Source organism: Paraburkholderia bryophila (genome assembly GCF_003269035.1).
GTDB lineage: Bacteria > Pseudomonadota > Gammaproteobacteria > Burkholderiales > Burkholderiaceae > Paraburkholderia > Paraburkholderia bryophila.
Map to the genome: position 1 here is coordinate 173,015 of NZ_QLTK01000008.1, position 55,250 is coordinate 228,264.

Sequence of the window (55,250 nt, forward strand, 5' to 3'; positions counted from 1 at the left end):
GGATGTGCACGTAGTCCGGCGCGCTGGCTTCGTCGCGATGGGTGCGCACCGTCGCCGAGACGGTCTGCGGCGCGCCGAACAACGCCAACGCCTGGTCGATCAGATGCGGCCCCAGGTCGAACAGCAGGCCGCCGCCGCGCGATGCCTCTTCGCGCCAGCGCTGCCGCACTTCCGGCCGGAAACGGTCGAAATGCGATTCGAATTGCGTGACGCGCCCCAAAGTCCCGTCGGCGAGCAGATCGCGCACGCTCAGAAAGTCGCCGTCCCAGCGACGGTTGTGGAACGGCACGAACCGCTTGCCACGGGCCAGCGCGATGTTGGCGAGTGTATGCGCGTCGGCGGCAGTGAGCGTGACCGGTTTGTCGACCACGACGTGCTTGCCGGCTTCCAGCGTGCGGCGCGCGAGTTCGAAGTGCGTGTCGTTGGGCGTCGCGATCACGACGCAGTCGATTTCCTCGAGCGCGAGCAGCGCGTCGAGATCGGCCACCACTTTCGCGTGCGGATAGTCGGCGAGCGCCTGCTCGGGCCGGCCCGTCGCGATTGCCGCGACGCTCGCGCGCCCGCAGTGATCGATCACCGGCGCATGAAAGGTGGCGCCAGCAAAACCGTAACCCATCAATCCAATTTTCAGCGATGCGGACATGCGTGTCTTCCTGCAAAACGGCGCGCCGCCTGGCCACCGCGGCGTCGGCGCGCAACCCCGTAATTGTGGCATGTTCGGGCGGTCGGCCGCGGGTGTGGCCGGCACGGATTGTCGGGGCCATGCGGCCGGATTGTCCGGTGTGCCTATAGGGCGAAATCAGCCGGCGCCGCCGCACGGGAGGTCGACGAGGGTCGTCGTCCGTCATATTCATCCGTGTTAACATCGCTCCTCTCGCGCGAACCCAAGCGGGCCGGAACACCCGGGCAGCACGCAGGGCAGGCGTTCCAACCGTCGGTGTCGCGCAGCAGGACCTTGGGCCTCCAGACCGCCGGCCGGCAATGCCGGGCCGCCGCGTCTTCCGCCGCCTTCAACCGCCGCCTTCAACGCATTACCCATCCACACACGATGTCCGCAGGCCTGAACCCCGCCCAAAATGAAGCGGTCCGTTATCTCGACGGCCCGTGTCTCGTGCTCGCCGGCGCCGGCAGCGGCAAGACGCGCGTGATCACGCAGAAAATCGCGCACCTGATCGAGGCCAAGGGCTTCGAGCCGCGCCACATCGCCGCCGTTACCTTCACCAACAAGGCCGCGCTGGAAATGCGCGAGCGCGTGGGCAAGCTGCTCGAAGGCAAAACGCTCACCACGCCCGGCAAGGAAGGTCGCAAAGTGCCCGTCAACCAGTTGACGGTCTGCACCTTCCACTCGCTCGGTGTGCAGATTTTGCGCCAGGAAGCGGAACACGTCGGCCTGAAGCCGCAGTTCTCGATCATGGATTCGGACGACTGCTTCGGCATGATCCAGGAGCAGGTCGGCTCGACGGACAAGGGCTTTATCCGCAAGATCCAGTCGATCATCTCGCTGTGGAAGAACGGCATGATCATGCCGGAGCAGGCAATCGCGATCGCGGCGAACGAGGACGAGCATCAGGCCGCGATCGTCTACCGCAACTACGTGGCGACGCTGCACGCATATCAGGCGGTCGACTTCGACGATCTGATCCGCCTGCCCGCCGAGCTGTTCGAGAAAAACGAGCAGGTGCGCGATCGCTGGCAGAACAAGCTGCGCTATCTGCTGATCGACGAGTATCAGGACACCAACGCGTGCCAGTACGAACTGGTCAAGCTGCTGGCCGGCAAGCGCGCGGCCTTCACGGCGGTGGGCGACGATGATCAGGCGATCTACGGCTGGCGCGGCGCGACGCTCGAAAATCTCGGCCAGCTCAGCAAGGATTTTCCGAAGCTGCACCTCATCAAGCTCGAGCAGAACTATCGTTCGACGGTGCGCATTCTGACCGCCGCGAACAACGTGATCGCGAACAACCCGAAGCTGTTCGAGAAGAAATTGTGGTCCGAACACGGCATGGGCGACACGATCACCGTCACTGGTTGTAACGACGAAGAGCACGAGGCGGAGTCGGTCGTGTTCCGGCTGTCCGCGCACAAGTTCGAACGCCGCGCGAATTTCCGCGATTACGCGATTCTGTATCGCGGCAATTTTCAGGCGCGCATCTTTGAACAGGTGCTGCGCCGGGAACGGATTCCGTATGTGCTGTCGGGCGGCCAATCGTTTTTCGACAAGGCCGAGATCAAGGACATCTGCGCGTATCTGCGCCTGATCGCCAACGCGAACGACGACCCCGCGTTCATCCGCGCGATCACCACGCCGCGCCGTGGCGTCGGCAATACCACGCTCGAAGCGCTCGGCTCGTTTGCGGGCCAGGCGAAGGTGTCGTTGTTCGAGGCGGTGTATATGGGCGGCATCGAAGCGCGCCTGTCGCCGCGCCAGATCGAACCGATGCGCGTGTTCTGCGACTTCATGCAGCGCCTCACCGATCGCGCGGAGAAAGACGCCGCCGGTCCGCTGCTCGATGAACTGATGGACGCGATCCACTACGAGGCCTATCTGTACGACGCGTTCGACGAACGTCAGGCGCAGTCCAAGTGGCAGAACGTGCTGGAGTTCATGGAATGGCTGAAGCGCAAGGGCACCAAGGCCGAACCCGAAGGCGCCGCGAATAGCGAGGCAACCGGCTACGACACCGCCGACGGTCTCGGCGACACCGGCAAGAACCTGCTCGGCCTGATCCAGACGGTCGCGCTGATGTCGATGCTCGAAGGCCGCGAGGAAGATCCGGACGCGGTGCGGTTGTCGACGGTGCATGCGTCGAAAGGGCTGGAGTATCCGCACGTGTTTCTGGTCGGCGTCGAGGAGGGCATCATGCCGCATCGCGGTGGCCCCGACGACGAGCCGATCGACGACGCGCGCATCGAGGAGGAGCGTCGCCTGATGTACGTCGCGATTACGCGCGCGCAGCGCAGTCTGCATCTGAACTGGTGCAAGAAGCGCAAGCGCGCGAGAGAGACGGTGGTGTGCGAGCCGTCGCGGTTTATTCCCGAGATGCTGCTCGACGATGCGCCGCCGCCTACGGCGGATGAGGCGCCGATGTCGCCGAAAGACCGGCTGGCGAGTTTGAAGGCGTTGTTGCAGAAACCTTGAGTGGGTTGGGGCGGGTTTCGTGGCGTGGCGCGCCGTGTCGTGGCGCGGGCCGCGCGCAAAACCCCGCGAGCGGCAGGTGCTTCGGCGGTTTGTCGGCGTGCTCGGGCTAGAGTGACGCGGCCTGTCGACGGGGACCGTCGGCGGGCATCGACGTTCACTGGAGACCGCCCGCATGACTTCGCTGCTACTCGCACCCTATCGCCGCGCGCTTGAAACCTACATCGACGCGAAAGACCACACGCGGGCCGAGCGCATCGCCGAGGCCTTCGCTGCCGATGCCGTGCTCACCATGTCGCTCGCGACGTCGGCTATCGCGTTTCCGGCGCGTACCGTCGGCGCCGATGCAATCGCTAAAACGCTCGTCACCGATTTCGGCGCGCAGTACACGCGGTGCCGGACCTATTACGTCTGCGACGCGCTCGCCATGCAAGCCGGCGTGATCGATGCGCTGCCCTGGCTGGTGGTGATGCGCGAACCGGCGACGGGCGCATTACGCGTCGGTCACGGCGTATATCGGTGGACGTTCGACGAGACACCGGTCGTCACGGGCTTTCATATTCATATCGCACGGATGGACGTCGTGCCCGATGCCGATGGCGCTTTGCTCGACGCGCTGCAAACGGGGTTGGCGTATCCGTGGCTTACGCCGGCTGCTTTGCATGAGCATCTCGCCGCGCTGGCTGGCGACACGCCGGCGTTGGCGTTTGTCGAAGCATTCAGTCGGCCGGCGATTGCTCCGAGCGTCGACTAATAAGCAAAAATCCCTGTCTCACGTTGCCGTGAGGCAGGGATTTTTTTGTTGCGCAACAGCAACCGCCGCGGGTATTCGATATCCGTCGAGCGGTTACTTCACCGCGCTGACCATGTAATCCACGGCGGCCTTCACGTCCGCGTCCGAGGCGTTCGAGCCGCCTTTGGGCGGCATCGCGCCCTTGCCGTGCAGCGCGTAGTTGTAGACCGTGTCGATCGGGTCTTTCAGGCGCGGCGCCCAGGCGTCCTTATCGCCGAACTTCGGCGCGTTCAGCACGCCGGCTGCGTGGCAGGCCTGGCAGACTTGCGTGTACAGGGCCTTGCCCGCTTGCGAAGCATCCGCGCTTTGGGCGCCGGCTGCCGGCGCGGCGGCTTGCGGCACGCTCGCCATGGCGGCCATGGCCGCGGCGGCTTGTGCTGCGCCTGCGTCGGAGGCGCCGGCCGGCGCGGCTGCTGCCGTTGCGCCCGAGGCTGCTGTTGCCGGCGCACCCGCCGCCGGTTGTGCCGGTTCGGGGAAGCTCGCGCCGGAATTGTTCACCATATAGACCACGGCGCGGGCAATTTCGAAGTCGCTGTAGTCGTCCGGGCTGGTGCCGCCGCGTGGCGGCATCGCGCCTTTGCCGGCGAGCGCCGTATGCCACAGCGTGTCGAAGCCTTGCGCAATGCGCGGCGCCCAGTCGGCGGTATTGGTGAATTTCGGCGCGCCTGCCGCACCCGACGCGTGACACGCGGAGCAAACGGCTTTGTAGACCTCTTCGCCCGTTTTGTAGACGCGCGGTGCATTGGCGTCGCGAATGTCGACCTGTGCGAACGGCTTGATGCGGGCGGTGACTTCGGCTTCGGAGAGAGAGTCGGTGCCGGCGCCGGTGCGTGTCGAATTATCGACGTACACGACCAGCAGAACGATGATGACGATCGGGACGGCAAAGCTGGCGATGATCGCGGCGATGAGCTGTCCTGGGGTTTTGATCGGGGCTCCGTGTGGTGCTTCGCTCATGCTTGTCTCGTCTCCGTGGGTATGTGAGCGGTACAGCGTGACGGCAACTTCTTGTTCTATATCAGCCACGGACGATTATAGACGCAAGCTTTCGACGACGGCGAGGGGCGCGGTGGGGTGTTCAGCAGGCGTTTACCCGCATCGGCGGCGGTGCGCCGAGGCCGTCCGATAGGGCTATCGAGGCCGTCCGGTGGACGCTTGAGCCGAAACCGGGTATTCTCTCGGTCTCGCTTTGGCGTCGCCTCCGCTCTGGTTGCCGCGCTTTTGTGTTGAAGCGCCCGTAGCTCAATGGATAGAGTACTGCCCTCCGAAGGCAGGGGTTGCTGGTTCGATCCCAGCCGGGCGCACCAATCCTGACAAGGGTTTCAGCGGTTTCTCCGCTGCGTCGTTTCCTCCCAGTACAGTGAAAATACAGTCAGACCCGTCAGCCGGACACGGCTTGCAGGTCCGCGACCTGCGTGTGCGGCTGCACCCAGCGCGCCAGGTGATCGGCCGACAGGTGTGCGTAGCGTTGCACCATCTCCAGCGTCTCCCATCCTCCCAGCTCCTTCAGCACCTGTAACGGCGTGCCGCGCTGCACATGCCAGCTCGCCCACGTATGGCGCAGATCGTGCCAGCGGAAATCGCGGATGCCGGCCCGTTTGCACGCTTCCCGCCACGCGGCCGTCACCGTCTGGTAGACCGGCTGGCCGTGGTACACGAACACGCTTTCGACGTAGTCCGGCTTGCGCTTCGTCGCGCGTTGCCGCCGTAGCACGGCGATTGCTGTGTCCGACAGCGGCACCGTGATCGCCTTGCGGGCCTTCGCCTGGTCCGGATGAATCCACGCGACCCGCCGCACCAGATCGACCTGTGACCATTGCAGCCCCGTCACGTTCGAGCGGCGCAGCCCGGTTTCGAGGCTGAACCGCGCCATGTCGGCCAGGTGCGCCGGCAGCTCGGCCAGCAGCCGTTCCGCTTCCGCCAGCGTCAGCCAGCGTATCCGGCGCGACACGATCTTCGTCTTCTTCGTCCTCGGCACCCGGTCGATCCACTCCCATTCGAGCGCCGCGTTCAGGACGGCCTTGAGCACACCCGTCACGCGATTGACCGTACCCGCACTGACGTTGCGCCCCAGCTTCTTCGGGCCGTGGCGCGTCCGGATGATCCGGGGCTCCATCCGCTTGATGTGCGCAATAGCGTCAATCCGGTTTCGGTCGATATCCACCAGCTGGACACCGGACAGATGCTGGTCGAGCCATCGCAGGTGAGTCTTGCTGGTTTCAAGGCTGGCGATACCGTCGCGTTCGGCCACATAGCGGACGACCGCATCGTTCCAGGTGTAGCGCGGCTTGTGACCGAGCCTGGCCTGGTTCCACAGATCCACTTTCAGGCGGTCGTAGAACTCCTGCGCCTGCTCCCGGTTGCTGGTGCCAGTGCTGCCTTGTAGGACTGGACCGCCATCCGGCGGGGAAAGCCGGTAATACCAGTTGGGACTTCTACTTCGTTTATAGAGCGACATTTTTCCGACTCCTGTTGATCGCCCTGCACAACTCGCGGGATCCATTCTCCGGCGAGGTAGCGTTGCAGGGCAACCTCTGAAAACATCCAGCGTTTGCCGACCTTGCGGCCCGGCAGCGCGCCGGCCTTCGCCTTCAGGCGCACCGTTTCCGGGTGCGCGCCGAGGATCGCCGCGGCCTCGATGAGATCGACGGTTCTCATCGGCCCTCCTTGCGGCCGGCGCGACGGCGCGGCGCACGCAACCGCGCCGCACGCAGCCGCGCCGGTGAGCGGGTGGTTTTAGTCATGCGTGACATAAGAGCCCCGTTATTGATCGGTGGCCGCGAATCCTGACTGCCTGATGGGTTTCGCGGCCGTTTTCGCGGCCGGCGCGTCTCAGGCGCCCGCCAGATCGAGACTGATCGGCTGGTATTCGCCCGTCGTTTCGCTGCGCTCGTAGAGCCGCACATACGGCCGGCTGTCGGTCACGCGAACGCTGTCGGCGATCGCCTGCATCGCCAGCTTCCATTGGGGATGCTCGATTGACCGCCGGCGCAGGGCCAGAATCCGCGCGGTGCTGACCTTGCCTTCCTTGTCCACCTGGAACGCCTCGGCGATCAGTACCTTGATCTCGTCGCGGCTGCCCTGCGTCCATTCAAGGATGCACGCGTCGATCAGCTCCCGCGCGGCCTGCAAACGCTCGTCGAACTGGATGTATTCGGCAATCTGCCGCACGACCTTGTAGCGGCCGTCGAACGTGATCAGGCTGATATTGCCCTTGGTCCCGCCGACCTTCAGTCCGTACGCTTCATGACTGGTTTCGACGAATGCGGCGATATCCGCGAAGGCCCGCGCCTTGAACTCCGCCAGCTGACGATGCAGCAGTCTTGCGTCATCGATCAGTCCGTGGATGGTCTGGTCGCGTAGCCTGTCGATCGGTTTGACCATCGACGCCGGCACGAGGCGGCCGCGCGCGTCGGGCACATAGCCCGCCGGAATGGTGCTGTTCATGGCGTCTCCTGGGCGGTGGCCGGCTTCAGCGCGCGCTCGCAGATGCCGCGCAGCGCCCGGTCGGCGAGCGCACTGGTCAACCGGCGATGACGCAGCATGCCGGCGACCGTCGCGTCCCCGTCCAGCAGACGGCGGATCAGCACGGCCAGCCCCGGGGGCACACGACCGCCACGTGTGAGCGCATGCACGTCCGCCTGCGTCAGCATGCCCCGGTGCAGTGCCGCCAGTTCGAGGGCTTCGGGAGACTGGTCCGGCGCACCCGGCATGGCGTCCAGTGCCTGCCGGAGGATCGCGTAGCCGCCGACGCTGACCGCCTGCTCCAGCACCGCACTGAAACGTGCCAGGACGCCGTACGCCACGTCCTCAGCCCGCGCTTTCTGCACCGCTGCGGCGGTTTCATTCACCCTGTCGATGGCGTGACTCGCGGCAAGACACTGCTCCACGAGACCGCGCTCGACCGGCTCCAGCATCGCGCGCAGAACCCGTAACCGGTCCTCGGCCTGCCGTTTGGCCGATAGCAGATCTTCGAGTTTGCGGAAGGTTTCGTCGCTACCGTCGCTGGCCCCCGTGCGGAACTGCGCGTCTGAATCCCGTACCACCCGTTCCTGTTCTTCGATCTGCGCATACAGGGTGTCGAGCCGGGCTTCGGCATCGATGAAGACCTTGTAGGGACCGGACTCGCGCTCACGCAGTGCGTCCTCGTGCTGCTCAACGGCTTCGATGTGGGCCGCGTGCGCGTCACGCGCTTTTTCCTCGAAGTGTGCCGCGTTGCTGTTTGCTTCAGTGTTTGACATTACATTCTCCATTTCAAAAGGTTGCATCGTTACTTCTGTCTGCTGGCCAGGCGATCGACGGCGCGCCGACAGCGCGCGTGTTTCGCCGGCCAGACCCGTTCCAGACCGTCATGCCTGCGGCTGTGGTCGCTGCGCGCGCAGCATCCACAGGCGACGTGCTATCGCGGCGCGCCGTGGCCGTTTCTCCCGTAGCTCGACAAACCGTTGCGCCTCCGCGAACCAGGCGTCCTTCGCGGTCATCGCTTCCGTCCAGGCGGTCCGCTCCTGGTCCCGCGCCTGCTGGACCCCGGTTGCGGCGCGCACGATGGCCGTTGCATCGACCAGCCCGCGCCGGTACAGGTCGAGCGATTCGCGGTGCAGCAGCTCGCACAGTTCGACCTGCCGGGTCGCGTTGCCCCATCGGATGACCGCGTTTTCGGTGTGCTGCCTGAGCTGAAATTTTTTCGACATAGCAATTTCCCGCTACGTTAGTAGTACAAACTGAATTTATTGTCTGTCCATCCGCGAGAGCAGGATGGACTACCGTGTTGTGCTGACGCCGTGACGGGCGATCAGGTCATGTCGAGTCGGGCCGGATCGATGCAGTACAGGCGGGTGAGGTGGCCGCCCGGCACGCGCACCATCGCCGAGCGCTTGCCGCCCTTGCCTTCGGTCAGTGCCCCGCACTGGTCCAGCGCCGTCAGCGCGCGGTTGAAGTCGTATCCCTTGATGGCCTCGCGCAACCCCTCGGACGTGAAAAGGTAGCTGCGCGCACCTTCGCGGATACGCCAGTAACCGGCGCGATCGCGGATCGGCACCAGCGGCGCACCGTCCGCATCGATATCGGAGAACCGCGCGTCGCCGCAGCGGTCGATGAACGCGGTGATCGACCGCATCACGCCGATGTGTTCGGCACTTTTGCCATGCGTCTCGCGCCGGTCCTGCCAGGCCCTGAAAGCCTGCCTCGCGGCGGCGACCGGTGCGCCGGCCGACCAGTCCACGATGCCGAACTCGATCGCCAGCTCTCCCGCGAGCGCGGTCAGGGCGAGTACGCGCGCCGCGCGTCGTTCCTGCCCGTCCGGTGCGTCGAACTGTGTGAGCAGCTCTTGCAGGCGGGCATTCAGCTCGACGCCTTGCGCCCGCAGAGCGGCCATCTTCCGTACAAACTCGCGGCCTGCGTGGCCGTAGTGCTTCGCCGCTGCGTCGCGCAGTGCGTCGGCGATCCGGGCGCCTGAATCCATGCCCCTGAGGTCGTCAAACAGACCGTATCGGCCGGTCACAGGAAGGTCCAGAATCCGCAGTGCCTGCCCGGCTTTCGACTCGATGCCGCCGGCCTCAATGCGGGCGATGATCGTCGTTTCGCCGGTCGAAAGTACGAACACGCGCCACTGCGCAGCCTTGCGTGCCTCGCCGTGTTTGTTCGCGCGGCTCTTGCCCGTTCCGTTCGCGAGCGCATACGACGCCTCATAGAGGTCACGCGGCGCGACTTCGCCGATCTCATCGAGCGCGAGCAACGTATCGGTGTGCATCGTGCCCGCGCCTTCCAGGCCGTTCGCCGTCGCGCGCCACTGACGCCGGAACGACTGGCCGCCCCATACCGAAATGCCTGCAACCAGGGCGGTCGTCTTGCCGGTGCTGGAGTCGCCATAGATGTGCAGTCCGCCGCCGTCGATCCGTAGTGGATCAAGCAGCACGCCGGCGAAGCCCGCCGCGATGGCGAGCATCAGCATGGGGTTCCCATTCGCCAGTCCGGCGACGCCGGTCTGCCAGCCGTTCAGCGTACCGGCCACGCCATAAGGCGCGGTACGGCCCGCAGCCTGGAACCAGACGTCGTCCGCGCCGATGACTTCATCCGGTAGAACGAACGCGCCCTGGTGCCAGCCCGTCAGCGTCGCAGCGCGCATGTGCCGCTTCGGATGCTGGCTGGCGATGTATCGCAACACCTCGCGCTTCTTGTGCTGCGATATCTCGACGCCGCCGGCGAGCAGCACGCCCAGCGCTTCCGAGCCATCGCCCGCGAGCATTTCGGCGGGCATCGCCCAGCGCTTCCAGACGCCACGGCGCGACACGTAACGCAACAGGAAACCGTAGTCGTCGTCCTCGCGGTTCGACGTGGTGGCGGCGACATACAGCGGGGAACAGATCCACTCATCGACCAGTACCGGCTCCTGATCGTCACGCTGCTTGTACGAGTGATACCAGACGCCCGGCTTGCGTGCGACGCTGTCAATCGCCTGCCACCGGCTGTAGATGCCCCACGATGGCCGGGTGGCCATATCAGGCCACTGGTCCGGCAGGGCCGCCACGATCAGATCGCGCACGGCTTCGATGCCTTGGGCGCGATGCAGGTCGTTCAGATCCATGCCGGCCGGCGGTACGGCGAGTACACCCTCGACGGCGTTGGCAGCCGCTGTCGCGGACTTCATGCCGGTATTGCCTGCGGCGCCCGCGTTGCCCTCTGCGTCGTCGTTATCGACCGCGAATACGAGGTCTGCATCCGGATAGCGCTTGCGCATCGTTTCACCGACGCGGCGCAGATTGCCTGCATCGAAGGCGATGACTGAGGCACCGCCATTGGCTGCGGTCGCGCTCGCTGCGGTTGCATAACCTTCCGCGATGACGAGGCAGTCAAAGGAGTTGCCGATGACGTGAAACGAGCCCGCTTTCGCTCCGCCGGGCAGGAATCGTTTCTCGCCCGCCGGGCTGATGAATTCCAGGGACGTGAGCGCGCCGGCCTCGTTGTATAGCGGGACGATCAGCGCGCCGTCACAGCGCATGGACGCGATCGAGAGCGCGCCGCGATAGACGCGCAGATCGTGCTGAACCACGTCCTTCCGTGCGAGGTAAGGGTGATCCGCGGAGGCGGCCTGTGCGCCGTTCCAGATCGATACGGCCCGTTCAGCCGCGGTGCTGTGCCTGTCCGCGCGCGCCTTGCCGGCCGCATCGTCTGCCTGCCGGACTACGGCGGTGCGTTTCGTTTCTCCGGCGGGATGCGTGGCGATGCCTCGGTGACGTTTCGGTTCGAAGCCGTGACGCTTTGCGAGCTCGAACAGGCTACCGATACGGATGCCGCCGTCGGCATCCAGCGAGCGCCACGTATCGCGTGCCGCGCCGGCATCGTAGCTCGACGCGTTGCTGCTCCATGTGTTGAACAGCTCGAAGCCTTCGTCGCCGAATTCGTGCTTGATGGCTGCGCCGACGCGCCACCACTCATTGCGCGGCAGGTCGGACGGAATGGAAGAGAGCGCGAGCTGGACTCGCTCGCGGTCAGTGAACTGCATGGCATTCGCCCTCTTCCGTGAGGCGACGGCAGATTTCCGCGAGCGCGAGCGCCGTGATTTCAAGCGCGGCGGTGGGGACTTCCTCCGTCAGCGCGGCCAGCGAAATCGCGTGGCGTGCAATCAGCAGAATGTCGCGGCAAAGCGGGGACATGGCTCGCTGGGCGCGAGCGTGATCATTGAGGGGCATGGTTGCTCCTAGACGAGTTGAAGAACCCGACTTCCCGCTGTCAAACGGGGTGGCCGGGCACAAGGCAGGGTTGACAGACCGGCGTCTAGGAAACCGGCGAGCGCGAGCGCTCCCCCGCCAAGGCCCGACCATAGGAGCGCAAGGCGTGCGGACGAAAAAAAACCGCGCAGAGGCGGTAGTCCGCCTAGACAAATCCGGCTGTCAAACCGGGGCGCTGTTGTTTCAGCGACAGCCGGAGTATAGAAGCGGGACGCGCCAGCGACAAGAAAAACTTCCTGCGCCGGATGCGTCGCGAGCGTATGCGCTTGCGCCTGGGTGGAGTGAATGCTGTGCGTCATGTCGAACTGCCTTTAAGCCGCCGGGTTTGCGCCGGCGACCGCCGTGCAGGGGCGCCCGGTGCTGGCGTGGCCCAGTTCGTTAGCGGCGACGATGCCGGTTTTCTGCTGGCCCTGCGCGACGATCCATGCGCGGACTTCCTCCGCGCGCCAGACGACGAGGCGCGAAGACATTCTGATTGGCTGGGGAAACAGGCCGCGTCCCACCAGTTCCCAAAGCGTCGTTCGACCAATCGGGAAAACCTGCTGGACCTGCTTGAATCGCATGAAACCCGTTTCCGGGATGGCGACGACTTTCGGCGCGCGAATGGTGGTGTCCATAAACGTTCCTGTGTGTTCGTTAAGGTTCGGATGCGTTCATGTTCGGGCATGGGGAGGTCGAAGGCGAGCGACGCGGTCTGTACCCGGTCTGGGCACAATTTGGCGTGCCGAAGCGACCGGATTCGACCATTCCGCGTGATCGCGGCTCGCATCGGAATCGGCGTAACCGGGTTGCGGAAGAGGTCGGCGGGCGGGGGGATGTGCGGGGCGGGATTTGGTATCAGGGGAGGGCGTCGGCTCGGTTTCGCGATCGTCTCTCTGATTTTGCGGTGCTACAGGTGATACGGGTGATACATCGTTTGTTTTCAACAGCTTGCCCCGTAGCACCCATGTGATACGCGGTGATACGGGTGCTACAGAGGAGGGCCGGTGTGGTGTGATGGAGATGGCGACTGGTTTGTCTTGTGTAGCACCTTGTAGCACCTCTGTAGCACTCAACGATTCGTGCCAAAGCACTGACAAACCGGGGTGTAGCACCTGTAGCACTTGTAGCACCCGAATTCAGGTCGCGTGACTCTCTTGCTGTCCCCGTGCTGATACGACACGCCGGGTCATCAACAACATTTCAATAATGCTTGAAATGTGGAAATGAATACCCTATTGTTTGAGCTATGGACTCAAACCTTGTTGTACGCGCCCTGAGCGCGCTCGCACACGAATCGCGTCTCGCGATCTTCCGCATGCTCGTCGTGGCTGGTCCCGAAGGCCTGCCCGCAGGAGAAATCGCGCAGCGGCTTGCGCTTTCTCCTTCCAGCCTGTCTTTCCATCTGAAAGATCTGTCGCACACCGAGCTGGTCAAGCCCAGACAGCAGGGCCGTTTTGTTATCTACACAGCGAACTTTGATGCAATGGTGGGCCTGATCGGGTTTCTGACGGAAAACTGCTGCGCGGGCGCGGCCTGTGCCGTGGACGACCTTCCCGATTGCTGCACGAAACCGGCCAAGGCTTCCGATGAGCAGTGCTGAAACCGCCGACAGCGGCGCACAGCCAGCGATCGGCTCCTTCGAGCGGTATCTGACGGTATGGGTCGTCCTCTGCATTGTGGGCGGCATTGTGGCCGGCCAGCTCCTTCCCCAGCTATTTCAGGCAGTCGGCCGCATGGAGGTGGCGCACGTTAATCTCCCGGTCGGTGTACTGATCTGGGTAATGATCGTGCCGATGCTGGTCAAGATTGATTTTGGCGCGATGACCCAGGTCAAAAACCAGTGGCGAGGAATCGGTGTCACGCTGTTTGTGAACTGGATAGTCAAACCCTTCTCGATGGCGCTCCTCGGCTGGATTTTCATTCGGCACGTGTTCGCGCCGTGGCTGCCCACCGCTCAGATCGATAGCTACATCGCGGGCCTGATACTGCTTGCTGCCGCACCCTGCACAGCGATGGTGTTTGTTTGGTCGCAACTCTGCAAGGGCGATCCGTATTTCACCCTGTCGCAAGTCGCGCTCAATGACTCGATCATGATCGTCGCTTTCGCGCCCTTGGTGGCGCTCCTGCTTGGCCTGTCGGCCATTACGGTCCCATGGGATACGTTGGTCATTTCGGTTGGTCTGTATATCGTTTTTCCGGTCCTCATCGCGCAACTGCTACGCCGCATGCTGCTCTCTCGCGGCGAAACTCATTTCCGGCAGACGGTCGCCCGTCTCGGCCCGTATTCGATCGGCGCATTGCTCGTCACGCTTGTCCTGCTGTTTGCCTTCCAGGGGCAGGCGATCGTAAAGGAGCCGTTCGTTATCGCCATGATCGCGGTGCCGATCCTGATACAGGTGTTTTTTAATTCCGGCCTTGCGTACCTGTTGAACCGGCGGCTGGGCGTGGCGCACTGTGTTGCGGGGCCGTCCAGTCTGATCGGCGCCAGCAATTTCTTCGAATTGGCGGTCGCTACAGCAATCAGCCTGTTTGGCTTCCACTCGGGCGCGGCGCTGGCCACGGTGGTCGGCGTGCTGATCGAAGTGCCGGTGATGTTGTTCGTTGTCGGTGTGGTCAACCGCTCGCAGCATTGGTACGAAGCGAAACACGGCATCAAGGAGCAGCAAGCATGATGGTCACGATTTATCACAATCCCGATTGCGGCACGTCTCGCAATACGCTGGCAATGATCCGCAACGCCGGCATCGAGCCAGAAATCATCGAGTATCTGCGGGCTCCTCCTGACCGGGAGACGCTGAAGGAGTTGATTTCTCGCGCCGGCCTCACGGTGCGCGCCGCGCTACGTGAAAAGGGTACGCCCTATGCCGAGCTTGGCCTGAACGATATGTCTTTGAGTGACGAGCAACTGCTCGATGCCATGCTCGAACATCCAGTACTGATCAACCGCCCGTTTGTCGTCACGCCGCTTGGCGTGCGCCTCTGCCGGCCTTCTGAGGTCGCACTCGACATCCTTCCGGCCGCGCAGAAAGGTCCATTCTCGAAAGAGGACGGCGAGCAGGTCGTCGATAGCGAAGGGCGGAGGCTTGTTTAATGATGCAGGATCTGCCTAACGTTAGCGCACTGCACCTCAGCTCGCCCGATCTCCAGAAGCTCCAGCCGCTAACCGTTTCCCAACACGCGCCACGAATCCTGCTGCTATTCGGCTCGTTACGCCCTACCTCCTACAGCCGGCTGCTCACACTCGAAGCGGAACGCATCCTGCGCCATTTCGGCGCGGATACGCGGGTGTTTGATCCCCACGGCTTGCCGCTCGTAGACAGCGTGCCGGCCGATCATCCGAAAGTGGTCGAGCTGCGCAAGCTCTCCGAGTGGTCCGAAGGGCATGTCTGGTGCAGTCCCGAACGTCACGGAACCTTGACTGCGGTATTTAAGAATCAGATCGACTGGCTTCCGCTCGAATGCGGCGGGGTTCGCCCCACGCAAGGGCGCACGCTCGCTGTAATGCAGGTGTGCGGCGGATCGCAATCTTTCAACGCCGTGAACGCCCTGCGCATTCTCGGTCGATGGATGCGCATGGTAACCATCCCGAATCAGTCTTCAGTCGCGAAGGCCTGGCAGGAGTTTGACGCCAACGGTCGGATGAACCCGTCGACCTATTACGATCGCGTGGTGGATGTGATGGAAGAACTGTACAAATTCACGCTGCTTGTGCGTGACCGCGCGGACTACCTGACTGATCGCTACAGTGAACGGAAAGAAGCGTATCCGGAGCTTGCTACCGCCTTGGCGGCGGCCGCCATGAGTCAGGAAGCCGCGAGCGCCACCCCGGATACTGATAAGAGCGAGACCGCGTAACTGAACGGAGAGTCGCGGCCATATCACGATATGGCTTTCCGCCGCTGCGCCGTTTCCGGTATCGCCCTCTTTGCCGTCAAGCCGCGGGCATCGCCTAACCCCCGCGACGAAACGCCAGGCCGACCCTGGCCCAACCCCAGTGACCTGACCAAACGAGCGCTTACCGAATGGCAGGCGCTCGTTCCACATACGCGGATCAATCTTCGCCGTGAGGTGTTAATGGAAGTTGGTTAAATCAACCGAGGCGCCGCGTAATGATGACAGGCCCGGCGTAATCAAGAAGCGCGCGCGGTATGTATGGCCACAGGTCACGTCATCGCACTGAAAATCGATTTTCCAAGCGACCGGTGATTCTTTTTCCATCGCACGTGCTATACCGCGTGCGCTGCAATGCGGACAGACAATTGTGATTCTCATCGGCTCCTCACATCGTTCGCACTCGCGCGGGCGTTGACCGCTCCACGAAGCATCGGTGCGGGCCGTACTTCAAGCATTACCTCAGCGCGCGGGCGGGACGAAGGAGAGAGGGAATGAATGATTTCCAGTTCCGCGCGCGCCTTGAATCCGCACTCGCGACAGACGCTATAAATTCGGCGCAGTGTGACCGATTGAAAGTCGGTGGTGCGCGCGCAAAGGGCTGCGCCACAGCATGGGCATTCGATTTTCATCGCGGACATAAAAATTTTCTCGCATCAGGCCAACCCCCGTTCGTGCCGCCCCATTTACTTCGATCCTAGGCACTGTTGAATTTTGCGCATCGAATCGCTCAACCCCTTGCGCAACGCGATGCACTCCGGTCGCACAGTCTGAGCAGGAGTGAATCTAACCGTATTCAGTCTGTAACGATTATGTATGGTAACAAGATGTAACGACGCCCGCCAGGCTCGAAACGGCATGTCGATAATCGGATTTTCGGGTAGCTGCGCGAATGCAATGCGGAATGCATTGAAATGTCCGGCGGGGGTCAACCGATAGTGGGCCGGGCGGGTGTCGGCGGTTGAATCGCAGTCCCCCTCCCCGCCTGCCCTCCTCTTGGGTGGGTAGTTTTGATGCAGCAGACTGCCAAACTCCCTAGCGCCAGCGCGCACAGGGGATCAGGCGATTTTAGGACCGGCTAAGTGATGCGATGTGATGCATGCAGCGTATCCTCCTCACGATTTCCATGATTCGCTGCAGAGTGCAGCCGATCCTAGTGCGCAGCGCGGCAATCGTCGCTCGGCTTGGATCGAAAAATCAACGGACAGCGGCGTGATATGTTTCAGATCATTTGATGAATTCAAGTACGTTCAAGGAGGGTTATGGACCAGCATTTTCAAAGAATGACTGAAGCGTTCTTTGCGGCTATACAGCCGTGGAGTTCCGCCTACACCAACGCTCGGTTGACGTTCATAGCAGTTAGACGCGGAACATATCTCGAAATCATAGGTGCGCGCGTGTACTTGACGTCCGTTTCTCGCGAGCCATTAAAGGAGTGGTTTCAAGCTGGAGACTTGGAAGCTGGCCAAGTAGCGCTCTCAGGCGGAGTGACCGCCGTCGCGCAAGCGCTCGAACAGATTGCATCCCCCGATGGCTTTGATATCCCCGGTCGGGGTCGCCTTTTCCTGCGCCCTGAAGACAATCAAAACGTCAGCATTGGGCCGCCGATTTTGATCCATGCCGAAGGAATCACGCAAGGAAACCGCCTGGCGGTTCTGACAATGAACGGGACGAGGTGGCAAACGCTTACACAGCAGCCAGAAACCGATTGGATGCTTAAGGCCGCAGTGCATCCCTTCGACTCGCTGAGCGAACTGAGCGTCGAATACGGTCTCGGCGCCGCGCCGAACACGTTCACCACACTAGAGGTCGTGGCGACCGCAGTTGCCGAGGTGTACCTGCTTTCATCCGTTAACGACGGCAAAGCCGATTTAGGGCTTTGGTTGCCAAACAACCTTGACAAATCACAAGCAAGGCTAGGATATCGCGTGATTGACAAAAGCATCGTTGTCAAACGCGGCTCAGTCGAAGGCGATAAGCTTAATTGGCAGGACCGATCAGGCGACGTTGTCGGGCAGTTGTTGCTGGATGTACCACTTGGTGCCGTAGTTCAGTGCATCGCGTCGTATGCCGGCCACGCCCATCATTTGCGCTGGTTTGCGGACCCCAAAACGTATCAAAACGCTCGGGCGGCAGTTCTCTCTAGCGTTGACCAAACCGGCAACATGCTCCGGGGCTATTTGATGCCCGAGCTTCCACCGAAAGGCAAGGTAGCCGACGATTTTGAGTCGGCCGTCGCTTGGATGCTTTGGGCTTTGGGTTTCGCTCCGGTCAGTTTCGGGATGAACGCTAAAACGCGCGACACTTTCGATATTCTGGCCGTCGCCCCGCGAGGCGATTTCGTTGTGGTTGAATGCACGCTTGGGCTACTGAGGGCGGAGAGTAAATTGTCGAAGCTGAGCGCCCGCGAAGCATCGCTACGCAAGATGTTAGCGACGTCGGGCCTTCAACACTTGCGCGTCTTGCCGGTCATCGTGACGGCAATGACCAAAGACGAGGTCAAAGCAGATTTGAACGCTGCGGCTGAAACCGGCGTTCTCGTTTTGACAAGGGAGGATCTGGACCTCATCTTCGGAAGTGGGCAAACTAGATTCGTCAATGCAGATCAACTTTTCGACGGAGCCATGCAAAGGGTAGCCGACGCCAAGGCGGCCATTGGCTCGCAATCGATCTGAGTGGCGGCAGGGGGACGGACTAGATATTCTATTTTTGCGTCGCCGCGGCATCAGTTGTCCCGACCCGCGTTTGCAATGCCCCTTTCGCATGACCGGATTGATAGGGCTACGCATCGAAACCCATTCGTACGGAAGCCATCACCTATATGCGGCGCGTAGTTCACGCATGAGTACACCGAAGGTCGCAGAGACCATTCCCTTGGGAAAGGGGATATATACGAGACCGTACAGATTGGAAGGAATGTTTACGCCTTCTTCATGGAGTAAGCACACGTTGGCGGGGCCGTAACATCCTTGAAAATATCCAATTTCGTGCATCACATTTTCCCTCGCGCGGAGATTTCCTTCCGCGTCTTGATCGTCGCCGGTCATGACAATTACGGCGAAATCGCAGGTCGCGGCGTGCTCCACTAGCTTTTGAAAGATGGTGCGGCCAAGATTCGCCTCCTGCGCCAGTTCGGTGGTGCTGTGCTGTAGATCCCTCTCGATGAAGTCCTGTACTTCTCGCCAATCGCTGGCTCTGCCGTGGGAAATAAAAACTCGATGGTCCTTTGGGGCGTCGCTCGCCGGCGAAGAAAGCTCGCTATGAGCCCGAATCTCAAATATTTGCTCAATCGAGCGGGCCAGTCCGGACAGTTGATTGCGGCTGTAAAAGTTTTTTCCATCTTGCATCGGCACCGCAGGTTCGGAATAGACCGGCAGGAAATCGCCGTAAAGGTGAGGCAATTGCTGCCGCAGTATTTCGACCTGTCGGTGCGCGGACTCAAAGTACTCTCGCACGTATCCCGGCGCGAATGCTTGCTGGGCACGGGGTGCCCTCTCCGTACCTTTGGTTTCATCTAACTGTTGGCGGGCGGCTTTTACAACCCCAGCCAGCTTTGCGAATGCAGTTGCAACCGTGTCCACCATTCTGCCCCCGGAATTTTTAAGTCTGCGATCACCATGCCCGCTGCCGATTCTCGCACAAGGTGACAGTGTCTCCGGGGGCAGATTCTGCGAGCTAGTACAGTGAAAGTACAGTTTGGACAGGCTAGGATGGCCTTGAATGAGCTTGTTTAGCCTTGGTTTTGCACTTTGCGAGTTGCGTAAGGCATTGTTTTTTAAAGGGGTGTGGCGCGCTGGTAAAACTCCGAAGGCAGGGGTTGCTGGTTCGATCCCAGCCGGGCGCACCAAAAGTTCCTTTAAATACAATAACTTATTTGGCGCCCTATTTTCTGTATTTGAGTCGTACGGAAACTGTACGGAAATTCTGACCGCTCCGGAACAGTGTTTCTGTGCTGCCCGTCGTGTTCGCGAGCTCATCCAAGGCCCTTTCGTACTTGGAAAAGGAGCAGCGACAGACGCGTCCTACTCGACTGGGTCAGCATTGTCGATGGTGTCTTGGGTGATCGTCTGGACTGTCTGAGAGACGAACTCGATAAGCCGGTCGCTGTATCGCGGATCTGAGCCAACAAGTGCCGGATCAACGAGCATGGGCACAAGCTTATGCAGGAGCTTGGTGAGCTTGTCGATATGTTTCGTTATCGACGTTCTGTCGGCGACGATAAGCTCGTTCAGGGCTTCGCCATCTTCTTGCCAACAGTGCAATGTCCGGATTTTCTGAATTGCGACATCGATCCTATTGCTGCGGATTCCGGCGCGCACGATTCCGTCGGCGATCTCCAGTGCGCGCTGCATACTCACTGACTGTTTGCCCTGACGGTATTGCATCAGGATCTCAGCGCTCAGTTGCCGACCGCTGTTTTCTTTGAGCGATAGGAGATGCGCCAGAGATTGCCAGTCCCCCTTAGCTTGTTGCTTGTGCAGTTTATACGCATGATCAAGTAGCTGCCCCAGTAGAAGTTTGTGATTCTCCACAACCCGTCTCCTTCTTTGTCGTCAGCTGTATAGCTCACATGGCGAAATCATTTAGTTTCTTCATGCAGATGTTCGCAGCTTAATGGGATCTTGGTAAGCGGGTCGACGTCGCCCAACCGTCGACAGTGAAGTGACGGAAGACAGGTGGGAGCTCGTAACCGGCGGCGGACCCGCGTAACATGGCAAAAAATTCCGAAGAAAGGATCCGTTTTGCCAGCCTTGCCACGCAACATCTTGGGGGCCGAGACCGCCGCAAAGGCAGCCAGCTCTGCTCCGCTTCGTCCTTTCGCATACACTCGCCGATCGTCGGGAACAAAGGATTTGTCTCTCAAAGAGGAAGTCCTGGAAGAGACCGGCTATTGGGCGAAGCCGAGCGGCGTGAGTAGCAAGCCGCCACGATGGATCGTCCACATTGACGCGACACGCGAGGTTCCTGTCGCCCGGCTTGCGCAAGATTCGTCGGGCATGACGCCTCCCGCTGCGATGACCCCCGGCTACATTAATAACGGCTCAGGCAAGTGCGCGCTCGCGGCGTTCCGGCTGATGCCGGCGGTCAAGCTGGGACCGGCCAGCTATAAGTTTCCGGACGAATGGGAGTGGATTGTGCAGTTCGCATTTGCCAGGGCGTTGCCGGTCGGCACGTCGGGCGATGTCCTGACCGATTTCAACGTCCAGGACAGCACCTTGTCCTACAAGGGCCGCGAGACGCCGAAGACGGCCTATCCCATCGCGCACATCAGTCTGATCAAGACAATGGCCGAGCCCGAGCCAATTCAGCTTGCTTCGGGCGAACTCTTCAGCTACGAAGACGCGACGGCCACGCTGGCGGCCTGGCTGAGCGACGGAAACGCGAACTTCGGCGTTTATTCGGCGGACAGCCAGGAGGACATGGAGCGGCTGCAATACGATCTAGGGTCTGTCTTCGAGGCCGAGGCAGACGCCGAAATCGAGCCAGCACAGAATTTGGAGGTGTTGCCGGCCCCTGACCTCTTCGGCGTTCCGCCGGTCGTTTATAAGCTGATCAACGCCGCCTTGGCCGCTGGTAAGCGCCATTTCGTCTTTCATGGGCCGCCTGGGACTGGCAAGACCACGCTTGCAGAATATGTGGCGGAGCAGATCGCGGGCGATGATTTGTCGGAGGGCGAGGCGCCTTACACGCTGTTGACGGCGTCGTCGTCATGGAGTTCGCAAGACCTCGTCGGAGGGTATCAGCCGCTTGGCCCGGGCAAGATGGGATTTGTGCCGGGCGCCATGCTGCGGGATTTCCACAAGCCGATCATCATCGACGAGCTCAATCGCTGTCCGATCGACAAAGTGATCGGGCCGTTGTTTTCCGTTCTGAGCGGACAATCGACCTCCCTGCCGTATCGAGTGAAGGTCGAAGACGCGACAAGCGAAAACTATCGCATCCTGCCAAAGCCGAACCCTTCCAAGGCAGAACACGAGTTCGCCCCCGGTCCCGCATGGGCGATGCTGTGCACGCTCAATCAGGTCGGGCACGCATCCATTCCTGATCAGGGCAGCCCGCGCGGACAGCAGAAGCTTCGACTTCCGAGTCTATATCTGGAATTGCACGCACGGCGGGGCAAATCGTGCGGATGACGAGTTTCGGATTCAGTTCACGAGCGTGCCCCACGGGCACGAGGGGACGCCAACACTGCTTCTCGGATGGCATGACGAACTAGAAGTGTTCGCCGCCTGGGACATCTCGGCCCACGATGGGCAGAGTTCGGCTTCGCCATCCGCGCAGATTCGGGAGCGAACCTTGGAAGCGGCCGCAGGTGGTGCGTTTGCGACCCAGGCTAAGGAAAATGAAATCGTTGTGGCCTTTCGTCCCTTCCTGCTGGTCGACTACGCGCAGTCGACCAGCAGCTTGCATCAAACGGGGCGCGCGCATCGCGACATGAGCCTCTTAAATGACCTGGACTCGCTGGATGATGAGCAAATCGCTGCTGTGGCCAACCGTCCGAGGCAAATGGTGATTCGAAGGATCGCTAGGAGATATCGCGCGGCGAATTTTAGCCGCAAGGTCCTCGAGGCTTATGGCCATCGGTGCGCGTTTTGCCGTGTCCAGCTCGGCCTGCTAGATGCGGCTCATATCGTGCCGGTGTCGGCGTCTGGCAGCACCGATGAAGTTACAAACGGCGTGGCTCTTTGCAAGCTTCATCATTTCGCCTACGACTCCAATCTGGTCGCTTTTGACCGCCGATACAGAATCCGTGTCAGCGAGTCGCGCGTGGGAGAGTTGGCAGAAGCCGAGTTGGATGGAGGCATCAGGGGTTTTCGAGATGCCCTTGCGCCAACGCTCGTCCTTCCCGCCAACGTGCGCTATCACCCCAACCCGGCTTACGTGCAAACGGCCCTTCGCGTTAGAGGATGGCGGCCATGATGACGAGGCGGGGAGATGAAGACGGGTTCGCGAAAACAACAGCGGTCGGAACAAATGCAATCACGTTCACGAAAGACGACGCGCGGTTAGGAGGTTTAACGCCTCTCTTAGCAAGGCCACGCCCGCGTTGATGTCCGATGCCGAGCCGTCGATCCGTCCAGTCATTGATAGATAGGCAAAGTGGACGGCCGGCGAATGCCGCGCCAACGCCACTAGGTGCGGGCCGCTTGGGCCGCGCACGCCCCCTAGCCAGTTTTGTACCGTCCTCTCGCTCGCGCCCGTCCATCGAGCGAGCTTCTTGATCGAGTTTCTCGATCCGCCCATTTCTTCTTTGAGCGCCATGGCGATCGCCATGGGATATTCCGCGCCGATTTTTTCCCTTTCTTCGCGCAAATTCTTGCGTGTTGTCGGCAACATTTTTCGCGCCTCCAAAACTATATTCCCTGAACGCAAGCGAAAGAGCGGGCTCGCGTGTCGCCTCCGCGCGGAGGCCTGCGGCGACACGCGGCTGCCCCCTCGCGGCTCGAAGGGAGGCAGGGTGGAACGGACAACTCGCAACAAACATCCGCAAGGCGCGGCTGGCCGAGGCCGCGCGGCGGCTTACGTTCGAATGTCGACGGAGCACCAACAATACTCGACCGAAAACCAAAAGGACGTCATCTTGGCGTTCGCGGAAAGTCGCGATCTGGACGTAGTGCGTGTCTACGCGGATGAAGGGAAAAGTGGGCTGCGGCTCGACGGGCGCGACTCTTTGAAGGCCTTGCTAAGAGATGTGGAGTCAGGCGGGGCCGACTTTTCCGTAATTTTGGTCTATGACGTTAGCCGATGGGGTCGTTTTCAAGACCCAGACGAAAGCGCAAGCTATGAAATCCGTTGCAAGCACGCGGGTGTGAGAGTGCTGTACTGCGCCGAGCAGTTCGAGAACGACGGAAGCCCCGTGTCAAGCATCATCAAGAGCGTTAAGCGAACAATGGCTGGCGAATATAGCCGCGAGCTCAGCGTGAAAGTGCACGCCGGCCAATGCCGCCACATCCGGAACGGTTTTCGGCAGGGTGGCCCGGCGGGCTTCGGCCTCCGCCGCGTACGGGTCGAGCCGAACGGGCAGAGGCACGAGCTCAGACGTGGCGAGCACAAGGCGATCCAAACCGATCGCGTCATTCTTGTCCCGGGGCCGTCCGACGAGGTAGCTGCTGTACGCGACATCTACCGATGGTTCGTCGAGGAGGGGCGCTCCGAGGCCGAGATCGCCGCTGCGCTGAACGAAGCTGGCGTGCGCACCGATCGCGGCGTCGCGTGGACTCGGGGAACGGTCCACCAGATCCTCACAAACGACAAGTACGTCGGCGATAACGTCTGGAATCGGGTGTCGTTTAAGCTCAAACAAGAGCGCGTCCGTAATCCGCCGGCGTCATGGGTTCGCGCGGACGACGCATTCGAGCCGATCGTCGATCGGATCATCTTCGAGGCCGCCCGCCAAATCATCCTCGCGCGCTCCTACCGGCTCACCGACGCGGATATGCTGGAAGCTCTGCGAAAGCTGCTGCTTCGAAACGGCTACCTCTCCGGCATCATCATCGACGAGTCGCCCGGCTGCCCGTCCAGCAGCGCCTACGCGAGCCGCTTCGGCAGCTTGCTTCGCACCTACGACCTGATCGGCTACGCGCCCGCGCGCGATTACAGGTACGTCGAGCTTAACCGCCGCCTGCGGGAGCAGCATCCCGAGGTCGTATCGGCCGCTGAGCGGGCAATGCTTGACGCGGGCGCGCGCGTCGAGAAGGACATCGCGTCCGGTTTGCTGTGGGTCAATGAAGAGTTCAGGGTGTCGCTGGCCTTGTCGCGCTGCCGGCCGACCAATGCGGGCTCGAACCGCTGGATCATCCGCTTCGACACCGCGTTGCGCCCGGACATTACCGTCGCCGTTCGCATGGAGCTAGACGCGCAATCGATCCGCGACTACTTCCTTTTGCCGGCCATCGATGTTTCGACGGACGTCGTCCGCCTGGGTGACCACAACGATTTCGGCTTTGAGGGCTATCGCTACGACGACCTGGAAATGCTCTGCCACCTAGCTCGCCGGGTTCCGCTGAAAGGAGTCAGCTATGAATGACCGCGTCGACAGAATTGTGTCTGCGCTTTCGCGCAGCGACGAGATCGCGCAAATTCCGGTCGCGCAGCTCAGAGTGCTGAATCCACGGACGCGCAATCCGTATTTTTTCTCCCAGCTTGTCGAGAACATTGCGTCGGTTGGCCTCAAGCGGCCTATAACGGTGGCCCATGGCGGCCGCGACGCCGATGGCGAGTGGTACGAAGTGCTGTGCGGGCAGGGCCGCCTCGAAGCGCTCAAAGCGCTTGGCGAGAGCATGATTCCCTGCTCGATCGTGGAGGCCAGCGAAATCGACCGCTACCTCATCACGCTCACGGAGAACATCGCGCGGCGACGTCATTCCACCGCCGAACTGTTGGGCGGCTTGCAAGTCCTTCGCGCCAAAGGCTACTCGACGGCCGAGATTTCCCGCAAAACGAACCTCGACGACGCTTACGTCAACGGCATCCTGCAATTGTTGGAAAAAGGCGAGCAGCGACTCATGCAGGCTGTCGAAAAGCGCGTCATGCCCCTCTGGCTTGCCGTTGAGGTAGCTCGCTCGCCGACGGAAGAGGTCCAGGCGGCGATGGTCGCCGCCTACGAGTCTAAGACACTCACGGGTGACCAATTGTTGCGCGTGCGCCGAATCCTGAGCAAGCGCGAGGCGGCGGGCAAAAAGATGGGAGGTCGTCCAGTTCAGCGCGAGAAGCCCACGCCGCAGAAGTTGCTGCGAACCTACAGGAACGAGGTTCGTCGCCAAAAAATGATTGTGCAGAACGCCAACCTCCAAGAGCAGCGCCTTCTGCTTATTACTTCAGTCCTTCGTCGCTTTCTCGCCGACGAGCATTTCAGAACGCTTTTGCGGGCAGAAGGCGTCAAGGATATCCCCGAGGCGGTTGCCTCCCGCATTCCGCCGGAGCTTATGCCATGAGCAATGTCAGACACGGTTTCGAAACGAAAGTTATTGAGGTTCCTTTGGGGCGGATCGTCTCCGATGCGCCGCTAGGAAAGGGCGTGCTTGAAACGGCGAAATATAAGACTATCCTTGGCTCCATCGAGGAGCTTGGCGTCATCGAGCCGCTCGCGGTGTTTCGCTCGCCTCGCCAGTTCGGCGACTTCGAGCTGCTTGACGGCCGGTTGCGACTTGAGGCGCTCAAAGAACTGCGTCGGGATACCGCGCCGTGCATGGTCTCCACCGACGACGAGTGCTTCACGTTCAACCGCCACGTCACGCGCTTGTCGGCCGTGCAGGAGCACAGGATGATACGGGCGGCGCTCGCCAAGGGCGCCTCTGAGAAGCGAATCGCCGAAGTTCTCCGTATGGACGTCCGCAGCATTCGGGAGCGGGCAGCCCTGCTCGACGGGGTCGCGCCGGAAGCGGCCTCACTTCTCAAGAATCGGCAGGCAGCTCCCAAAGTGTTTTCCGTTCTGAAGAAGATGAAGCCATATCGGCAAATTGAGGCGGCCGAGATGATGATCGCGGCGAACAAGTTTACCGCGACATACGCCGAAATGATCTTGGTCGCCACGCGCTCCGAGGCGCTCGTCGACGGCCCCAAGTCCAAAAAGAGAGACGAAATATCGCCCGAGGACCTGGCCAAGCTGGAAGCAGAAATGGAGCGGTTGCGGCAAGACTGCCAAGCCGTGGAGGACGAGATCGGCGAGACTATGCTGTCCCTGGTCGTCGCCAAGAGCTTCATGGCTCGACTCCTCCGCAACGAGAACATTCATGGCCACCTGAAGCGGCACCACAGCGACTTGCTTGCGAGCTTGGTCTCGACCATGGACGCGATCGCGGCGGACAACCGCGTCACCGAGCAGGAATGAGGCGGTCCGCATCGGCAACGTTAATGGATGCAGCAAAGTCAAAACAGGAGGGCAATTTGCCCTCCTGTGTCCTTCGTTAAAACGGGAACCCGTCGTTCTCATCTTCCGGTGGAAGATGCGCGGTTGGCGTATGATTCGGCACGACACCGATTGCGGTGGTGATTAAGTCGCCGGTTTTTATGCAACGCCAGACCCAGCTTGACGGGGTGTCCAGCTCGGGCACCCTGCGCCAGCTGCCCGATCGATACGGGCGAAACTGCCACCTTTCACCATGCCGCGTGTGGAACAACGCCAGGCGCCCGAATTGGCCAACCTGCGCTTCGCTGTTGTCCAACTTGAAAACGCGAATTTCTTCACCAAAATCGAAGACTGCCTCGTCGCGCACGATGCAAAGCAGTTGAACATCAAGAAAGAAATCGCAGGCGACGTGCTTTGCCGATCCGGGGATGTTTTCCATTTTTCATTCTCCTGTTACGCCGGGCCACGATGGGATTGGTGTTTGGCCGGACAGCAGGTGATGTCGAACGCGAGGTGATAAAAAAGAATCGGCTGAATACGCATACTTGTTACCTTCCCGGTCGACGAATATCCCTATAACAGGCGCGCGTATAGTGATTTTCAGGATTACTGATAGGATGGTTATGCGATCTGTGAAAGGGTCGGCAGTCCACACACTCTCTTGAATGTGCCGGGGCTGCCAACCCCAGACACGTTCGTGCACTTCAGTTCCAATCGATCGCCAATCGACTGGAATTGACCGCTGAAGCGTGGTGCCTATAGTTAGGCTCGCCATGCTACGCAGGGCGCTGGGGGCTGCAACGTCCCCTTCGACCCAATCCAGTTTGTGGCGTGAGAAGTCGGGCGACACGGAAACGGGTTTCCAGGCGACTGGAATGACCCTGCCATGTCCGAACGGGTGGAAATCCCGACAACGGGCGGCCCGAGAGGGTCGGACGGTGTCCCGGGCGGTGGGCTGCTGAGGCGTCAGGAATGGCGCAGGGGTGTGAGGAGAAATCTGGATCACCTGGTACTCACTGGCGCAAGCCGGTGAGATCGCTGGATAGCTCAAGCCGTACGTTGCATCCGCAGAGGATGCATCTGGGTAAGTCGTGACAAGCCGTTGGCTGGTTCGCCGGGAGGTGGATCAGTTAGTCAGGGTGCGATGAAGCGTTGACGAAGTAGGGGAGGTGCTTGGAACCTCGACCCCCTGAAACCCACTGTAAGGCGGGGTAGGCCCTCAGGGCTAATCGTTGATAGCGGAGCACGGCGGCGTGTCATGTCGACGTACATGGCTAACGTGGGAATCACCGACATACCGATTGAGCCCGGGTGGCACCGGGCAAGGTAAAGGTGAGGGAGACTGGTTTAGTAGCGATAAGGCAAGGGCAGACCTGACGGTTGTCCACGCGGAGCGAAAGGCCGGAGCGGTATTTTGAAGTGTACGAGTGTGTTCTGAGTCATGGCAGGCCCTGGCAGCCCTGCTCATTTTCACGGAGAAACGACGAAGTAAAAACATCAGACCAACGGCCGTAGGGCCAAAGTCGTCACATGATGTGGCGCAACCGCTGCCGGGGTAGTTCGACCCGGCAGTTTCCTTTTGTGCAATCGGTGCCGTCCGTGGGCCATCGGCTGCCCGGCAGGAGCTACGTTCCGGATACCTAGATCTCGCGTGCTGCTGCCAGCAATCGCGTCCGCGCTCGCTTTGACGCCTGCCCATAAAGCAGGATCAATTCGGCAAGGTCGTCGTCTTCGGCAAAGAAATATGCGGTCGGGACCGAGAGCTCGGCAGCCAACCGGCAGGCAAACGGGTAGTCCACCTTGTGGATGCCCAGTTCGTAGCGGTTGATGCGGGTGCTGGCGACGAAAGGGTCGAGGCCGGCCGCAATGCCCAGCGATTTCTGCGACAAGCCGGCACGAAGGCGGGCTTCCTTAAGCCGACCTCCAAAGACGGTATTGTCTGTTGCCGACATTGCGTAACTCTGTAATTTCAGAGTTACGAATATCGTAGTTAATCGAAATTCCGGATACTACGAAGATCGTAGTACGTGACGATGTCTACCGGGAGGGCGATGCTCCTACACATCAGACCGGAGAAATCGGTATAGGGCCCGTCCTAGCCCAGGGGTTCCCGATCAGCGTTGATCCTGGGCGCCGTTATGGGAGCGAGCATTAACCGGCTCGTTCGGGTTCCGATCACATCGACTGTGTCCCATCTCCCGACGAACAGCTTCAATTGCTCCTGTGACTGGCAGGAAGAATAGCCTTGGGGCCTCTCTGGCCGCCTTCATGAATTCGCGCATGACAGCATTCATTGGGATGCTCCTTCGGTACGTGCGGAACCTGCCGGTGACAGTCAATCCATATGATTCTACGACTAACGTGAATTGTCGTGAAAAATGTTTGCCGAAGACCATGAATAGCTGGGATCGGTATACCAGTCGTCTTCCAGACGAGGACGCCCTAACAAATTCCATGAGTCGTCGTCATGAAGGCCACGATCGAATGGATCGCCGTAGTCAAATCGCCGTGTTCCGCCCGACCGTGCTCCACGAAACAGGGGGGCGAGGAAAGACAGCATGGGGGCAATCAGCGTGACAATGACGGGAGCGAACGCTGTCTGCACGATGATGTCGGCGACAAACTGGTTGATGTGGAAATGGGCCCAGACAATGTCCAGCAGATCTTTGATCTGAATGGCCGCGGTCAGCGCGAGCAGGCCGACCGGTGCGCGCACCCAGAATGGTGCCTTGGTAAAACGGCTGTAAGACGGGATCGGCGGTTTCATTTCAGCTCCCTTGCATTTCCGTGCTGCCCTACTTTTCTGTGGGCACCGACCAGCCGGGACGACCTTATCCGGATGTGAGTTGACACACTACGATTATCGTAGCAATCTCTCGCCTGGATAGCTACGAATTTCGTAGCTATCCGGTGGAAACGCGAATCGCGAAAACAAGAACTGGACCTTGAGGCATGAGAAATTGAAAAACCAGAATCGAAATGCCTCGCCGTGACGTGTTGCTCACGCGCTTGACCTGAATCGCTGCGTCAGGTTTCTACCTGAAGATCTGTTTTGATCCTGCGCCGCGGACGGGATGCTGTCCGCCGCCGCGCGTCACTTTTCCAATTCGGGGATTCACCATGAGGAAGATTCTGGTTGTCGTGTCGATCACGGCTTCGGCTGTGCTGGCTGGTTGCGCCGTGAGCGCGGGCAATGTGGCGCTGAAGGATCAGAGCCAGACGACGGTCGGCAACTCGATCGTCGAAGGCAAAACGACCAAGGCCGACGTGCAGGCGGCATTTGGTTCGGCGACCAAGGTGTCGTTTACCGATGCCGGCCTGGAAATCTGTAACTACGAATTCGACCATGCGACGCCTCAGGCCATCAACTATGTGCCTGTCCTGAACCTTCTGGCGCATGGCGCGAACGTCGAGAAGAAGACGCTGACGGTGCTGTTCGACGAGAAGGGTATCGTGAAGAAATACACGTTCGCCGAAAGCAGCAACGTGGTACGTGGCGGCGTCGCCCAGTAAGGCCTCCGGCTGTCCGGGAGGACAGCCGGACATCCAATCATTCGGCAGGACGCTATCGATAATGAAAAAAATGTTTCTGATCTGCACGCTGATCACTTCGATCTGCGGCTGTGCCGTCAATACGGCCCCCCTCACTCGGGATCAGGTCGCGGCGAAGGTTGCGGTCAAGGTGGGTTATGCCGGTTGTAACGGCTGCAACATGGTCAGGACATACGTCGCACCGCGTCTGTACAGGCAGCAATTCATCAACGACCCGGATTTCCATGGCTGGCTGGATCTGAATCTGCAACTGGCCTCCACGAACTACAACACCGCTGGCCACGCCCAGGCGTACCGGATTGTCGCCGGGGTGATCGCAAACGGCGGCTTTCAGGATGCCTGGATGACGCACGTCCCGGGCGATCTGCAAGATCGTTGTCCCCGTGATGCCGAGGTCGTGCGTGGCTATCACGGGTTCCACACGGGAAACGGGATCGAGTTCTGGCTCGTCAAGGACGACGGTACGTACGCAGCGCTGGGTCATGTGGCCGACAGCAATGGCGAGACGATCAAGAATCTGGAATGCTTCAACAATGTCGGCAGCGGGGCGTCGTGGACCCAGATGATCGACCTGCCAGCAAAGGTGATCGAGGACGCGCGGCGCCAGAACCGTGCTATCCGGATTTTTGCTGGTCGTGCATTGACGAAGTACGAGTCCACGAGCGACGGGTACAACCCGGTGACGGTCGCGCATACGGTTCGCAAAGGTTTGATGCTGGAGTTCAGTCCCGACTATCTCGACGGTTTTGCAGATGGCCTGAAGCGGCTGGGTGCGGGAACGCCTGTTGCGCAATAACGCGTATCGGTACAGACGGTAGCACGCCTGACTCGCTACGTCGGCGTAGGACATGGAAAGCCCCAACGCTTACGTTGAGCAACACGGCCCCGCTTGAAAACTATCAAATGTTTGCCAGCAAGATCCAGTGCCTCGATTTTCTCCCCGTGGCATTGCCACGGGGAGAACCGCTTCAGTTAGTCCGTTGAATCAATGAAGCCCCAGTCGATTGCCAGTTGCTCAAAGCGTTTTACGCCGTGGGCAAAGTAGTGAGCGACGTTATGCGAGCAGGCCCGCGTATCCATTTGCAGGACGCGCATGACATCGTCGAAGCATTCCTCGTCCAGCATGCGTAGGTCTGCGAGCGGGAACGGGAAACGTTTCTGGTCATAGAGCCCCAACAAGAATTCGGCCGCGACGTAACTCGAACCGCCGTCTTCGTGCGCGATGGCATAGAGCCGGCGCAGGGCTGGCAGTCCTGCATCGATCAGATCCTGGTTGGGGTTGCCGTGCAGGACCTTATTGAGAAAGGCAGAGAAGGGATCATGTGTTGACATTGGATGACTCGATCGGGTTGTTGTGGTCCATGGAAATGTCGAACGCCCGCGTATAAATGTTCTCTCAACGGTGGCCGGGGACGGCGTCTGTTCCGGCCTGATCGGGAAAGGCAATCTGGAAAGCCTCCCGTCGCTCGGCTTGCGTGAGGCCGTTGACGACCGGTTGGTTCGGCAGAAACCGGACATAGGCGAGAAAAGAGCGCTCCGACGGCTGCGGTCCACTAGCTGGCCGCAGCCGTTTCCAGTCGCGCCTAAGTTCGGCGACGAGCTTGCCGACCTGCCGTCGCACAAGGCGAAAACCCGGCTCAGCGTAGAGCCGGTCGAGGAGGATTTCAGCATCGGCGTCTCGCCAGACGCCGTTGATTTCTATCTGCCGGCGCCGATCCGGAGGCAATGAAGCGATCCGGTGAATTCGATCGGCATAATGGTTGTAGCAGCGATGCGTTAGTCGCCAGGACCAGGTCTTGCCGTCGTGGACCAGTTCGTGTCGTTGATCTGGCGACTTCAGCCGTGAGCGAGGATCGCGCAGATCCTGGAGCTGCTCGCGGTGGGTTACGAGACCAAGCCCCGCGCTGACGAGCAACACCCAGTCGACCGACAGCTGATCATTCTCGCCTCGGGCAGTCAGTCGTAGGCCATGAAGACAGCTACTGGCCTCACCGGCCAGTCGGCGTTTGTGCTTTGTCTGACGACTGAGTTCCGTGTCATAGGCATCGGCGAACTTTTTCGTCAGCCTGTCGAAGCCTGCGAGATTGGTTCGCCCCGCAACGTAGAAGACGTGCTGATGGACGGCGGCCTGCTGGAGGCGCTGCATAAAACGGATCTTATCGGGATGAAGCATGATTATAAATTCGGATAACTGATTAATAGAGATTAAAATTAATTTTTACAATTATCGATACGTGTTATGGGTGATATACGACACCTTGCGAATCCCAGCTTCGTTGGACTAATGTGCAATGAGATATGCGCAATGCGATATGTACAGTGCGCAGTGCACATAGGCCGAGCGGGGCATCGGTCAAGCAAACGTCAACGGGGACAACATAAAGAGACACCATATGCGTTACGAGGGTTTGCGGTCGTAAAAATGAGTCGCCGAAGGCGACGTGATTAATAGAGGTTCCGTTTTTTGTTCTCATATCGAGAAATGCGTGAATGTTTACGCGAGAATGGGCGAGTCTCGCATCCTCAAATAGTGAATTTTGTGGGGAATTTCATACAAGAGACAGTGGAACGCCGACGGCACGCGCGACGCCCTATGTCGGCGAATCGAGAACGCCAAAGGCCCAAGTTCTGGATGGAGGCAACATCTGAAGACGCAGGGCCGTACAAACGACGTCTCGACTGGCGAGTCGTAAGCGTCAAACCGAGATGTGGCGCTGATCGGCGACGATCCCACGGTGCGAGTTCGTCGATAAATCGCACATGCTTTAAGCTTGGTAGGCGAGGATGCGGGCAATGTACGAGTCAGCACCTTCGCCCGGATAAGCATCGCCCACGCCGACATTTCGAGCATATGTGACAAGTTGATTAAGGTCCATTGCCCGTAGTTCCCACGAAGCTTTGCGTTTTGGTCGTTTGGGTTGACGATTTTTTTCTACAAAGACAAGGATGAGCCCCGCATTGATTGAGGCAGCCTCGTTGTCGTCTGCGCGTTTGCTGACTGCTTGGTCATATGCAATGCGCAGTTCGGTGATGGTCAGATCTAACCGTGCCAAGTGGATGATTTTGTCATTTTCGGGGCCATGGTTCCTCAGTGTTTTCGTACGAGCGGCTTCCCATGCACAAAGATTCTCGGAGATCTCTTTTGCGTCGAGTCGCGGCGTGGCGGGATCAATGTGGTTCGATCGCTCGTCGACGTCATGGTGGCGATGTGACTGTGACTGTGACTGTGATTGTCGGTGTTTGTGCCGATCGCCACCCGATTCACCATCTGATTCAGAAATGATTTTGTTGAGTGTTTTCTGGTCGCGAAAAATGCGTGATTGTGGATTGAGTCGCCAAAGGTACTCTGCAGCTTGGGCGACTTGAGCCTTAAGATGCTTCAAGTCTATTTCGAGCTTCCACCGGATCGCATTTCCTTTCATGCCAGAAATGCGCTGGAGCAAGGTCTTGATCCACGATTCCAAGGCGCACTGTGCAACTGACTTGTGATACAGGCGGCCGTCGGTTGCAAGTTTCCAGTCGCGCAGGACGATACTCTTTGTGGTTGCCCAGCATTCGGAGCGAGACAGAATCGAAAGCGCCCTATCATCGTTCGGAAGGCTTGCCGCAGGCACTTCCTTCCAGCTGGCGATTTGGAGGGAGAGCGACGCCGCTCTCTCATCGCTATTGCCGAAACGCCAGGCGTCAGACTTCTCTAGTTCATAAATAAGAAGCGGCATGAAGGGAAGGGTGGCGACGTCGCATTCTCGAGGCGTGAGTGGTCCGTCCGCTTGCAACGTGCCCGCCAGCGGCGCAGGCAACGGCACCAAATCTTTACTTGTAGCCACGTTTACCTACTCCGAGAGACTTTGGATCAGCGCACGAATGTCCTCAACTCGCCAGGCGGTGATGCGGGCGGACAGCTTGACAGGCTTCGGATAGCGACCGTCTTTCACTCCCTGGAGCCAATGGGCACGCGACAGCGGTAGTGGACCGTGCGGTTTGACGATTTGGTTAACCCGAACGAATCCTTCCGCGGGCATTTTCATACTCTCTTGGCTCAAGGCAATCTCCTTTGGACAATTGACTTTGGGAGGATGAGGCACGCAACCGATCCCGAAAATGAGGAGAGAGGCTCCAAAAAAATCTCCTAAAAAAATTCAGAAATTCCAGGGAAACGAAGTTGAGTCGATGTCGTTGGCGGCTACACATATTCCGTTGGGCTGGTGACCCTGAACGAGGGCAATGTCAACTTGAAGACCGCGCTGGGTAGAATGGGGGGATGAAGAAAAATCGCTCGCCGTATCACGGCTTCCGTTGTCCGGCCGCAGTTATCAGTTGCGCGGTGCGCTGGTACCACCGTTTCAACCTGAGCCTGCGTGACATAGAGGAATTGCTGCTCGAGCGCGGCGTCGTGGTCAGCTACGAGTCGGTGCGCAACTGGTGTGACCGATTCGGCGCGATGTTTGCCTACCAGGTGAAAGCGGCCCGGCCGCGGCCGGGAACGACGTGGCATCTCGATGAGCTGTTCGTGAAACTGCGCGGTAAGCCGTACGTGCTGTGGCGTGCGGTGGATGAGCGCGGCGTCGAACTCGACGTGCTGCTGCAAAAGCGCCGTGACAGGACTGCCGCAAGGCGCTTCTTCAAAAAGATGTTGCGCTCGTACCCAGTTGCCCCGGAAGATTGTCACCGACCAGCTGCGCAGCTATCCGGCGGCAAGATCCGAGGTGCCGCAACTGGCCGGCGTGAAGCACGTCTTCGTGAAGGCCTCGGCCCGGGTCAATAACCGCGCGGAGAACAGCCATCAGCCGACGCGTCGGCGTGAGCGTCAGATGCAGGGTTTCCGTGACCCGCGGCGCACGCAGCGCTTCCTGTCGAACTTCGGCCCGATCCGTCAGCACTTCGCGCTGCCCCGGCACAGCATGAGTGCGGCTAACCATCGCGCACAACTGCGGGCACGTTTGGCCAGCTGGTTCCAGTGGACGGTCGCTGAGCCGTCTGGTGTCGATCACTAATCAACAGGAATCCTACTCATACTGCATCGGTACATGCCCACGTCGTCAACTTGACAAAGCCTCGGCGTGCAGTTTCGTCGCCGACATCATGTGGCGACGCAGTGTTTCAACGAGCGGCTGCAGCAGCGTCGGCGCGTGACCGACCCACTTCGCAAGCAGCGAGCGATCCAGCTCGACGCCTTCTCGCGCGTACATGACCGAATGCCGGTAAAGCGGCACGCGATCTGCAAACTTCGAGACCAGCACGTGTGCCAGCAGGCCCGGGCCGGCGAGACCGCGTTCGATGGGACGACTCGGTGCAGGCGCCTGAGAGATGTGGTCGCAACACACGCACGCAAACTTCGGGCGCATATGACGGATGACGCGGAAGCTTGCCGGTACGTATTCAAGTTGTTCAGCGACGTCTTCGCCCAGCGGCTTCATCCGGCCACCGCATTCCGTGCACTTCCCGGCAGATTCTGGCAAGTGCGTTCGGATCTCGCGGGGCAGATGCTCAGGCAGTGGCTAGCGCGGTGTCTGTTCTGCGGCCGTGCGCGCCGTCTTCGGGATTTCGACTGGCGCCGCGTCTTTGTCCGCCTCAAGCTCTTCAAGGCGCAGCTCGACTGGCTCGATCTGACCGTCAAGCTTCTCCGACTTGCGACCGAACGGCATACGGCGCAGCTTGGCAATGAGCAGTTTCAGGCGTTCGAACCGCCCAGGGGCGGTTCAGAACAGCTATGGAGGTTGAGTGAGATTCTCACAGGGGTTCCTTTCGACCCTGAGCTGGCCTTAATTCCGTTAAGGTCCAACGATGATCTGCATTTGAAATCCAAGCGGGTCATCAAGTGCCGATCAGACTGTTGACCGGAAAATACGCGGCCGATATTAGGATTCGCGCCATGGGTTATTTGTAACACGATCTCCCCGGATCCATCGATCGAGATCGTGACTGGCAGAGGCGGCACGTTGAGCGTACATCGTGTCCGCATTTTCGTGATCTACGGTAAATTCGAGCATCAACCCGTTCGGATCGCGAATGTACAGCGACTGGCAGAAGCCATGATTCATCTTGAAGGGCTTGAGGTCGGCTGCAATCAGACGCTGCTCTATCTCGTTCTGCGTCGAAGCCTCGACAAGAAGAGAGATATGAATGAATAGCGACTGCTCTTTGGCTTTCCATTGGCGCTGCTTTTCCGGGTCGGAAAAGTTAAAGAAAGCCAGAGAGCTCCCGTCTCCCAGTCCGTAAAATGCGTGCCCCAGGTCGACATCTTCGCCGTCGATAACCTCGTGCTCGATCCACATTGCCTTTAGCGGAAGTCCCAAGACGTCTTCGTAGAATCTCCGGTTGATCTCGTGATCGTCCGTCGTGTAAGCGTGATGATGAAGGCGCAGCGGAAGCTGTTTCAGTTCAGACATGGTGAATTAGAGAGTCTCAAAAATTGGGTTATGATCCAGGTTGTTTGCTGGGCTCAGCGACGTGCCGAGATCATTCAATGAGGTTCGTCAACGACAGGGCGTGCAACGGATTGTTTGCGCACGGATATAGATAATCGAGGCGTATCGACTCGCAGAATGGGCGATGCGATGCAACGCCGATTACCAGACCAAACGCGGCCCGCCGTAGCGTTCGCCCGACGTTTAACTTCGTTGGACCGCAGCGTGAGCTTGCGAAGGTTGCTGGCTCGCCGCCGGAGGATAGAGGGTGATACCGAATTGTGCCGCTGCCTTGCGCATCCTTGCCTTCATTGCGTCGTCCGGCACTCTGGGCGCCATGCCACTGCTCAGTGCATCCGAGCAGGCGCCGACGAAGCGCTCGAAACCGGCCGGAGAGCAGACCACCATGTAGCGGGATGTTGAACCGGTCTTGTTGATCAGCTGGTGACGGCTTCCACGCGGCAGCATGAGACTCGAGCCGGTCTTCACCAAGTGACGTTCGTCGTCGACCATAACTTCAAGCTCGCCATCGAGCATGATAATCACTTCGTCTTCATAGTCATGCTCATGCATGGGAGTAGAGCGTCCCGCTGGGGAAGAAATCTCAAGCATGCAATAGGCGTGGGCCGTCTGCTCACCAGAGACGAGCAGACGCGCCCGTGAACCGCCGAAGTCGTATTCGATAGGGGCATCGTTGAAGTACGTCATGGGCAATAGCTTCCTTGGGGTTGGAGTTATCAACGCGTCGGTGGGCTGCGCTAACCGGTCCAATCACTCTATGCGAAATACTCGTGCACATTGAGGGTTCGTAAGCCACCTCTGTTGTGAACAAAAGTCGGCAATCGAAATGAAAAATCTCACCCAATTCATTAATTTCTCAGCGGTGGCGCGGCATGGAAGCTTTGCAAACGCGGCGCGAGATCTCGGGCTTGCTCCGTCGTCAGTGGCAAAGAGCGTTGCCCGCCTTGAAGCGGATCTTGGAGCACGACTGTTCCATCGGACCACCCGATCTGTCGCACTGACGGAGGAGGGCCGCAGGCTGTTTGAAAAGTGTTCAAGACTTCTGGATGAAATAGATGCGCTCGATCTGCACTCGATCAGGGAGGGCGACGAACCGGCCGGGTTGTTACGTATTGGCGCCCCGGTGGGATACGGCACGCGCGTCCTCTTACCGAGACTCGCGACGCTGCAGGACCGCTTCCCCGCGCTTGAGATAGACCTTCGCCTTTCGGACGAACGCGTCAATCTGCTAGACGACGGACTCGATGCAGCAATCCGGTTTGGAAAACTCGAAGACTCAACGCTCGTGGCGAGGAAGATCGATGAACAGAATCTGGTGCTCTGCGCCAGTCCTTCGTATCTTGAACGTCATGCGCCGATCCAGTCGATCAGCGATCTGGCGGGACATCGCACGATCGCATTCAGGCTCCCAACCATTGGTCGCGACCGCGCACTGCAATTTGTCGAAGACGGTGAGCCAGTTTCGATCAGCGGGAGTGCGCGTTTTCACATCAGCCATGGCGAAGCGCTCGTCCACGCGGCTCTGCTCGGCAGCGGTGTCGCACAAATCCCGCAGTTCTTCGCGCAGCCATTCTTCGAAAGCGGTGCGCTGGTTGAGTTGCTGCGCAGCTTCCGACCTGAACCCCTTAGTGTGAGCCTTATATTGCCAAGTTCCAGAAACCGCCCGCCGCGTGTAGAGGCACTGGTTAAGTTACTGACTGGCTCGCCTTGATTGCCAGGGTGCTACGGAAGCTCGGCTTACAGATGCGCGCGATAGGGATTCACATCAGGCTCGTTCATCACTTGAACCCCGACGTCACGCGCGCCCAAGACTCACTCACAGGTTCTTGCAGCCGATGAGCTATAAGCGTCTGCACGCGGTGTTAGCAGCAAGTCATATGGGGGTAGCAATCGATGAAATGGAGTGGAACGGCCCCATTCCGATCAAACGATATCCGGTGCCGCGGGCCGGGTCTTCATTGCCGATATGATTTGCGCTGAATCTCTTGCAGGGGGACGGCCAAAGAGCCGCGCGTACTCCCGGCTGAACTGGGTCGGGCTTTCATAGCCGACCTCGTGCGCCGCAGCGGCTACACTGCGGCCATGAGCAATAAGCAGCAACCGAGCCTTGAGCAATCTCGTCTGTTTCTGATATTGCAATGGACTCATCGCGGTAACTGCCTTGAAGTGACGGTGAAATGCCGACACGCTCATGGCTGCGCCATGCGCGAGTTCTGCCGTCCGCAGTGGGTGCATGTAATCTCGACGGATTCGCTTGATGGCTGCATGCACTCGCGCGAGCGCCGTATCGGGTAATGCGATATCCCTGAGCATCCAGCCCATCGGCCCCTGAAGAACTCTATAGAGAATTTCACGCTCGTAAGCCGGCGCGAGTGCGGGAATGTCGGCGGGGTGGCGCATTAAACGCATCATCCGGAGCCATGCATCGAGTAGCTCTGCAGTCGTGGATGCCACGGCGAAGCCCGCGTCACGTCCCGCCGATGGCGGGGCATCGGGTAGATCCGACAGCAAGCCGGCGAGTACCCGCGGCTCCAGAGTGAGGCTCACAGCAAGATAGGGTTCTCCTAATGCCGACGGTCTGACGACGCCCGCTGCCGGCAGATCGACTGACATCACGAAGTACGTTGCCGGGTCGTAACGCACCGTGCGCCCACCCACTGTCAAGGACTTGCTACCTCGCAGGATGAGGTTGACCATCGGATCGTAGACCGCCGCCAGCTCGTGCTCCGGGATGCTTCCCTGAACCATAGCGACTCTTGGGATTCCGGTCTCAGTTCGGCGATTCTGGGCAAGAGATGCGAGGGCGCGTAGCTCGTTTAGTTGAGGTTCCATCGTTTCATTTGACTGCAGGCGACACCGGAAGGCAAGCCGAAAAGCAGAATCAGGCAGGATTGAGGCAGAAATTGACGCGCCCGGACCTGCGCTGCTCGCTATCGTTCAGTCCTTAACTGACGACAGGAGAGAAGCATGGGCGTTATAGTAATTACCGGTGGAAGCCGTGGCATCGGTGCAAGTACCGCGTTGGAATGCGCGAAGCGAGGGTTTGGGGTGATTCTTACCTACAAGAGCGACGTTGACGCGGCGAATTCGATAGTCCGGCGCATCTCGGAAACAGGCGCAAAAGCGGTGGCGCTCGAACTTGATGTCAGCGATACCAGCACCTTTGCCGGTTTCCGACGGAGCGTGGAGCAGATGTTGCTCCAAGTCTGGAATGTCCGGCGTATCACTGGGCTGATCAACAACGCCGGACATGGACTATTTAACCGGATCGAGACGGTTAGCGAAAGCGAGTTTGATGGTCTTTTCAATGTGCATCTGAAGGGTCCTTTCTTCCTGACACAGACCCTGCTGCCTTTGTTTTCTCCAGAGTCGAGCATCGTCAACATCACCAGCGCGACGACGCGCGTAGCCACGGCGGGGGTGGCCCCATATGCCTCGTTCAAAGGGGCGCTGGAAGTGTTGACGCGATACATGGCCAAAGAATTTGGTGATATGCGCATCCGGGTCAACGCTGTATCACCCGGCGCAATTCGCACCGAGTTGGGTGGCGGCGTGAGCAGGGAATTCGAGGCGGCGCTCATTTCGCAAACAGCGCTAGGACGGATAGGAGAACCCGATGAGGTTGCACGTGCGATCGTATCGCTATTCACTGCCGATGGCCAATGGATCAACGCGCAAACTATCGAGGTGTCGGGCGGGTACGTCATCTAAGGCCAATCGCCGATGATTGCGAATTGCGTCCATTCGAATAGGTTTAGCGCAATATCGCTACGAGTACGCGGTGGCCCGTTGCGCGAGCGCGGCGCGACACATCTGGCGACATTCGCAAATCGCAACCTGAGTTGGGGCGTGTTTGCTTCGGTCTGGAGTTGGACACATTCACTCTCTAGCAACCGACTCGCTACCTGAAACTGCCTGTACGAGTTCCTCAGAAACCGCCCAGAGCCGAAGAGCAATCGCCTCATCCGAAAGGAATCTGGAGCCCGTTGCGACCTGGCAGTTTTTAAAATATTGCCCGGTTACATCTGCTACTGCAGGATTGGCTGCCAGATACGTCTGGGTCGTTGCTCCCTCTTCGACGGATTTCATGAAGAAGCTCGCCAATTTCAGCAAAACGTTCAATGGGAACGCCAGATTTTTGTTTAATCCTGTTCCTCTCACTGCACCCGGATGAAGCGAGTTGACGACTATGCATCGAGATGCAAGTCTTCGCGCCAGTTCTTTCGCATACAGCGAGCAAGCGAGCTTGGATTGCCCATAGAACACGAATGGGCTGTAAGTTTTGTCGCCACTTAGATCGTCGAACCGAATCCCCTCCTTAGGCGCCTGCTTCTCGCTCGCATCGCTTGAAACGATGACGATCCGTCCAGTGTGGTCCTTTATTGCGCGACTCAGACCGTTGACGAGTGCGAAGTGCGCAAGATAGTTGACTAGAAACTGTATCTCGATACCGTGTTTCTTCACCAATGCTTTCGCTCCGACGATTCCCGCACTCGCCACGACAGCGTCGAGTTTTCTGTTCGTTGACAGGATGGTCTTGATTGCAGTCGCTACAGATTTCAGATCTGACAGATCGCACTCGACGGCAAGCCCTCGTGCACCCACCTTGGACAGTGACTCCTGCGCCAATGAGCGCGTTCGAGCAAGCGCCACGACAAAGGCGCCCCTGCTAGCGAGCACACGCATAGTCTCAAATCCCAACCCGGAGTTGCAACCAGTGATCAGGATAGTCTGCGTTGACAGGTCAAGACCCGCGACAGCCTCTGCTGCGGTCTGGTAGGGGGAGGTTTGCGAATTTTTCATGTACTCAAGCGTATACTTGTATCTCTCAAAAGTAAACGGGTGTGTACATGAGGCATGACTCAGGACGGTTTGACGAGCCCAAACGCAGACGCGGGGCGGCGGCCACAAAGGACGCGATCCTCTTTGCAGGCCTGAGAGGTTTTTGCGCTCATGGCTATGACGGAATCGGGCTTCGCGATATCGCGGCATCAGCGGGGGTGACGGCAGTGCTGGTGAACCGGTATTTCGGCAGCAAGGAAGAACTGTTTTCAGCCGTAGTTGATGTTGCGTTCGGCGGAGACAATCCGTTCGGGGGCGACCTATCCACGCTAGCCATGCGTTTAAGCCATGCTCTGATAGCAAAGTCTGTGGAGATAAACGATGAGAACGCTGACCCCTTGCTGTTGCTATTGCGATCTTCCCAAAACCCGCGAGCCGCGGAGATTCTGAAGGCAGGGATTACGCGACACTTTGCGGCACCTCTTGAGGCCGAAATGCAAGGCGCAGATGTCTCATTACGGGTCGCCATGTTGCTTGCACAGATCGCCGGCTTTCAACTGATGCGCGATGTAATCAGGCTCGACCCACTCGTTTCCTGCGCCGGAGAGACCCTCGCGAGAACTTTGGCAATCATGTTCGAGTCGCAAATTGCGCCGCGGTAGTTCGAAGTGCGCCTAAGTCCCAAAAGATCCGCCGACGACCGCTTATTTGCCTCGCCCAAATCCAAGCGTTTCCAGCGCCTCTGCGGCTGCATTGCTAGCGTCGCGCGCCGCCGGGAACCCGGCGTACGCCGACGCCTGTATCATCACTTCCTCAATTTCGTCCGCGGTCAGACCATTGGTCAACGCGATCTCAACATGGTTTTTCAATTCGTTGCGCTGGCGCAGCGCGATCAGAATGCCTAGTGTCACGAGGCTGCGAGCCCGCTGATCAAGTCCCTCGCGCGCCCACACGCTTCCGAAGACGAAGTCCATTGACAGTTCCGTCATCGACGCACCAAATGTTGCATCGTCGATCGTGGCTTTCATGCGATTCGCCCGTTCTGTGCCACGCAGTTGTTCGTACACCGCAAGTCCTTGTTCAGTGGCTTCTTTCATTGCAACCCTCTCGTCGACGCGCCCAGTACGGTCTTTGTCTCAAGAAATGCTTCCAGGCCGAATGTGCCGTATTCGCGGCCGATGCCGGATTGCTTGAACCCGCCGAACGGCGCGAGCGGCTCATGCGGCGCGCCATTGATGATGACGCGGCCCGCTTCGAGCCTTGACGCCACAGCAAGTGCCCGGTTAACATCAGGTGAAATCACGTACGCCTGCAGGCCATAAATCGTATCGTTCGCAATTTCGATTGCCTCGTCCTCGCTGCGGTAAGTCAGGATGCACAGCACCGGTCCGAAGATTTCTTCGCGTGCGATGCTCATGTCGTTTTTTACGTTCGCAAATACGGTGGGCTTGACGTAGTAACCTGAAAGACCATCCGGATGCCCTTCGCCCCCGGCAACGAGCGTCGCGCCTTCTTCCAGGCCGCGCCGGATATATCCCTGAACGCGGTCATATTGCCGTTGGCTGACCATTGGTCCAATGGCCGAATCGGTGTCCTGCAAGCTGCCCACCTTGATCTTCGATACGGACTCTTTTACTAGCCTGATCACATCCGTCAAACTGCTTTCGGGAACCAGAATGCGTGTGCCCGCGATACAGGCCTGCCCGCTGTTCATAAACCCTGACGTAATAGCAAGCGGCACGGCCGTCGCGAGGTCAGCATCATCGAGAATCAGCGTCGGCGATTTGCCACCCAGTTCCAGCGTGACGCGCTTCATGGTGTCCGCACCCGCGCGCAGAATCGATTTGCCGACGGCAGTCGAGCCGGTAAACGAAATCTTCGCGATCTGCGGGTTTGAACTCAGTTCTGCTCCCACGACATCGCCACGGCCCGTCACAATGTTGAACACGCCTGGCGGCAAGCCTGCGTCGTGCAAGGCTTCGCTAACGATCTGCGTCTGGATCGCGCTGATTTCGCTCGGCTTGATGACGACCGTGCAGCCCGCGGCAATCGCGGTTGCCATCTTGTTGCAGATAAAGCCGGCATTCGCGTTCCACGGCGTAATCAACCCTGCGACGCCGACCGGCTCCATCATGACCTCCGCCGAGGCTATCCGTCGCGTGAACGAATATGCCTCAAGTGTCCGCGCGGCGTTCAGGAATGAGTCCGCCGCATAACGCGCGCCCCACGCGGCCCGCGTCGCAGGTGCGCCGTATTCCTCGATTGTCGCGGCGGCGAGCGGGTCTACCTTCGCGAGCACGGCCTCATGCAGACGCCTGAGCCATGTGACGCGCTGCTCCTTGCTGGTTCGTGAAAAAGCCGGTAATGCCCGGCGAGCGGCAGCAATAGCGTCCTGTGTATCCTGCGCATCGGCAAGACGCACCCGGCCGATCACGTCGCCCTTCGACGGATTGTAGAGATCAAACCACTCCTGTCCGTGCGGCTGCACGAACTGGCCATTGATATAGATTCGGTCGATGGTGTACACAAATCCTCCAGATCAGATTTCCATGGCGCCCAGAGTAGTCAATTGGATCTGCGCTGAGAAGACGGATAAACTGGCATGACGTGATCCGGAAATCGGGACAATGCATAAATCAGGCTTGATCGAACTGGAGGTCGTGCTCGCCGTCGCGCGGCTTGGCGGGTTTCGTGCGGCAGCGCGCGAGCTTGGCATGTCGTCCACGGCGCTCAGCCGGGCACTTGCAGTGCTTGAAGAGCGGCTTGGCGTGAGGCTCTTCAACCGCACCACGCGCAGCGTCGCGCTGACGGAAGCCGGCGAGCAATTCGTCGCCGTAGTCGGACCGGCTCTGTCCGCAATCCAGCAGGCTATGGTTGCCGTCAACGACCGTCGCGGAACGCCTGTTGGCACATTGCGGCTGAACTGCTCGGTGGGTGCAGCGCGGGCCATTCTCGCGCCGGTCGTACTGGAGTATCTCCGCCGCTTTCCCGCCATGAACGTCGATATCGTGACCGAGGCGCACTTCGTCGATATCGTCGGCAAAGGTTTTGACGCCGGTATCCGCACAGCCGACGCCGTGCCGCGCGATATGATCGCTGTGCCCTTCGGCGGTCCTTTGAGTTTTTCTGTAGTCGCCGCACCATCGTATTTTTCGAGGCATAAGAAGCCGCGCTCGCCGCAGCAACTCATGTCGCACGAATGCATCCGGGCGCGCTGGCCGAGCGGTGCGTTATACCGTTGGGAGTTCGAACGGCGAGGCGAGAAGCTCGCGCTTGACGTGCCCGGTGTCCTTACGCTGGACGATCCTTCCCTGATGCGTGACGCCGCCATAGCGGGCGCGGGCGTCGCGTATCTCTGGGATGCGGCCATGAAAGATGACCTCGCAGCAGGCCGGCTCGTCCCGGTGCTGAAAGACTGGACTGTGACGTCCGCTGGATTGTGCCTCTACTACCCGAATCGACGTAACTTGCCTGCGGCGTTGCGCGCGTTTATCGAACTGCTGCGCGAACCCGGCCACGTGTGAAAGCGTTGGATCCTTGAATCTTGATGTGCAAGGCAAGCCCCCGCGCTATGACGCCCGAAGCGTTCGCGGAATATCTCCGCAGCTACGACGGCCCAGCGTGTATTCGCGCTGTGCATGACGACTACCGCGTAGGAGTAACGGTAGCGTGCGGGGTCCTGCGCTTCAGGCGTCGGATAACTATCTGGTCGACTAAATTCGCCTTGAGCGACCGGACTAAAGGGTCCGTTGGTACTTATCTCGTCTCAAAGTACATGAATATCGTATTGGACGCCACGCATAACAGGGTTCAACCTCGCTGATAACACGTCGTTGTCAGCGGGGCAGGTTGATCGAGCGCCCTGCATCGAGCTTTGCGACGGCGTTCACTCTCACCCAGTAAGCGAGGCTAGTCATGGCTGAACAACGGATACGGATACTTGATCAAGGCGAATTGCCGGCACTCGAATCGATGCTCGCGTCACTCGGGCTTTCTCAGGACGCTTTAGGGCGCGTTAGCCTTGAGGGAGACGATCTACTGATAAGGTCGCCCCATCGGCTGACGGAAGCGGTCAGCACTGCGCAACTGTTGATCGGCTCGGCAGCAACCGTCATCTGGCGCCGACGTACCGGTGTCGAGACCGATCTGTCGGTCAACACGGTAGATGCACTCCATTCTCTCCACGCGTCGCACTTTATCTGGCAGCAAGGCGCTTACCTCGAGGTGGGTGCTGAGCATGTTCCGGTCAATGGCTTTTACCGCACGCGCGACGATCGGCAAGTACTCTTATGTGCTGGGCCACCGTATATGAAGTTGCTGAATGGGTACCTTAACTTCCTTGATTGCGGGAACAGCCGGAAAGCAGTCGAGGCCGCGGTCGCCCGTTATACAGCGGATGAACTTGAAGATGCTCTCGCCGGCCTGGGCATACCAGGGTGCCGGGCGTTTAGCCGGGACGAATGGCTGGCGCATCCGCAAGGGCGCAGGCTGGCGGCGACCCCTGTCGTCGAGATAGAGAAGATCGCCGATGGTGAACCTGAGCCGTTTATCGAGAATCCGCGCTTTCCGCTGGACGGATTGCGGGTCATGGACTTTACGCACGTCCTGGCGGGGCCGCGCAGCACGCAATCGCTTGCCGAACTCGGCGCTGAGGTGCTCCACATCACCAGCCCGCTGCATCCGGATACATTGCCTCAGCACCTTGGCGTCGACATGGGGAAATACTGCGCCTATCTGGAACTTGAGAAGCCGGATCATCTTCAGAGAATGCACGATCTGGTCGCGCAGGCCGACGTTTTCGCGACCAGTTATCGTGGCGCGGTTAATGCGCGCTACGGTCTGACTCCGCAAGAGATTGCAGCGCGCTCGCGCAAAGGGATCGTCGCCCTGACCGTGAATGCATACGGCCACGCGGGCCCGTGGGCGGAACGCGTCGGCTTTGATCCCAACGGGCAGGCAGCATCGGGATTTGCGGCCGCTGAAGGCGATGGCTGGCGTCATCCCAGGTTGTCGCCCGTCTTCTATCTCGCGGATCTGATGAGCGGCTATTTCGCGGCGGCGGGGATGATGGCCGCGTTATTGCGTCGTGCCACCGAGGGTGGTTCATATCATGTGAAGGTATCGCTAGCGCGCAGTGCCATGTGGGTGCAGGAACTGGGATTGGCGACCCCCGACTCGATAGCGGGGCTGCCCGCATCCGACACCTATCCACACCGTTCGGCAACCGCGCATACCGCGTTCGGCGAGGTGAGTACGCTCGCTAATCCGGTTCGATACACGGGGCTACCGTTGCCGCACAATGAGCGGCTTGTGCCTTACGGTGCCGACGCGCCAAGGTGGCAAACGGTGGCTTGACAGCGAGAGGACGCTTGGCTGAATCGCCAGGCGTTTCCTTTACCCAAGGCCGTCTTCGAGCTTCAAAATGCCACAGCGCCAAACAGCATTGCCGTTAGTTTGACGCGCCATTGCGAGGCAACTGATAACAGTATCGACACGCATCATCAATGCCTCCGCTGTTTCGTCATAACTCAGTACTATCCGCGGTGTGTTCGTCGCGTGCGATACGTCGTGCGAACGCTCATCAGCGCAGCACCACCTCGGGAGGTGCGCACAGCTAATGCATCTGCAGTCATTTCCGCTTCTCTCTTCAGACTTCGGGTGGCCTTAGCCAATATCGTGGTCCAAGCTCACCCTGCAACCGGTGTAGTGATGCAACAATCCTTGATGCAGGGTGATATCTTTCGGAGTTCTTGTCTAATATACCCTTTGTCTGTTTTGATACGAGGCTTGTCGCACCATGATCCATGGTCGTCTTCTGCACCAGTTTGTGGCCGTCGCTGAAGAGCTTCACTTCGGCCGCGCCGCCGAACGTCTTCATATGGCGCAGCCGCCATTGAGCCAGGCCATCAAGAATCTGGAGGAGATTATTGGGGTGAAGCTGCTCACCCGGTCGAAGCACTTCGTCGCGCTTACTCCAGCCGGACGGGTCTTTCTGGTCGATGCGCGTGACTTGCTCGCTCGTGAACAACGGGCGATTGACGGGGCGCGAAGAGCGAGCGCTGGTAGCACCGGACGGATAACGATTGGCTTCGTTGGTTCCGTGAGTTATGAACTGTTGCCTCGATTCCTTCGGCAGTTCAAAGAGCGTTTTCCCGCAACGCATGTGGACCTCAGAGAGTTGACATCAAGGGAGCAGATCGAGAATCTGCACGCGCGGAAGATAGATCTGGGTATAGTGCGGCTTCCATTGACGGACGCGGCGGACGTCGCACTCCACCCGATCGAAGTGGAGCGGTTCATTGCAGTGCTTCCCGGCGATCATCGCCTGGCCGACGTCAATGAGTTGCACCTGAAAGATCTCTCGGGAGATTCGTTCATGGCGTTTCCACCCGACAAGATTCCCAGCCTGCATGCGAAGTTTCTGATGGCGTGTGATGAGTGCGGCTTTAGTCCGCGGATCGCACTGGAGGCCTGGCAAATGTCGAGTATGGTCAGTCTGGTCGCAGCCGGAATGGGCATCGCGCTGTTACCAGCGCAAGTACGCAAGATTCCACATCCTGGCGTCGTGTACAAGGATCTTGCCGATCGATCAAAGCACATTGAATTGAAGATTGCGATGGCATGGCGTCCCGACGACATGCACGAGGACATCCGGGCGATGCTCGCGATGGTCGGCACCGTAAGCGTATCGCGTTTTTCTCAGCGAGATTGAAGTCGATTAGAGGCAGGACGCAACCGCATCTGTCTCTCTAGTCGTCAGTCGATAAAAGCGTAGAGCGCTGACAGTCTCCCGCCGCGCGTGACGGCGATGTCTACGCCCGTCAAAGCACCCGGATTATCTGCCGGTCCGAATCCCCATGCGAGACGCCCGATTCCATGCATGGCGTTGACCTGTCCACGCTCGCTGAATTCAAACCCGGCAAACTGCGCTTGCAATTCTTTGACCCTGTGGTTGATGGCATCGAGGCCGACGTATTGTCCGTCCGGGTCGACGAAGATGCCGTCAGGCAACCAGATTGCTTCCAGTTCCTTCATTCGGGCCACGGAGTCTCGCTCGCCGAAGATGGCTAGCAGGTTTCGCCTCAGAAGCTCATCTACAGAGTACATGGCAAATCTCCTTGAAGTGTCACGGGCTGGCGCGAACCATTGTCCGCCGCATTACGACACGTCGCTTGAAAACGGTGCCTCGACAGGGTCGGGCTAGTGACGTGTCAGTCAGCGACGAAACGGCCGCAGTTGTCGGTAGATCGCCCGCTCGCGAGCCTAAACCGGAGAAGCATTTCTTCGTGCGATTATCCTATTAACTATTTTTCCAGAGGAGGCGCTAACGCTTTCCTCATCCAACAGAATCCTCGCTTGCCCTGATAGGGTGTCGATGATAAGGTCCTTGTTGAAGGACGTGTACAGCCGGCCGTTGCCGTCTCGCACGGACGCGCCATCCGTCACTCGCCAACTGATGTAGAGTACGCCGCGAGGCACCAGAAGATCGATCAGCGTTTGCGTCGCCGGCACTATTTCAGATGGATCGAGGTGCATCAATACCGTCTCACACAGTACGTTCTGAAACGAACGGCGCGCGACGCTCGATAACTCTGGCAGCGCACCGTGATCAAACGGGATGCTCGGAAAGCTTCGTCGTGCCTCGAGCAGAAGCCCTTCAGACGCATCAACGCCACGCGCGGGGAAACCGTTTAAGTTCAGCCATCTCGCATCGCGCCCTGATCCGCACCCAACGTCGATGGTTGGGCCCGGAGTAAAGAACTTCTTCAACAGCGCATACATATCATCGGGCGGAGGTTGGTCTCTCCAGTCCTGAGCGTAAGAGCCGCTCGCTTTGTCGTAAGCAGTGATCGTCGATTCATCCATTTAGCTTGTCCTTTGCAAGAGCGTCCAACCTTTCTGCGCTGATCACACTTATGGCATGGAGCCGGTATTGCCGGGCGGTCTCAAAGCTTCAGAAGCGCTTGTGCGTTTGTGTCACGGCTCGCCGAGCGACCGGTTCCACGAATCTCCCGCTCACACCCTCCACGGTTCAACGCTGTCCCGCGGGTGGCGCCGGATTGAGCCGAGTTAGCAACCACCATTCTCGCGGCGAGACGTCGCTCGCGTCGCGAGTGATGTCTGTCGCCACGCTCAGGGACGCGCCGCCGTGGAGATTGCAAAGCTGTCCTCCAGCATCAGAAAGCTGGAGATGAATTCACCAGTGAAGGTCAGAACGATTCCGAATTTTCCGTCGATGAGCTTGCCGGTATCGACTATACGCGTCTTCAGATGACCCAGAATGACGGCTCGGGCATCGCTCGTGAGGATATCTTCGATTTCAAGACCTTCGCGTTTGATCATGGTCTGCGTATCCACGACGAAGTCGTACATGGCCTGGCGACCGTGTTTCAGTCCAACCCAGGGGAGCACGCCGGTATCGCCGGGGATATTCCACACCAGATCGGGTGAGCAAAGGGCGGCGATTTCGTCCGCTCCGGCACCAGAGCCGAGCTTCTCAAGGAAGCGTGTGGCAAGACGAAGATTTTCCTGTGAGGACATTTCTTTTCTCCAAAGATCGGGGTTGCGATCCAGACAGATTAGTTGGTGTGCAGCGACTGCGTGTTAGACCTGCACGAGTCCGCCGTCGACAAACAGTTCGACGCCGGTGATGTAGCTCGCATCGTCCGATGCAAGGAAAGAAACCGCCTTGGCGATTTCATCTGCCTGACCGATGCGACCCAGCGGTGTGGCCTCAGCCATCTCCTTGCAATACGCGTCAATCTGCTCGTCAGTCATCTTCAGCTCGTTCTTGTATGCAGGCGTCACAACAACACCGGGAGCCACGACGTTGACGCGGATATTTCGGCCTCTTAGATCGGCCGCCCACGTCCTCGCAAAGGATCGCAACGCGGCTTTGGTTGCGGCGTAGACGCTGAATGCTGGAACCCCTTGAATCGACGCAATAGAGCCGGTAACGACGATGGCGCTTCCGGGTGGCATGAGCGGGAGTGCGCTTTGAACCGTCATCAGCGTTCCCTTGACATTTATCCCGAAGTACTTGTCGAATTGCGCCTCGGTGATGTTGCCGAGGGCGGAGAATTCGCCACCGCCGGCGTTGGCGAAGACGATGTCGATCCGGCCGTGTGCCTTCGCGATAGTGTCGACAATGCGCTGCAGATCTTCAGGCGAAGCGATATCGCCGCGAATGGCCTGCGCGTCATTGCCGATCTGCGCGACTGCATCGGCCAGTGCTTCCTGACGTCGGCCGGTGATGTAGACCGTCGCGCCTTCGCGCGCAAGGCGAATTGCGGAGGCAAGACCGATACCGGTGCTGCCCCCCGTGACAAGAGCTACCTTGCCCGCGTGCTTGGTCGAATGGACGTTCTTGAAGGTTGAAGTCATTTCTTCACTCCTGTAACCGTTGCGTGAAAACAAGGTTAGTGAATCGATCTCGTCATTGATAGGGGCTTTTGTGGATTCTTTATGCACGGATGTGCATAATCGAGGGTGGGCGGAACACAACACCGGGTAGTGGTAGCCAAGGCAAGGGGAGTGCGAGGCTAACAGGTCCGGGATTGGCCACCTTTCCGGGAGGGGCAACCACGCTGAAATTAACCACTTCGAGGTGAACATGGACCATCTGCAGGCGATCCGCATCTTCGCCCGGGTAGTCGAAACGGGAGGGTTCGGTCGCGCGGCGTTGTCGCTGAACATGCCCAATACGACCGTGAGCAAGTGGATCAGATCGCTGGAGGAGCATCTGGGCGTCAAGCTGCTCGAGCGGAACACCCGCACAATCAGTGTTACGACCGATGGCGCCGCCTACTATGAAAGAACCCGCCATCTCCTCATGGAGCTTGACGACATCGAGGCAACGCTTGGGCGGTCGCAGGGTAGTCCGAAGGGCGCGCTGAGGGTCGATGCAGGCGGTTCTACTGCGAGCGGCATCATCATTCCGCAGTTGCCCGCGTTTTGTGAGCGTTACCCCGATATTCAGGTGCAACTCAGCGTCACCGACCGGACGCTCGATTTGATTGCTGCAAATATCGATTGTGGGATCAGAAGCTCCGCGAGCGATCCCGCGCTTGTCACTCGTGAGATCGGTGCTCTTTCGTGGACGACTTGCGCGAGCCCTGGCTATCTCGCGAAGCACGGCGTTCCTGAACACCCGCATCAGATCGTTGAGCGAGCCATGCCTGTGGTCGGCTATTTTTCAGCCAATACGGGCCTTCCGCAGCCGCTCGAGTTTCATCGTGACGGCGAGAAGTTAGTGCTCGAAAACACGCGCAATAACGTGATGGTGAGCGAAAGCAACGCTCATCTTGCGACGGCACTCAATGGCCTCGGACTGATTCACACGATGGACTTCATGGTGCGGCCATTCATTGAGAAAGGCCTCCTTGTTCCTGTTCTGATGTCCTGGCGGCCCGAGCCCCTAACCGTGTATGTGGCGTACCCTCCAAGCCGACGGTTTAGCACGAAGGTCCGTGTGTTCGTCGACTGGGTGGCGAATGTGTTCCAGGAAACTCACTGATGCGATAGCGCCATGTGCCCTTGCTACGCCCCGTGGGTGACGGAACGTTGATTCTGTAGATTCTTCATCCACAGTTTTGAATAAACAATGGCGGCGCCGTTCCAGTCAAACCCGAACGATCCCGGCATTGCCACACCACCATGCTGGGCGCGAGGAGTGTGACGATTCGGAAGTTGGATCATGACCGAAGAGGACGTCCGCCAAACGAATGCACGGAGCAGAAGGATGCAATTGCAAAGGCAACTGCCTTTATGAACTGGTTAATTTTTCCCTTTTTAGTTGAACTGCGACGCCAGCGAAAGCCGATGCTCTCCAAATCCCGAGTATGTTTCAGTGTGACCTATAGCCTGTCGATGCCAGTCTAAAGACCCCAGATAGGCAATCCAGAACAAGTTTACGAAAGACGTTGGCGGTCTGTGCGCGTACATCAGCAAGCGGGTCGGTGACCCGCCAAAATCGTATTTCACTGCTATGTCGTTAAAAACGACCGCAGGCAATGGTCCCTTGATACCCACGCCTTGACAGTAAGCGTTGCCGCAGCACCGTCTAGACCAATGGTGCCAAATCTATGGTCCACCCCATTTTTGCAACCCTGATTTTCAATGGCGAGTTTGGCTTGCTTAAATCTATTCGGCGTCGTTGTGGGGATTGCTCCCCGCGCCACGATGAGATTCGCGCCTGACGATCCTTAACAGTGGATCGGCTTCGAAAAGCCTCTTTGGCACTCAGGTTCTTCGTCAGGCCGGTATGCCGTTCACGTCATCAATTTTCAGTCGTCGCAAAACCAGTTGGGTGATCTGTAAGCAATGGTAAAGCTGTACCCGTTCAGAGAGGGTGGCTTGAGAAGCCCGCGTCAAAGGTGGTTTGGCGCGCAACAATGGCCCACGCGGTTCGAGCCAGCTTGTTGGCCAGAGCACACGCCACCACGTTTGAGTGCCGCTGCGCGAGCATTGCGCGAACCCAGTCTGCCAGGCGACCGGTTCGTTTCTCCAGGCCTCGCATGTAGGCTCGGGCGCACAGGACGAGCAGGCGCCTGACATTTTTGTCGCCGCGTCGGCTGATCCCGAGAAGATTGTTCTTGCCGCCCGTACTGTATTGCCGCGGAACGAGCCCAACCGATGCCGCAAAATCGCGACTGCATCCGTACTGCTTCGCGTCGCCCATTTTCGCGGCCAACGCGCTTGCGGTGACCGGGCCGACTCCCGGGATGCTCATCAGGCGCTGTCCAACCTCATCCTCAGCGAGCTGACGTGCGAGCTCCTGGTCAATCTCGCTAATCTGTTCCGCAAGGTACTTGAAGTGCTGGTGGAGGCGTTCGAGAATCGCTATTAGCCGGGGCGGCAGTTCCTGCATGGCGAGCACGGCCGGCAGACGTGTCACGGTGGCCTTGCCCACCGGCAGGCTGATACCAAACTCAAGGAGAAAGCCATGCATCTGGTTGACGGCTTTGGTGCGCTCGCGCACCATCGATTCACGCACACGATGCAGCACTGAAAGCGTCTGCTGTGATTCCGTCTTCGGGGATACGAATCTCATCGCTGGGCGCGATGACGCTTCGCAAATCGCCTCGGCGTCGACGAAATCATTCTTGTTTGATTTCACGAATGGCCTGACGAACTGCGGCGAGATCAGGCGCACCGTGTGCCCGAATTCGGCGAGCTTGCGGGCCATATAATGCGAACCGGCGCAGGCCTCCATAACGACGGTACAGGCATGGAATGTCGCGAAGAATTCGACCAGTTGTTTCCGGCTCATCTTTTTACGGAACACAGCGTTGCCTTTAGCGTCCTGTCCATGAAGGTGAAAGCTGTGTTTGCCCAGATCAATACCAACGAGCGTTACGTCGTTCATGATCGTCTCCAGTTCGGTATAAACACCGTCAGCGTAACCTACCCGGTGGGGGCGGGGTGGACCATCCCATTAGTGGACACAGTAGGCCCCACCAAACGAGTGGTGGAGACTACTTTGCCACCTGGGATAGCAACAGCAGCGAGACGGACGCGTAAAGGTACCCCCAACCACCCCATCGAGTTTCGGCGTGAACTCGCGAAGCTGGCATGTGAACCGGGTGTCTCGGTCGCACGACTGGCTTTGGAACACGGGCTCAATACGAATCTTTTGTTCAAATGGCGCCGGGCCTATCAAGCCGGGCAGTATGAGCCGCCGACACTGCTGCCCGTAGAAGTGGTGCACGAGGAGCGCACAATTGAGAACGCGGCTGTATTGCCGGCTCAGTCGCAGAGCAAGGCCCATCCAGTCGTCGCAGGTGTGATTGAGGTAAGCATAGGCGTCGCACGCGTGCGTATCGAGGGCACGCCCGACCCGGCCACGCTGCGTGTGGTGTTGCGTACGTTGCGTGCCGCTGCGGAGGCTGAAACGTGATTGGTCTTCCTGTCGGTACGCGTGTCTGGCTGGCTGCCGGCGTGACCGACATGCGGGCCGGATTCAACAGCCTCGCCGCCAAGGTGCAAACCGTGCTTGAACGGGATCCGTTCTGCGGGTACGTCTTCGTATTTCGTGGCAGACGCGGGAGTCTCGTGACATAGTGCATCCTTTGGTTAGAAGCCCGGAAGCTTGAGTGACTTATCTGCTTCCTGTCGGGCTTTGAAGTGAGGCGGTCGCCTGTCCTTGATAGCTCGCACACCTGCCCTGACGGCGTCGGAATCGAGCGCAGCAACAGGGACCTGCCAAGGCGCGGAGGGCATGAGTTGAGTCGCAGGCAGTGTGCCCTCCCGTATCAGGCGGTGAATCGAACTCCCGTAAATTCCCAGTCGTCGTGAGGCCTCTTCCACGCTGATCGTCTCCGCATGCGACGCGGATGGATCGAATGGCGCAATGCCCAGCCGTTCACGCATTTCGGTAACGCGAACCGTGGTCCAGGTCTTGCCGTCTGGCGATTTGCATCGCATGCGGTTCATGGTCACCGCAAGCTCCCTGTCCGGCCACTGCCCACCAAGCTTGCGCATAACCTCAACAGCACTGAAGTGTTGGCCAGATGGATATCGACCGACATTCACGCGTGCGATGCGCAGCTCCGTGTGCCGACCTCCGGTCCAGTGAACCGTGGCGACTGCTTCATTCGTGTTGTCGTCCAGATCAATCACGACTTCCTGAATGAGAATACGGGTCAGCCGCTGCTTTGTTCGCATATCGGTGCCCGGCGCATTCCATGCCGCCGGAAGATCGCGCGCGAGCGTCATCAACTGCGTCTGGTCGATCGCAGGCCGGCTTACAACCTCGCGGTCCAGAAGCGCTGTGCGCTCTTCGAGGTGAGCGACACGTTCAAGGGCTGCATTCCAACGCGCTTCAAGCTCGCGTGCAACCAATCGTTTCGTCGGATCCACAACCTCATACCGGCGGGCGGCAAGAGAGGCATCGTAGCGCGCTTCCTCGAGCTCGCCGGCTAACGCGCGACGCGCATCGTCGCCTGCGCGCGATGTTTGCTGTGCAGCGCGAATGGCCGCTTCCACCGCATGCTCCGAAACCGCTTCGAGAATTGCGGCCGCCACCGCTTTGTCGATACGTATTCCACCGATTCCAATACAGCGAAATGTTCCGACATGTGCTTCGTCGCCACGGCAGTAATAGCGATGT

General features: G+C 59.4%; 56 protein-coding genes, 1 tRNA gene and 3 pseudogenes (2 of these 60 running past the window's edge). 25 read left to right on the forward strand and 35 right to left on the reverse strand.

Annotation, left to right across the window (positions count from 1 at the left end):
* Positions 1-643, reverse strand: partial view of an oxidoreductase gene (locus BX591_RS15430; protein WP_111932283.1) — the 5' portion only. The gene continues 407 nt to the left of window position 1, outside the view; only the first 643 of its 1,050 coding nucleotides appear in the window; it begins with the start codon at positions 641-643; the stop codon falls past the left edge of the window.
* Positions 644-1,048: 405 nt separating this feature from the next.
* On the opposite strand from BX591_RS15430, the gene BX591_RS15435 reads away from it, so the two are divergent.
* A complete protein-coding gene (locus tag BX591_RS15435; RefSeq protein WP_111932284.1) occupies positions 1,049-3,139 on the forward strand; it encodes a UvrD-helicase domain-containing protein in 2,091 nt (696 codons plus the stop codon).
* A 172-nt stretch (positions 3,140-3,311) separates the two neighbouring features.
* Positions 3,312-3,890, forward strand: a complete 579-nt coding sequence (locus BX591_RS15440) for a hypothetical protein (RefSeq protein ID WP_111932285.1) — start codon at positions 3,312-3,314, stop codon at positions 3,888-3,890.
* 93 nt (positions 3,891-3,983) lie between these two features.
* On the opposite strand, the gene BX591_RS15445 is transcribed toward BX591_RS15440, so the two are convergent.
* On the reverse strand, positions 3,984-4,886 hold the full coding sequence (locus tag BX591_RS15445) for a c-type cytochrome (protein ID WP_111932286.1): 903 nt from the start codon (positions 4,884-4,886) through the stop codon (positions 3,984-3,986).
* A 274-nt stretch (positions 4,887-5,160) separates the two neighbouring features.
* Here BX591_RS15445 and BX591_RS15450 point away from each other — a divergent pair.
* Positions 5,161-5,236, forward strand: a tRNA-Arg gene (locus BX591_RS15450).
* 74 nt (positions 5,237-5,310) lie between these two features.
* On the opposite strand, the gene BX591_RS15460 is transcribed toward BX591_RS15450, so the two are convergent.
* The 8 genes and pseudogenes from BX591_RS15460 to BX591_RS15495 form a co-directional block, all read right to left on the reverse strand.
* The gene (locus tag BX591_RS15460) at positions 5,311-6,387 is read right to left on the reverse strand and encodes a tyrosine-type recombinase/integrase (RefSeq protein ID WP_111932287.1); all 1,077 of its coding nucleotides are present in this window, start codon (positions 6,385-6,387) and stop codon (positions 5,311-5,313) included.
* A gap of 62 nt (positions 6,388-6,449) precedes the next feature.
* Positions 6,450-6,587, reverse strand: a pseudogene (locus tag BX591_RS37155) (helix-turn-helix domain-containing protein); the annotation flags it as partial.
* A gap of 174 nt (positions 6,588-6,761) precedes the next feature.
* Positions 6,762-7,376: a DUF3164 family protein gene (locus BX591_RS15470; protein WP_111932289.1), complete on the reverse strand. Its 615-nt coding sequence runs from the start codon at positions 7,374-7,376 to the stop codon at positions 6,762-6,764.
* Positions 7,373-8,170 (reverse strand): hypothetical protein, encoded by a 798-nt coding sequence (locus BX591_RS15475; RefSeq protein WP_111932290.1) that lies wholly within the window; start codon positions 8,168-8,170, stop codon positions 7,373-7,375. The genes BX591_RS15470 and BX591_RS15475 overlap by 4 nt, the downstream gene beginning before the upstream one ends.
* A 108-nt stretch (positions 8,171-8,278) precedes the next feature.
* Positions 8,279-8,620, reverse strand: coding sequence for a hypothetical protein (locus BX591_RS15480; RefSeq protein ID WP_111932291.1), 342 nt, complete (start codon positions 8,618-8,620; stop codon positions 8,279-8,281).
* 101 nt (positions 8,621-8,721) lie between these two features.
* Positions 8,722-11,493: a DUF927 domain-containing protein gene (locus BX591_RS15485; RefSeq protein WP_244146981.1), complete on the reverse strand. Its 2,772-nt coding sequence runs from the start codon at positions 11,491-11,493 to the stop codon at positions 8,722-8,724.
* Positions 11,417-11,617, reverse strand: a complete 201-nt coding sequence (locus BX591_RS36490) for a hypothetical protein (RefSeq protein ID WP_167444561.1) — start codon at positions 11,615-11,617, stop codon at positions 11,417-11,419. The genes BX591_RS15485 and BX591_RS36490 overlap by 77 nt, the downstream gene beginning before the upstream one ends.
* Before the next feature lie 350 nt (positions 11,618-11,967).
* Complete coding sequence (locus BX591_RS15495) at positions 11,968-12,273, reverse strand: helix-turn-helix transcriptional regulator (protein ID WP_111932293.1); 306 nt, start codon at positions 12,271-12,273, stop codon at positions 11,968-11,970.
* Positions 12,274-12,884: 611 nt separating this feature from the next.
* On the opposite strand from BX591_RS15495, the gene BX591_RS15500 reads away from it, so the two are divergent.
* From BX591_RS15500 to arsH, 4 genes are read left to right on the forward strand one after another with little or no spacing between them, the layout of a single operon-like run.
* Entirely contained in the window at positions 12,885-13,238 is a 354-nt protein-coding gene (locus BX591_RS15500; protein WP_111932294.1) for an ArsR/SmtB family transcription factor, read from the forward strand.
* A complete protein-coding gene (arsB, locus tag BX591_RS15505; RefSeq protein WP_111932295.1) occupies positions 13,225-14,310 on the forward strand; it encodes an ACR3 family arsenite efflux transporter in 1,086 nt (361 codons plus the stop codon). Before BX591_RS15500 ends, arsB begins: the two co-directional genes overlap by 14 nt.
* Complete coding sequence (arsC, locus tag BX591_RS15510; RefSeq protein ID WP_111932296.1) at positions 14,307-14,729, forward strand: arsenate reductase (glutaredoxin); 423 nt, start codon at positions 14,307-14,309, stop codon at positions 14,727-14,729. Before arsB ends, arsC begins: the two co-directional genes overlap by 4 nt.
* Positions 14,729-15,493, forward strand: coding sequence for an arsenical resistance protein ArsH (arsH, locus tag BX591_RS15515; protein ID WP_111932297.1), 765 nt, complete (start codon positions 14,729-14,731; stop codon positions 15,491-15,493). The genes arsC and arsH overlap by 1 nt, the downstream gene beginning before the upstream one ends.
* A gap of 216 nt (positions 15,494-15,709) precedes the next feature.
* On the opposite strand, the gene BX591_RS15520 is transcribed toward arsH, so the two are convergent.
* Positions 15,710-15,910, reverse strand: coding sequence for an ogr/Delta-like zinc finger family protein (locus BX591_RS15520; RefSeq protein ID WP_111932298.1), 201 nt, complete (start codon positions 15,908-15,910; stop codon positions 15,710-15,712).
* Positions 15,907-16,170, reverse strand: a complete 264-nt coding sequence (locus BX591_RS15525; RefSeq protein WP_167444562.1) for an ogr/Delta-like zinc finger family protein — start codon at positions 16,168-16,170, stop codon at positions 15,907-15,909. Before BX591_RS15525 ends, BX591_RS15520 begins: the two co-directional genes overlap by 4 nt.
* A gap of 621 nt (positions 16,171-16,791) precedes the next feature.
* On the opposite strand from BX591_RS15525, the gene BX591_RS15530 reads away from it, so the two are divergent.
* The gene (locus BX591_RS15530) at positions 16,792-18,204 is read left to right on the forward strand and encodes a hypothetical protein (RefSeq protein ID WP_111932299.1); all 1,413 of its coding nucleotides are present in this window, start codon (positions 16,792-16,794) and stop codon (positions 18,202-18,204) included.
* A gap of 138 nt (positions 18,205-18,342) precedes the next feature.
* Here the strand turns inward: BX591_RS15530 and BX591_RS15535 are convergent, their stop codons facing one another.
* Together BX591_RS15535 and BX591_RS15545 are read right to left on the reverse strand one after the other, a co-directional pair.
* Positions 18,343-19,113, reverse strand: a complete 771-nt coding sequence (locus tag BX591_RS15535; RefSeq protein WP_111932347.1) for a TIR domain-containing protein — start codon at positions 19,111-19,113, stop codon at positions 18,343-18,345.
* A gap of 438 nt (positions 19,114-19,551) precedes the next feature.
* Entirely contained in the window at positions 19,552-20,061 is a 510-nt protein-coding gene (locus BX591_RS15545) for a hypothetical protein (RefSeq protein WP_111932300.1), read from the reverse strand.
* Between the two features lie 321 nt (positions 20,062-20,382).
* Between BX591_RS15545 and BX591_RS15550 the strand changes: the two genes are divergently transcribed.
* Positions 20,383-21,663, forward strand: coding sequence for an AAA family ATPase (locus tag BX591_RS15550; protein WP_111932301.1), 1,281 nt, complete (start codon positions 20,383-20,385; stop codon positions 21,661-21,663).
* Positions 21,623-22,450: an HNH endonuclease gene (locus tag BX591_RS15555; protein WP_338068899.1), complete on the forward strand. Its 828-nt coding sequence runs from the start codon at positions 21,623-21,625 to the stop codon at positions 22,448-22,450. The genes BX591_RS15550 and BX591_RS15555 overlap by 41 nt, the downstream gene beginning before the upstream one ends.
* A gap of 66 nt (positions 22,451-22,516) precedes the next feature.
* On the opposite strand, the gene BX591_RS15560 is transcribed toward BX591_RS15555, so the two are convergent.
* Complete coding sequence (locus tag BX591_RS15560; RefSeq protein ID WP_111932349.1) at positions 22,517-22,867, reverse strand: helix-turn-helix domain-containing protein; 351 nt, start codon at positions 22,865-22,867, stop codon at positions 22,517-22,519.
* On the opposite strand from BX591_RS15560, the gene BX591_RS15565 reads away from it, so the two are divergent.
* From BX591_RS15565 to BX591_RS15575, 3 genes are read left to right on the forward strand one after another with little or no spacing between them, the layout of a single operon-like run.
* Positions 22,803-24,557 (forward strand): recombinase family protein, encoded by a 1,755-nt coding sequence (locus BX591_RS15565; protein WP_111932348.1) that lies wholly within the window; start codon positions 22,803-22,805, stop codon positions 24,555-24,557. The two genes, BX591_RS15560 and BX591_RS15565, sit on opposite strands and share 65 nt — an antisense overlap.
* Positions 24,550-25,464, forward strand: coding sequence for a ParB/RepB/Spo0J family partition protein (locus BX591_RS15570; RefSeq protein WP_111932303.1), 915 nt, complete (start codon positions 24,550-24,552; stop codon positions 25,462-25,464). The genes BX591_RS15565 and BX591_RS15570 overlap by 8 nt, the downstream gene beginning before the upstream one ends.
* Positions 25,461-26,360 (forward strand): plasmid partitioning protein RepB C-terminal domain-containing protein, encoded by a 900-nt coding sequence (locus BX591_RS15575; protein ID WP_111932304.1) that lies wholly within the window; start codon positions 25,461-25,463, stop codon positions 26,358-26,360. The genes BX591_RS15570 and BX591_RS15575 overlap by 4 nt, the downstream gene beginning before the upstream one ends.
* Before the next feature lie 76 nt (positions 26,361-26,436).
* Here BX591_RS15575 and BX591_RS15580 read toward each other — a convergent pair whose 3' ends face one another.
* From BX591_RS15580 to BX591_RS15595, 3 genes are all read right to left on the reverse strand, one after another.
* Positions 26,437-26,817 (reverse strand): hypothetical protein, encoded by a 381-nt coding sequence (locus BX591_RS15580; RefSeq protein WP_111932305.1) that lies wholly within the window; start codon positions 26,815-26,817, stop codon positions 26,437-26,439.
* Positions 26,818-28,018: 1,201 nt separating this feature from the next.
* Positions 28,019-28,330 (reverse strand): helix-turn-helix domain-containing protein, encoded by a 312-nt coding sequence (locus BX591_RS15585; RefSeq protein WP_111932306.1) that lies wholly within the window; start codon positions 28,328-28,330, stop codon positions 28,019-28,021.
* 404 nt (positions 28,331-28,734) lie between these two features.
* The gene (locus BX591_RS15595) at positions 28,735-29,145 is read right to left on the reverse strand and encodes a hypothetical protein (protein WP_111932308.1); all 411 of its coding nucleotides are present in this window, start codon (positions 29,143-29,145) and stop codon (positions 28,735-28,737) included.
* Between the two features lie 353 nt (positions 29,146-29,498).
* On the opposite strand from BX591_RS15595, the gene BX591_RS15600 reads away from it, so the two are divergent.
* Together BX591_RS15600 and BX591_RS15605 are read left to right on the forward strand one after the other, a co-directional pair.
* Complete coding sequence (locus tag BX591_RS15600; RefSeq protein WP_111932309.1) at positions 29,499-29,891, forward strand: hypothetical protein; 393 nt, start codon at positions 29,499-29,501, stop codon at positions 29,889-29,891.
* 61 nt (positions 29,892-29,952) lie between these two features.
* Entirely contained in the window at positions 29,953-30,726 is a 774-nt protein-coding gene (locus BX591_RS15605; RefSeq protein ID WP_111932310.1) for a hypothetical protein, read from the forward strand.
* Between the two features lie 176 nt (positions 30,727-30,902).
* Here BX591_RS15605 and BX591_RS15610 read toward each other — a convergent pair whose 3' ends face one another.
* The 4 genes from BX591_RS15610 to BX591_RS15625 all read right to left on the reverse strand — a co-directional run bounded on the left by BX591_RS15610 (position 30,903) and on the right by BX591_RS15625 (position 33,973).
* Positions 30,903-31,262 (reverse strand): DUF7673 family protein, encoded by a 360-nt coding sequence (locus BX591_RS15610; RefSeq protein ID WP_111932311.1) that lies wholly within the window; start codon positions 31,260-31,262, stop codon positions 30,903-30,905.
* 64 nt (positions 31,263-31,326) lie between these two features.
* On the reverse strand, positions 31,327-32,103 hold the full coding sequence (locus BX591_RS15615) for a hypothetical protein (protein ID WP_111932312.1): 777 nt from the start codon (positions 32,101-32,103) through the stop codon (positions 31,327-31,329).
* A 592-nt stretch (positions 32,104-32,695) separates the two neighbouring features.
* The gene (locus BX591_RS15620) at positions 32,696-33,757 is read right to left on the reverse strand and encodes a hypothetical protein (RefSeq protein WP_146749772.1); all 1,062 of its coding nucleotides are present in this window, start codon (positions 33,755-33,757) and stop codon (positions 32,696-32,698) included.
* A gap of 6 nt (positions 33,758-33,763) precedes the next feature.
* Positions 33,764-33,973 carry a helix-turn-helix transcriptional regulator gene (locus BX591_RS15625; protein WP_244146983.1) on the reverse strand — a complete coding sequence of 70 codons (210 nt, stop codon included), beginning with the start codon at positions 33,971-33,973 and terminating at the stop codon, positions 33,764-33,766.
* A 218-nt stretch (positions 33,974-34,191) separates the two neighbouring features.
* On the opposite strand from BX591_RS15625, the pseudogene BX591_RS15630 reads away from it, so the two are divergent.
* Positions 34,192-34,924, forward strand: a pseudogene (locus BX591_RS15630) (IS6 family transposase).
* 60 nt (positions 34,925-34,984) lie between these two features.
* Here the strand turns inward: BX591_RS15630 and BX591_RS15635 are convergent.
* From BX591_RS15635 to BX591_RS15645, 3 genes and pseudogenes are all read right to left on the reverse strand, one after another.
* Positions 34,985-35,611, reverse strand: a pseudogene (locus BX591_RS15635) (IS66 family transposase); the annotation flags it as partial.
* Positions 35,612-35,788: 177 nt separating this feature from the next.
* Positions 35,789-36,319: a VOC family protein gene (locus BX591_RS15640; RefSeq protein WP_111932314.1), complete on the reverse strand. Its 531-nt coding sequence runs from the start codon at positions 36,317-36,319 to the stop codon at positions 35,789-35,791.
* Between the two features lie 222 nt (positions 36,320-36,541).
* A complete protein-coding gene (locus BX591_RS15645; protein ID WP_111932315.1) occupies positions 36,542-37,045 on the reverse strand; it encodes a cupin domain-containing protein in 504 nt (167 codons plus the stop codon).
* 139 nt (positions 37,046-37,184) lie between these two features.
* Between BX591_RS15645 and BX591_RS15650 the strand changes: the two genes are divergently transcribed.
* A complete protein-coding gene (locus tag BX591_RS15650; RefSeq protein ID WP_111932316.1) occupies positions 37,185-38,069 on the forward strand; it encodes a LysR family transcriptional regulator in 885 nt (294 codons plus the stop codon).
* A 212-nt stretch (positions 38,070-38,281) separates the two neighbouring features.
* Here BX591_RS15650 and BX591_RS15655 read toward each other — a convergent pair whose 3' ends face one another.
* The gene (locus BX591_RS15655) at positions 38,282-39,190 is read right to left on the reverse strand and encodes an AraC family transcriptional regulator (RefSeq protein WP_111932317.1); all 909 of its coding nucleotides are present in this window, start codon (positions 39,188-39,190) and stop codon (positions 38,282-38,284) included.
* A 135-nt stretch (positions 39,191-39,325) separates the two neighbouring features.
* On the opposite strand from BX591_RS15655, the gene BX591_RS15660 reads away from it, so the two are divergent.
* Positions 39,326-40,069: an SDR family NAD(P)-dependent oxidoreductase gene (locus BX591_RS15660; protein WP_111932318.1), complete on the forward strand. Its 744-nt coding sequence runs from the start codon at positions 39,326-39,328 to the stop codon at positions 40,067-40,069.
* A 168-nt stretch (positions 40,070-40,237) separates the two neighbouring features.
* Here BX591_RS15660 and BX591_RS15665 read toward each other — a convergent pair whose 3' ends face one another.
* Positions 40,238-41,161 carry an SDR family NAD(P)-dependent oxidoreductase gene (locus BX591_RS15665; protein WP_167444563.1) on the reverse strand — a complete coding sequence of 308 codons (924 nt, stop codon included), beginning with the start codon at positions 41,159-41,161 and terminating at the stop codon, positions 40,238-40,240.
* Positions 41,162-41,208: 47 nt separating this feature from the next.
* Between BX591_RS15665 and BX591_RS15670 the strand changes: the two genes are divergently transcribed.
* Positions 41,209-41,802: a TetR/AcrR family transcriptional regulator gene (locus tag BX591_RS15670; protein ID WP_111932319.1), complete on the forward strand. Its 594-nt coding sequence runs from the start codon at positions 41,209-41,211 to the stop codon at positions 41,800-41,802.
* A 42-nt stretch (positions 41,803-41,844) separates the two neighbouring features.
* Here BX591_RS15670 and BX591_RS15675 read toward each other — a convergent pair whose 3' ends face one another.
* Entirely contained in the window at positions 41,845-42,237 is a 393-nt protein-coding gene (locus BX591_RS15675; protein WP_111932320.1) for a carboxymuconolactone decarboxylase family protein, read from the reverse strand.
* On the reverse strand, positions 42,234-43,667 hold the full coding sequence (locus BX591_RS15680; protein WP_111932321.1) for an aldehyde dehydrogenase family protein: 1,434 nt from the start codon (positions 43,665-43,667) through the stop codon (positions 42,234-42,236). Before BX591_RS15680 ends, BX591_RS15675 begins: the two co-directional genes overlap by 4 nt.
* 100 nt (positions 43,668-43,767) lie before the next feature.
* On the opposite strand from BX591_RS15680, the gene BX591_RS15685 reads away from it, so the two are divergent.
* From BX591_RS15685 to BX591_RS15695, 3 genes are all read left to right on the forward strand, one after another.
* Positions 43,768-44,664 (forward strand): LysR family transcriptional regulator, encoded by an 897-nt coding sequence (locus BX591_RS15685; protein ID WP_111932322.1) that lies wholly within the window; start codon positions 43,768-43,770, stop codon positions 44,662-44,664.
* Between the two features lie 391 nt (positions 44,665-45,055).
* Positions 45,056-46,495, forward strand: coding sequence for a CoA transferase (locus tag BX591_RS15690; RefSeq protein ID WP_111932323.1), 1,440 nt, complete (start codon positions 45,056-45,058; stop codon positions 46,493-46,495).
* Positions 46,496-46,937: 442 nt separating this feature from the next.
* Complete coding sequence (locus tag BX591_RS15695; protein WP_111932324.1) at positions 46,938-47,852, forward strand: LysR family transcriptional regulator; 915 nt, start codon at positions 46,938-46,940, stop codon at positions 47,850-47,852.
* Positions 47,853-47,896: 44 nt separating this feature from the next.
* On the opposite strand, the gene BX591_RS15700 is transcribed toward BX591_RS15695, so the two are convergent.
* The 4 genes from BX591_RS15700 to BX591_RS15715 all read right to left on the reverse strand — a co-directional run bounded on the left by BX591_RS15700 (position 47,897) and on the right by BX591_RS15715 (position 50,524).
* Positions 47,897-48,247: a nuclear transport factor 2 family protein gene (locus BX591_RS15700; RefSeq protein WP_111932325.1), complete on the reverse strand. Its 351-nt coding sequence runs from the start codon at positions 48,245-48,247 to the stop codon at positions 47,897-47,899.
* A 156-nt stretch (positions 48,248-48,403) separates the two neighbouring features.
* Positions 48,404-49,006, reverse strand: coding sequence for a class I SAM-dependent methyltransferase (locus tag BX591_RS15705; protein ID WP_111932326.1), 603 nt, complete (start codon positions 49,004-49,006; stop codon positions 48,404-48,406).
* Between the two features lie 267 nt (positions 49,007-49,273).
* Positions 49,274-49,681 (reverse strand): nuclear transport factor 2 family protein, encoded by a 408-nt coding sequence (locus BX591_RS15710; RefSeq protein ID WP_111932327.1) that lies wholly within the window; start codon positions 49,679-49,681, stop codon positions 49,274-49,276.
* A gap of 63 nt (positions 49,682-49,744) precedes the next feature.
* On the reverse strand, positions 49,745-50,524 hold the full coding sequence (locus BX591_RS15715; protein WP_111932328.1) for an SDR family NAD(P)-dependent oxidoreductase: 780 nt from the start codon (positions 50,522-50,524) through the stop codon (positions 49,745-49,747).
* Between the two features lie 229 nt (positions 50,525-50,753).
* On the opposite strand from BX591_RS15715, the gene BX591_RS15720 reads away from it, so the two are divergent.
* Positions 50,754-51,656: a LysR family transcriptional regulator gene (locus BX591_RS15720; protein WP_111932329.1), complete on the forward strand. Its 903-nt coding sequence runs from the start codon at positions 50,754-50,756 to the stop codon at positions 51,654-51,656.
* A gap of 825 nt (positions 51,657-52,481) precedes the next feature.
* Here the strand turns inward: BX591_RS15720 and BX591_RS15725 are convergent.
* A complete protein-coding gene (locus BX591_RS15725; RefSeq protein WP_111932330.1) occupies positions 52,482-53,507 on the reverse strand; it encodes an IS110 family RNA-guided transposase in 1,026 nt (341 codons plus the stop codon).
* Here BX591_RS15725 and tnpA point away from each other — a divergent pair.
* Together tnpA and tnpB are read left to right on the forward strand one after the other, a co-directional pair.
* A complete protein-coding gene (gene tnpA, locus BX591_RS15730; RefSeq protein WP_244146985.1) occupies positions 53,451-54,038 on the forward strand; it encodes an IS66-like element accessory protein TnpA in 588 nt (195 codons plus the stop codon). The genes BX591_RS15725 and tnpA overlap by 57 nt on opposite strands.
* On the forward strand, positions 54,035-54,202 hold the full coding sequence (gene tnpB, locus BX591_RS15735) for an IS66 family insertion sequence element accessory protein TnpB (RefSeq protein ID WP_111932331.1): 168 nt from the start codon (positions 54,035-54,037) through the stop codon (positions 54,200-54,202). Before tnpA ends, tnpB begins: the two co-directional genes overlap by 4 nt.
* A 12-nt stretch (positions 54,203-54,214) precedes the next feature.
* Here the strand turns inward: tnpB and BX591_RS15740 are convergent, their stop codons facing one another.
* Positions 54,215-55,250, reverse strand: partial view of a recombinase family protein gene (locus tag BX591_RS15740; RefSeq protein WP_111932332.1) — the 3' portion only. It continues 1,058 nt past the right edge of the window; only the last 1,036 of its 2,094 coding nucleotides appear in the window; the start codon falls outside the window, past its right edge; its stop codon occupies positions 54,215-54,217.

Excerpts from the sequence above, each read along its gene's own strand:
- BX591_RS15435 (WP_111932284.1), top strand. The coding sequence starts at position 1,049 with ATGTCCGCAGGCCTGAACCCCGCCCAAAATGAAGCGGTCCGTTATCTC.
- BX591_RS15440 (WP_111932285.1), top strand. The coding sequence starts at position 3,312 with ATGACTTCGCTGCTACTCGCACCCTATCGCCGCGCGCTTGAAACCTAC.
- BX591_RS15445 (WP_111932286.1), bottom strand. The coding sequence starts at position 4,886 with ATGAGCGAAGCACCACACGGAGCCCCGATCAAAACCCCAGGACAGCTC.
- BX591_RS15460 (WP_111932287.1), bottom strand. The coding sequence starts at position 6,387 with ATGTCGCTCTATAAACGAAGTAGAAGTCCCAACTGGTATTACCGGCTT.
- BX591_RS15470 (WP_111932289.1), bottom strand. The coding sequence starts at position 7,376 with ATGAACAGCACCATTCCGGCGGGCTATGTGCCCGACGCGCGCGGCCGC.
- BX591_RS15475 (WP_111932290.1), bottom strand. The coding sequence starts at position 8,170 with ATGTCAAACACTGAAGCAAACAGCAACGCGGCACACTTCGAGGAAAAA.
- BX591_RS15480 (WP_111932291.1), bottom strand. The coding sequence starts at position 8,620 with ATGTCGAAAAAATTTCAGCTCAGGCAGCACACCGAAAACGCGGTCATC.
- BX591_RS36490 (WP_167444561.1), bottom strand. The coding sequence starts at position 11,617 with ATGCCCCTCAATGATCACGCTCGCGCCCAGCGAGCCATGTCCCCGCTT.
- BX591_RS15495 (WP_111932293.1), bottom strand. The coding sequence starts at position 12,273 with ATGGACACCACCATTCGCGCGCCGAAAGTCGTCGCCATCCCGGAAACG.
- BX591_RS15500 (WP_111932294.1), top strand. The coding sequence starts at position 12,885 with ATGGACTCAAACCTTGTTGTACGCGCCCTGAGCGCGCTCGCACACGAA.
- arsB (WP_111932295.1), top strand. The coding sequence starts at position 13,225 with ATGAGCAGTGCTGAAACCGCCGACAGCGGCGCACAGCCAGCGATCGGC.
- arsC (WP_111932296.1), top strand. The coding sequence starts at position 14,307 with ATGATGGTCACGATTTATCACAATCCCGATTGCGGCACGTCTCGCAAT.
- arsH (WP_111932297.1), top strand. The coding sequence starts at position 14,729 with ATGATGCAGGATCTGCCTAACGTTAGCGCACTGCACCTCAGCTCGCCC.
- BX591_RS15520 (WP_111932298.1), bottom strand. The coding sequence starts at position 15,910 with ATGAGAATCACAATTGTCTGTCCGCATTGCAGCGCACGCGGTATAGCA.
- BX591_RS15525 (WP_167444562.1), bottom strand. The coding sequence starts at position 16,170 with ATGTCCGCGATGAAAATCGAATGCCCATGCTGTGGCGCAGCCCTTTGC.
- BX591_RS15530 (WP_111932299.1), top strand. The coding sequence starts at position 16,792 with ATGGACCAGCATTTTCAAAGAATGACTGAAGCGTTCTTTGCGGCTATA.
- BX591_RS15535 (WP_111932347.1), bottom strand. The coding sequence starts at position 19,113 with ATGGTGGACACGGTTGCAACTGCATTCGCAAAGCTGGCTGGGGTTGTA.
- BX591_RS15565 (WP_111932348.1), top strand. The coding sequence starts at position 22,803 with ATGGGATATTCCGCGCCGATTTTTTCCCTTTCTTCGCGCAAATTCTTG.
- BX591_RS15560 (WP_111932349.1), bottom strand. The coding sequence starts at position 22,867 with ATGTTGCCGACAACACGCAAGAATTTGCGCGAAGAAAGGGAAAAAATC.
- BX591_RS15570 (WP_111932303.1), top strand. The coding sequence starts at position 24,550 with ATGAATGACCGCGTCGACAGAATTGTGTCTGCGCTTTCGCGCAGCGAC.
- BX591_RS15575 (WP_111932304.1), top strand. The coding sequence starts at position 25,461 with ATGAGCAATGTCAGACACGGTTTCGAAACGAAAGTTATTGAGGTTCCT.
- BX591_RS15580 (WP_111932305.1), bottom strand. The coding sequence starts at position 26,817 with ATGGAAAACATCCCCGGATCGGCAAAGCACGTCGCCTGCGATTTCTTT.
- BX591_RS15585 (WP_111932306.1), bottom strand. The coding sequence starts at position 28,330 with ATGTCGGCAACAGACAATACCGTCTTTGGAGGTCGGCTTAAGGAAGCC.
- BX591_RS15595 (WP_111932308.1), bottom strand. The coding sequence starts at position 29,145 with ATGAAACCGCCGATCCCGTCTTACAGCCGTTTTACCAAGGCACCATTC.
- BX591_RS15600 (WP_111932309.1), top strand. The coding sequence starts at position 29,499 with ATGAGGAAGATTCTGGTTGTCGTGTCGATCACGGCTTCGGCTGTGCTG.
- BX591_RS15605 (WP_111932310.1), top strand. The coding sequence starts at position 29,953 with ATGAAAAAAATGTTTCTGATCTGCACGCTGATCACTTCGATCTGCGGC.
- BX591_RS15610 (WP_111932311.1), bottom strand. The coding sequence starts at position 31,262 with ATGTCAACACATGATCCCTTCTCTGCCTTTCTCAATAAGGTCCTGCAC.
- BX591_RS15615 (WP_111932312.1), bottom strand. The coding sequence starts at position 32,103 with ATGCTTCATCCCGATAAGATCCGTTTTATGCAGCGCCTCCAGCAGGCC.
- BX591_RS15640 (WP_111932314.1), bottom strand. The coding sequence starts at position 36,319 with ATGTCTGAACTGAAACAGCTTCCGCTGCGCCTTCATCATCACGCTTAC.
- BX591_RS15645 (WP_111932315.1), bottom strand. The coding sequence starts at position 37,045 with ATGACGTACTTCAACGATGCCCCTATCGAATACGACTTCGGCGGTTCA.
- BX591_RS15650 (WP_111932316.1), top strand. The coding sequence starts at position 37,185 with ATGAAAAATCTCACCCAATTCATTAATTTCTCAGCGGTGGCGCGGCAT.
- BX591_RS15655 (WP_111932317.1), bottom strand. The coding sequence starts at position 39,190 with ATGGAACCTCAACTAAACGAGCTACGCGCCCTCGCATCTCTTGCCCAG.
- BX591_RS15660 (WP_111932318.1), top strand. The coding sequence starts at position 39,326 with ATGGGCGTTATAGTAATTACCGGTGGAAGCCGTGGCATCGGTGCAAGT.
- BX591_RS15665 (WP_167444563.1), bottom strand. The coding sequence starts at position 41,161 with ATGAAAAATTCGCAAACCTCCCCCTACCAGACCGCAGCAGAGGCTGTC.
- BX591_RS15670 (WP_111932319.1), top strand. The coding sequence starts at position 41,209 with ATGAGGCATGACTCAGGACGGTTTGACGAGCCCAAACGCAGACGCGGG.
- BX591_RS15675 (WP_111932320.1), bottom strand. The coding sequence starts at position 42,237 with ATGAAAGAAGCCACTGAACAAGGACTTGCGGTGTACGAACAACTGCGT.
- BX591_RS15685 (WP_111932322.1), top strand. The coding sequence starts at position 43,768 with ATGCATAAATCAGGCTTGATCGAACTGGAGGTCGTGCTCGCCGTCGCG.
- BX591_RS15690 (WP_111932323.1), top strand. The coding sequence starts at position 45,056 with ATGGCTGAACAACGGATACGGATACTTGATCAAGGCGAATTGCCGGCA.
- BX591_RS15695 (WP_111932324.1), top strand. The coding sequence starts at position 46,938 with ATGATCCATGGTCGTCTTCTGCACCAGTTTGTGGCCGTCGCTGAAGAG.
- BX591_RS15700 (WP_111932325.1), bottom strand. The coding sequence starts at position 48,247 with ATGTACTCTGTAGATGAGCTTCTGAGGCGAAACCTGCTAGCCATCTTC.
- BX591_RS15705 (WP_111932326.1), bottom strand. The coding sequence starts at position 49,006 with ATGGATGAATCGACGATCACTGCTTACGACAAAGCGAGCGGCTCTTAC.
- BX591_RS15710 (WP_111932327.1), bottom strand. The coding sequence starts at position 49,681 with ATGTCCTCACAGGAAAATCTTCGTCTTGCCACACGCTTCCTTGAGAAG.
- BX591_RS15715 (WP_111932328.1), bottom strand. The coding sequence starts at position 50,524 with ATGACTTCAACCTTCAAGAACGTCCATTCGACCAAGCACGCGGGCAAG.
- BX591_RS15720 (WP_111932329.1), top strand. The coding sequence starts at position 50,754 with ATGGACCATCTGCAGGCGATCCGCATCTTCGCCCGGGTAGTCGAAACG.
- tnpA (WP_244146985.1), top strand. The coding sequence starts at position 53,451 with ATGAAGGTGAAAGCTGTGTTTGCCCAGATCAATACCAACGAGCGTTAC.
- BX591_RS15725 (WP_111932330.1), bottom strand. The coding sequence starts at position 53,507 with ATGAACGACGTAACGCTCGTTGGTATTGATCTGGGCAAACACAGCTTT.